At 43.6% G+C, this 57671-nt stretch carries 43 protein-coding genes (1 of these 43 running past the window's edge); 26 read left to right on the top strand and 17 right to left on the bottom strand.

The annotated features are described in order from the left end of the window. The 3 genes from NNC77_RS10630 to NNC77_RS10620 form a co-directional block, all read right to left on the bottom strand. Nucleotides 1–133: the start of a DUF3810 domain-containing protein gene (locus NNC77_RS10630; protein ID WP_254970828.1), read on the bottom strand. Its footprint begins 1034 nt before the window's first position; the window shows 133 of its 1167 coding nt (coding positions 1–133); the start codon lies at nucleotides 131–133; the stop codon falls past the left edge of the window. Between the two features lie 460 nt (nucleotides 134–593). Next, complete coding sequence (locus tag NNC77_RS10625; protein WP_117695578.1) at nucleotides 594–1292, bottom strand: M15 family metallopeptidase; 699 nt, start codon at nucleotides 1290–1292, stop codon at nucleotides 594–596. 11 nt (nucleotides 1293–1303) lie between these two features. Continuing rightward, a complete protein-coding gene (locus tag NNC77_RS10620; protein ID WP_117695577.1) occupies nucleotides 1304–1780 on the bottom strand; it encodes an Lrp/AsnC family transcriptional regulator in 477 nt (158 codons plus the stop codon). A 223-nt stretch (nucleotides 1781–2003) separates the two neighbouring features. Here NNC77_RS10620 and NNC77_RS10615 point away from each other — a divergent pair, with 223 nt between their 5' ends. Further along, the gene (locus NNC77_RS10615; protein ID WP_117695576.1) at nucleotides 2004–3134 is read left to right on the top strand and encodes a 5-methyltetrahydropteroyltriglutamate--homocysteine S-methyltransferase; all 1131 of its coding nucleotides are present in this window, start codon (nucleotides 2004–2006) and stop codon (nucleotides 3132–3134) included. A 154-nt stretch (nucleotides 3135–3288) separates the two neighbouring features. Continuing rightward, nucleotides 3289–3753, top strand: a complete 465-nt coding sequence (gene greA, locus NNC77_RS10610) for a transcription elongation factor GreA (RefSeq protein ID WP_006848453.1) — start codon at nucleotides 3289–3291, stop codon at nucleotides 3751–3753. Nucleotides 3754–3823: 70 nt separating this feature from the next. Here greA and NNC77_RS10605 read toward each other — a convergent pair whose 3' ends face one another. Then, nucleotides 3824–5752, bottom strand: a complete 1929-nt coding sequence (locus NNC77_RS10605; RefSeq protein WP_117695575.1) for a MutS-related protein — start codon at nucleotides 5750–5752, stop codon at nucleotides 3824–3826. Nucleotides 5753–5973: 221 nt separating this feature from the next. Between NNC77_RS10605 and NNC77_RS10600 the strand changes: the two genes are divergently transcribed. The 6 genes from NNC77_RS10600 (at nucleotide 5974) to NNC77_RS10575 (ending at nucleotide 14370) form a co-directional block, all read left to right on the top strand. Continuing rightward, entirely contained in the window at nucleotides 5974–7173 is a 1200-nt protein-coding gene (locus NNC77_RS10600) for a hypothetical protein (RefSeq protein WP_234563898.1), read from the top strand. 46 nt (nucleotides 7174–7219) lie between these two features. Further along, the gene (locus NNC77_RS10595) at nucleotides 7220–7825 is read left to right on the top strand and encodes a condensin complex protein MksE (RefSeq protein WP_228121619.1); all 606 of its coding nucleotides are present in this window, start codon (nucleotides 7220–7222) and stop codon (nucleotides 7823–7825) included. Then, complete coding sequence (locus tag NNC77_RS10590) at nucleotides 7822–11532, top strand: ATP-binding protein (RefSeq protein WP_234563897.1); 3711 nt, start codon at nucleotides 7822–7824, stop codon at nucleotides 11530–11532. The genes NNC77_RS10595 and NNC77_RS10590 overlap by 4 nt, the downstream gene beginning before the upstream one ends. Nucleotides 11533–11596: 64 nt before the next feature. Then, a complete protein-coding gene (locus NNC77_RS10585) occupies nucleotides 11597–12469 on the top strand; it encodes a DUF7281 domain-containing protein (RefSeq protein WP_234563896.1) in 873 nt (290 codons plus the stop codon). A 118-nt stretch (nucleotides 12470–12587) separates the two neighbouring features. Next, on the top strand, nucleotides 12588–13895 hold the full coding sequence (locus tag NNC77_RS10580) for an AAA family ATPase (protein ID WP_234563895.1): 1308 nt from the start codon (nucleotides 12588–12590) through the stop codon (nucleotides 13893–13895). Further along, nucleotides 13882–14370 (top strand): hypothetical protein, encoded by a 489-nt coding sequence (locus NNC77_RS10575; RefSeq protein ID WP_117695573.1) that lies wholly within the window; start codon nucleotides 13882–13884, stop codon nucleotides 14368–14370. Before NNC77_RS10580 ends, NNC77_RS10575 begins: the two co-directional genes overlap by 14 nt. Nucleotides 14371–14449: 79 nt before the next feature. Here the strand turns inward: NNC77_RS10575 and NNC77_RS10570 are convergent, their stop codons facing one another. Together NNC77_RS10570 and NNC77_RS10565 are read right to left on the bottom strand one after the other, a co-directional pair. Then, a complete protein-coding gene (locus NNC77_RS10570) occupies nucleotides 14450–14995 on the bottom strand; it encodes a nitroreductase family protein (RefSeq protein ID WP_234563894.1) in 546 nt (181 codons plus the stop codon). Between the two features lie 96 nt (nucleotides 14996–15091). Next, nucleotides 15092–15757 carry a hypothetical protein gene (locus tag NNC77_RS10565; protein ID WP_234563893.1) on the bottom strand — a complete coding sequence of 222 codons (666 nt, stop codon included), beginning with the start codon at nucleotides 15755–15757 and terminating at the stop codon, nucleotides 15092–15094. Nucleotides 15758–16055: 298 nt separating this feature from the next. Here NNC77_RS10565 and NNC77_RS10560 point away from each other — a divergent pair, with 298 nt between their 5' ends. From NNC77_RS10560 to NNC77_RS10545, 4 genes are all read left to right on the top strand, one after another. Further along, on the top strand, nucleotides 16056–16688 hold the full coding sequence (locus NNC77_RS10560) for a nitroreductase family protein (RefSeq protein WP_234563892.1): 633 nt from the start codon (nucleotides 16056–16058) through the stop codon (nucleotides 16686–16688). A 187-nt stretch (nucleotides 16689–16875) separates the two neighbouring features. Then, a complete protein-coding gene (locus NNC77_RS10555) occupies nucleotides 16876–17355 on the top strand; it encodes a helix-turn-helix domain-containing protein (RefSeq protein ID WP_234563891.1) in 480 nt (159 codons plus the stop codon). Further along, nucleotides 17352–17843 (top strand): DUF3990 domain-containing protein, encoded by a 492-nt coding sequence (locus tag NNC77_RS10550; protein ID WP_234563890.1) that lies wholly within the window; start codon nucleotides 17352–17354, stop codon nucleotides 17841–17843. The genes NNC77_RS10555 and NNC77_RS10550 overlap by 4 nt, the downstream gene beginning before the upstream one ends. 4 nt (nucleotides 17844–17847) lie before the next feature. Then, nucleotides 17848–18054: a hypothetical protein gene (locus NNC77_RS10545; RefSeq protein ID WP_234563889.1), complete on the top strand. Its 207-nt coding sequence runs from the start codon at nucleotides 17848–17850 to the stop codon at nucleotides 18052–18054. A 183-nt stretch (nucleotides 18055–18237) separates the two neighbouring features. Here the strand turns inward: NNC77_RS10545 and NNC77_RS10540 are convergent, their stop codons facing one another. The 5 genes from NNC77_RS10540 to NNC77_RS10525 form a co-directional block, all read right to left on the bottom strand. Further along, nucleotides 18238–19767: a hypothetical protein gene (locus NNC77_RS10540; RefSeq protein ID WP_254970830.1), complete on the bottom strand. Its 1530-nt coding sequence runs from the start codon at nucleotides 19765–19767 to the stop codon at nucleotides 18238–18240. Between the two features lie 43 nt (nucleotides 19768–19810). Beyond that, nucleotides 19811–22627, bottom strand: coding sequence for a TonB-dependent receptor (locus NNC77_RS10535; protein WP_254970832.1), 2817 nt, complete (start codon nucleotides 22625–22627; stop codon nucleotides 19811–19813). A gap of 253 nt (nucleotides 22628–22880) precedes the next feature. Then, on the bottom strand, nucleotides 22881–23477 hold the full coding sequence (locus NNC77_RS10530; protein ID WP_153114053.1) for a DUF1349 domain-containing protein: 597 nt from the start codon (nucleotides 23475–23477) through the stop codon (nucleotides 22881–22883). 83 nt (nucleotides 23478–23560) lie between these two features. Next, nucleotides 23561–23677, bottom strand: coding sequence for a LuxR C-terminal-related transcriptional regulator (locus NNC77_RS16720; protein WP_194252989.1), 117 nt, complete (start codon nucleotides 23675–23677; stop codon nucleotides 23561–23563). After that, entirely contained in the window at nucleotides 23668–24027 is a 360-nt protein-coding gene (locus NNC77_RS10525; protein ID WP_153093275.1) for a hypothetical protein, read from the bottom strand. Before NNC77_RS10525 ends, NNC77_RS16720 begins: the two co-directional genes overlap by 10 nt. 395 nt (nucleotides 24028–24422) lie before the next feature. Between NNC77_RS10525 and NNC77_RS10520 the strand changes: the two genes are divergently transcribed. From NNC77_RS10520 to NNC77_RS10505, 4 genes are read left to right on the top strand one after another with little or no spacing between them, the layout of a single operon-like run. Continuing rightward, nucleotides 24423–27629: a SusC/RagA family TonB-linked outer membrane protein gene (locus tag NNC77_RS10520; RefSeq protein ID WP_254986887.1), complete on the top strand. Its 3207-nt coding sequence runs from the start codon at nucleotides 24423–24425 to the stop codon at nucleotides 27627–27629. Between the two features lie 45 nt (nucleotides 27630–27674). Next, complete coding sequence (locus tag NNC77_RS10515; RefSeq protein ID WP_234563885.1) at nucleotides 27675–29402, top strand: RagB/SusD family nutrient uptake outer membrane protein; 1728 nt, start codon at nucleotides 27675–27677, stop codon at nucleotides 29400–29402. Nucleotides 29403–29439: 37 nt separating this feature from the next. Then, on the top strand, nucleotides 29440–30357 hold the full coding sequence (locus NNC77_RS10510) for a hypothetical protein (RefSeq protein ID WP_218488200.1): 918 nt from the start codon (nucleotides 29440–29442) through the stop codon (nucleotides 30355–30357). Nucleotides 30358–30391: 34 nt separating this feature from the next. Further along, the gene (locus tag NNC77_RS10505; RefSeq protein WP_234563884.1) at nucleotides 30392–31672 is read left to right on the top strand and encodes a C10 family peptidase; all 1281 of its coding nucleotides are present in this window, start codon (nucleotides 30392–30394) and stop codon (nucleotides 31670–31672) included. Nucleotides 31673–31768: 96 nt separating this feature from the next. Here NNC77_RS10505 and NNC77_RS10500 read toward each other — a convergent pair whose 3' ends face one another. Further along, a complete protein-coding gene (locus tag NNC77_RS10500) occupies nucleotides 31769–33406 on the bottom strand; it encodes a DUF6377 domain-containing protein (RefSeq protein ID WP_254986886.1) in 1638 nt (545 codons plus the stop codon). 228 nt (nucleotides 33407–33634) lie between these two features. Between NNC77_RS10500 and NNC77_RS10495 the strand changes: the two genes are divergently transcribed. The 5 genes from NNC77_RS10495 (at nucleotide 33635) to nhaD (ending at nucleotide 44163) form a co-directional block, all read left to right on the top strand. Beyond that, nucleotides 33635–36610, top strand: coding sequence for a SusC/RagA family TonB-linked outer membrane protein (locus NNC77_RS10495; protein ID WP_254970838.1), 2976 nt, complete (start codon nucleotides 33635–33637; stop codon nucleotides 36608–36610). A 71-nt stretch (nucleotides 36611–36681) separates the two neighbouring features. Next, nucleotides 36682–38409: a RagB/SusD family nutrient uptake outer membrane protein gene (locus NNC77_RS10490; RefSeq protein ID WP_254970839.1), complete on the top strand. Its 1728-nt coding sequence runs from the start codon at nucleotides 36682–36684 to the stop codon at nucleotides 38407–38409. Between the two features lie 104 nt (nucleotides 38410–38513). Beyond that, nucleotides 38514–40616: a glycoside hydrolase family 97 protein gene (locus tag NNC77_RS10485; RefSeq protein ID WP_254970840.1), complete on the top strand. Its 2103-nt coding sequence runs from the start codon at nucleotides 38514–38516 to the stop codon at nucleotides 40614–40616. A gap of 66 nt (nucleotides 40617–40682) precedes the next feature. Then, complete coding sequence (locus NNC77_RS10480) at nucleotides 40683–42410, top strand: alpha-amylase family glycosyl hydrolase (protein ID WP_254970841.1); 1728 nt, start codon at nucleotides 40683–40685, stop codon at nucleotides 42408–42410. A 382-nt stretch (nucleotides 42411–42792) separates the two neighbouring features. Then, nucleotides 42793–44163 carry a sodium:proton antiporter NhaD gene (nhaD, locus tag NNC77_RS10475; RefSeq protein ID WP_254970842.1) on the top strand — a complete coding sequence of 457 codons (1371 nt, stop codon included), beginning with the start codon at nucleotides 42793–42795 and terminating at the stop codon, nucleotides 44161–44163. A 175-nt stretch (nucleotides 44164–44338) separates the two neighbouring features. Here nhaD and NNC77_RS10470 read toward each other — a convergent pair whose 3' ends face one another. Further along, the gene (locus NNC77_RS10470; protein ID WP_254970845.1) at nucleotides 44339–46225 is read right to left on the bottom strand and encodes a VapE domain-containing protein; all 1887 of its coding nucleotides are present in this window, start codon (nucleotides 46223–46225) and stop codon (nucleotides 44339–44341) included. 251 nt (nucleotides 46226–46476) lie between these two features. After that, nucleotides 46477–46932 carry a DUF6078 family protein gene (locus NNC77_RS10465; RefSeq protein ID WP_118141200.1) on the bottom strand — a complete coding sequence of 152 codons (456 nt, stop codon included), beginning with the start codon at nucleotides 46930–46932 and terminating at the stop codon, nucleotides 46477–46479. Between the two features lie 627 nt (nucleotides 46933–47559). Between NNC77_RS10465 and NNC77_RS10460 the strand changes: the two genes are divergently transcribed. Continuing rightward, nucleotides 47560–48609 carry a hypothetical protein gene (locus NNC77_RS10460; RefSeq protein ID WP_254970847.1) on the top strand — a complete coding sequence of 350 codons (1050 nt, stop codon included), beginning with the start codon at nucleotides 47560–47562 and terminating at the stop codon, nucleotides 48607–48609. A 181-nt stretch (nucleotides 48610–48790) separates the two neighbouring features. Here NNC77_RS10460 and NNC77_RS10455 read toward each other — a convergent pair whose 3' ends face one another. Next, nucleotides 48791–48940: a hypothetical protein gene (locus NNC77_RS10455; protein ID WP_254970849.1), complete on the bottom strand. Its 150-nt coding sequence runs from the start codon at nucleotides 48938–48940 to the stop codon at nucleotides 48791–48793. 179 nt (nucleotides 48941–49119) lie between these two features. Here NNC77_RS10455 and NNC77_RS10450 point away from each other — a divergent pair, with 179 nt between their 5' ends. Then, a complete protein-coding gene (locus tag NNC77_RS10450) occupies nucleotides 49120–49686 on the top strand; it encodes a hypothetical protein (RefSeq protein WP_254970850.1) in 567 nt (188 codons plus the stop codon). 78 nt (nucleotides 49687–49764) lie between these two features. Beyond that, on the top strand, nucleotides 49765–51873 hold the full coding sequence (locus NNC77_RS10445) for a leucine-rich repeat protein (protein ID WP_254970851.1): 2109 nt from the start codon (nucleotides 49765–49767) through the stop codon (nucleotides 51871–51873). 243 nt (nucleotides 51874–52116) lie between these two features. Here the strand turns inward: NNC77_RS10445 and NNC77_RS10440 are convergent, their stop codons facing one another. Next, nucleotides 52117–53142, bottom strand: a complete 1026-nt coding sequence (locus tag NNC77_RS10440) for an IS110 family transposase (protein WP_178519778.1) — start codon at nucleotides 53140–53142, stop codon at nucleotides 52117–52119. 287 nt (nucleotides 53143–53429) lie between these two features. Further along, nucleotides 53430–54455 (bottom strand): IS110 family transposase, encoded by a 1026-nt coding sequence (locus NNC77_RS10435; RefSeq protein WP_254970852.1) that lies wholly within the window; start codon nucleotides 54453–54455, stop codon nucleotides 53430–53432. A 547-nt stretch (nucleotides 54456–55002) separates the two neighbouring features. Between NNC77_RS10435 and NNC77_RS10430 the strand changes: the two genes are divergently transcribed. Both NNC77_RS10430 and NNC77_RS10425 read left to right on the top strand, forming a co-directional pair. Beyond that, a complete protein-coding gene (locus NNC77_RS10430) occupies nucleotides 55003–56190 on the top strand; it encodes an SIR2 family protein (protein WP_254970853.1) in 1188 nt (395 codons plus the stop codon). A 3-nt stretch (nucleotides 56191–56193) separates the two neighbouring features. Beyond that, nucleotides 56194–57570, top strand: a complete 1377-nt coding sequence (locus tag NNC77_RS10425; protein ID WP_254970854.1) for a leucine-rich repeat protein — start codon at nucleotides 56194–56196, stop codon at nucleotides 57568–57570. The last annotated feature ends 101 nt before the right edge of the window (nucleotides 57571–57671 follow it).

The raw sequence follows: 57671 nt of genomic DNA, 5'->3' as shown, positions 1-57671 counted from the left end.
GATAAACACGGTAGGTGTAGATAACTCCCCAGAGAGGAATCATCTTGGTAAGGGTGACGAGGATGAGCAACAGCAGCAGTACCCAGTGGCGCCACTTCATTCTGTCGAGTCGTAAAGTATGTAATATCTTCATCTTGTTTCTTGTTTTTTATCTTGCATGGCTCTTGAACAGAGCTGTTTTTTTGCACTTTTTGCCCCTGATGTGCAGAGATGGTGCAAAAATACAAAAGTTTTCTGAAATATTGACATCATAAATCTGTTTTTTTAGTAATTTTGCCATATTAAAAGTTGAACTTAATAAATAGAGGAGGAGTTATCATGAAACAGACACTGGAATCATTCGAGGCTATGAACCTTGAATATGAGAACCTCTATAATGAGGACGATGAACGTAGAGAATATAATTCTGTCTGGTACAGCTAGTTACAATGTATTATAAAAAGGCTGTAACAGGTGAATTAAATTAGTGTTACATATAAAAAAGATCGTTAGGATAATAAAAGACTATGCCATAGTTACTAAAGAAATGATGTAACATAGGCATAGTCTTTTTTTTTATGTCCTTTCCTTGCTGGCTGTTCTTTCCTGCATTTCTATTTTTCGAAGTGCTGGTAATCTTTGCTGTGTTTCCAGTCACCTCCCCATCTGAATCCTTTTGCCTTGAAAAGCCGGTAGCAGAGGTCGCCTTTCTTTATCATATAAGCGTGGTTCTTGCTGCGGTCCAGATAGGGGCGGGCGGTGGCAGGTTCCACCACTTCCTTGCCGTTCTTCAGTCTTTTGTGGTAAGGATTGTAGAGGGTGTTGATGTCTACGGCCAGTCCCCTTCCGTGCTTCGATACCGTATGGGTATGCGAGATGAAGCGGAAGTTGAAACTGGAGGAGTTGTTGGCTCTCATCGCCCTTTCGTCGTCGGCATCCCAGTAGTCAATGAGTCTCATCCGTTCTATCGGATATTTCGCCTCGTAGAGCTTTTTCAGAATATCGAGCACATCTGTGGCTATCGCCCTGTTCACCACCATCTCTCCTACGATGTTTCTGCCGTCCTTGTCTACGTGCAGGCATCTTATGTATCTCAGTTCGCTTCTTGCCACGGTACAGTTTTTCTTGTATGTCTTGCCCTGCATCAGGCGGAAGATATCATCAGGAATAGTGGAGATGGAGAAGAAATGCTTCTCGCCCAGTTTTCTGATGGTTTGAGAACTGACGTTTTCTCCAGGCTGCTGTGCCTTAGATGGAAGGCAGAAAAGTCCGGAAATAAACAGGCATATCATCAATATCTTTTTTGCTTTCATCACGTTTCTCCTTATTTTGCTACGGGTATATAATGCGAATCCTTGATTTCTCCAATCACGATAATGCTGTGCAGACTTCCGATGCAGTCGATGTTTCCCAGGGTGTTGAGCATGAAGTCCTGGTAGGCTTTCATATCGCGGGCATATACCTTGATCTGGAAATCGTAATCACCGGTGGTGTTGTAGCATTCCGTTATCTGGTCGATGGTTTGCACGGTATCCATGAATTGCTGAATCAAATCGTGGGTGTGCTGCTTGAGCCGGATATTGCAGAGCACGATTACGTTGTGCCCCAACTTGTGATGGTCTACGATGGCTCCATATCGCTGGATGTATCCCTCGCGTTCCAGCCGCTTCTGCCGCTCGAAGGTGGGGGAAGGGGAGAGGTGTACTCTTGCAGCAAGTTCCTTCACGGTGAGTCGGGAGTTCTGCTGCAGTAACTTCAGTATTCTGATGTCTGTTTCATCAAGTTTTTCTTCTGTTGTCATTGTTCCTTTATTTCTGTTTTTACTGATTCTTACAGAATAATATTCTGCTGATTTGCTTAATTCGCTGCAAAGATAGTATATTTTTCTGAATTACGGAGAATATTTGGCAAATAAAATTCTTCTTCTTACCTTTGCACCCGCAATTCCGGATGCAAAGCGTCATTCATCGGTAATGACAGGATAAAGAGTCATTCACATCAAATAATAATAAGGAGATAAAAATATGAGCAACGTAAGAAATATACATTTTGAGGCAGTGGGCAGCTATTTGCGCCCTGCAGAGTTGAAGGATGCAAGAGCTAAGTTTGCTGATGGCAAGATTTCTGCCACCGACCTTCGCGCCGTAGAAGACCGGCTGATTACTGAGGTCATCAGTCAGCAGAAGACGCATCGCCTGCCTTATATCACCGATGGCGAGTTCCGCCGCAGCTATTGGCATCTCGACTTTATGTGGGGATTCAATGGCGTGGAGCATATCGAACTGGAGCATGGCTACCAGTTTCATGGCGAGGAGACAACCAAGGGCTCTATCCAACTGACCGGCAAGATTACCGGCGAGAATCATCCTTTTATCAAGGATTTCCTGTTTGTAAAGCAGTTTGAGGAGTTGGATGCCAATGGCGAATATATCTTCGAGGCAAAGCAGACGGTTCCTGCTCCGGCTCAGTTTCTTGCCGAACTGTTCCGTGGCAAGAATGCCGAGAATACCCGCAAGTTCTATCCTAACACTACCCAGCTGATTGAGGATATTGCCCAGGCTTACCGCACCTTCTTCCAGGAGATTTATGCAGCCGGTTGCCGTACCATCCAGCTGGATGACTGCACCTGGGGAATGATTGTGGATAGCGATTACTGGAAGGCTAAGGTGGGCACAGGTTTCACCCTTGAGCAGGAAGCCCTGCAATATCTGAAGGTGAACAATCTTGCCATCGAGGGCAAACCGGAGGGGTTGACCATCAACACCCACGTATGCCGTGGCAATTATCATTCCTGCTATGCCACCAAGGGTGCCTACGATGCCGTAGCTCCTTATCTCTTCGCTCATGAGAAGGTAGATACCTTCTATCTGGAGTATGACGATGAGCGTTCGGGTGGTTTCGAGCCGTTGAAGTATGTGGCAGATGGCAAGAAGGTGGTTCTGGGTCTGGTAACCTCCAAATCTCCGGTGTTGGAAGATAAGGCTACGGTTATCGCCCGCATCCGAGAAGCAGCCAGATATATCCCCCTCGATCGGCTCAGTCTCAGTCCTCAATGCGGCTTCGCCTCTTGCGAGATTGGTAATAAACTGACCGATGCTGAGCAGTGGGCAAAGATTGATCTGGTGAGAGAGATTTCCGAGGAAGTTTGGGGATAATGATATATTCAAGGAGAAGATGTGTTGTCTGTCATGGCTGCACATCTTCTCTTTTTTTATTTACTTTTTATCAAAAATGTTTGGTGTTTTCATGAATTACTAGTAACTTTGCACCCCGAAAATTAAAAACATCATTCATTAAGATTATCAGAAAATGGAATATATGTCTCAGGAAGGTTACGATGAACTCGTGGCCGAACTTCAACACATGGTTAACGTAGAGTTGCCAGCCGTTCGCGATGCGATAGCTGAGGCCCGCGATAAGGGCGACCTCAGTGAGAATTTCGAGTATCATGCAGCCAAGCGTGAGCAGGGCAAGCTTTTGAGCCGCATCAGCTTCAAACAGAAGGTCTTGGAGAATGCCCGTGTCATCGACAAGTCTCGATTGAAGAGCGATACCGTTGGCTTGTTGAGCAAGATTAAGATTACCAATCTCGCCAACAAGTGCAGCATGAATTATACCATAGTAAATCCTCACGAGGCAGATCTTCATAGTGGCAAGATTTCCATCAAGTCGCCTATCGCCAAGGCACTTCTGGGTAAGAAGGCAGGTGAAGAGGTAATGGTAAAGGTACCAGCCGGCTTGCTCAAATTCCGCCTGGATAGCGTGGAGTTATAATGTATTCTTTAAAAGGAAAACTCCCGATAATTTGAAACTGATCAAACTATCGGGAGTTTCTCTTTTTATTCTAATATTTTTCCAGAATCTTATTCAGTAAGAAGGTGGCATTCTGGTTTCTTGCCACACCCTTCTGTATCTTATAAGTATAGGTAACATCTGTGCCTAAATCTATCTCGAAACAATAGTTGTGGAATTTTCCTGATGCATCATTCTCCATCTTGGAGAGCTCCAGATCGTGGGTAGCGATGATACCGCTCACCGGCTGCTTGGCAATGGCTTCGAGGAACTTTCTCGAACCATTCAGCTTATCCAATGAATTCGTTCCCTTCAGAATCTCATCCAGAATAATCAGCGTTCGGAGTGGCTCCTTATTGTCTTCTCCACTTTCCTTGCAGAACTTTCCCTCAGCACTTTCCCTGCAGAACTTCAGCAGCTCCTCCAGTCTTATCAGCTCAGCATTAAAGTAAGAGATGCCATGCGTCAAATCATCGGTGGTTCTCATGCTCGAGAACAATCTGAAACGGGAAATCTTCAGCTGATCCGCAAACACCGGCATACCCGCCATTGCCAGGATATAGTTCACGCCCAGCGAACGCAGGAAGGTACTCTTTCCCGCCATGTTGGCTCCGGTGATGATATAATAGTTGTCGTCCTTGATGGTGAAATCGTTCTTCACCGCCTTGGTTCCCAGGAAAGGATGATAGAGATTCTTTCCCTCGAACACGATTTCCGGACTTCCGATTCCTGCATTTTCTGAAACATCGCTTTCAGTATCTGCTTCCGGACTTCCCGAAACAAATTCTGCCTCTTCCGCCTCTGGATGATTATATCTGAAATCCGCCATCGAAACCATCGCATCCATCTCGCTGATGGTATGCATCCATTCCTCCATCTTCATCATATAGGTATTCTTCCATTTCAGAAAACTGCGAACCAGAAAGAAATCGCTCAGCATGAAGGCATCGGTGAAGAAAAGACCCAGGAAGTTGCCTCTTCTGTCATACCCCTTCAATATCTTTTCCAGTTGGGCAAAGGAAGGCAGGGCATCTGCCAGGGAATTCTGCATCTCCTTGCCTGATTCGCTATGGAAATTGCGCCTGTTGATAAGCTGAAGTATCTGAGCATAGGCGATGAGCTGATGGCGAAGCTTGCCGCCATTGCTGTCTATCTTATCAAGTGTCTGCTTGCAGACGAAGAACACCACCATGTATTGAACCAACACCCACCACAGGGCGAAATCCACCGAAATCATATTGCATATCGATAAAATCACGGAACCGATGACTCCGATAATCAGCAGCCATCCGATGACGAGCGAAACCGGAGACCCAAACCATGCCGGCACCTCCATCTTCGAAACCTTCTGCATCGCATCCATCACTGCAGCAGAATCAATCTTTTTCATCTTGCCATTCACAGTCTGGCTTCTGTTCTTTTCGCCAAGTGCCAGAAATTCCATTCGCCAGTTTTCGCCTTCTCCCGCCAATTCCTTCTGCAAATCTCTTCTTCTTTTGATATCTTCCAGGCTCAGAGGCGTTTCCCAGGTAAGATTCCTGGCGAGCGCCTCCGAACCGCCCGATGTGATGGTTCGGCAGATGCGGTTGAACAGTGAACTCTTGCCGAAAACATCGAGGTCGAAGGAATAAGGATGCTGCGGATTCTGATAGGAATCTCCCGTTTCGAAAGGCGAGAAATCGCCCTCCAAAGCCTTGATTTCGTCCTGATAAACCTTGAGCAAAGCCGAAAGATGCTCTATCTTCTCCTTGTTCTTGTCGTCAAGTCGTCTGATTCCCAGATAGGCAATCAGGCACAGCGCCGCCCCCAACAGATAGTTCTGTGTATCCCCATCCAATGCGAAATAGCAGATCAGGAAGGCGAGGATGCCGCCGAAAGCCAGTAGCTCGCCCGTTATAAATCCCGTATTCTTACGCTTCAGGGCAGCCACCTCAGAAGCGTATCGGCTTACATATTGTTGATAATTCTCCTTGATATTCATTCTTTTTCTTTATTATGAATTTTTTGATGTGCAAAATTAGGGATAAAATCTAGATTTCCAAAATAAATTCTCTCATTTTAAGTCTTTTATACTTATATTCGTGATAGGAATCTGGCTTTTATGAACCCTTGGCAGTAAAAAGTGCTATGAAAATTTGGCTGTTCTATAAAAAATAAGTAATTTAGCACCGAAATAAAAATAGCTATTTAAATGACAAGCCAATGGGGACTTTCCATTCTATAGATGAATTGATTAAAACTCTTGACCGGGAAAAGGTTTTGCTGAAGGAGATGTTTGCCAAGCGACATTCCCTTCAGTTTCGTTATGACTATGCCTTGGAAATGACCGAATACAAGGAGGAGCGCATCCGATATTTGATAGAAAATGGAGTGATTCGTGATACGGGCGACTGTCTGGAGATGGAAGACGTGTATCAGAAGTTCTTCGAGGATGTGCTGGAAGTGAACGAGGAAATCAATGTTTCTTCGGTGCGTGATTATATCTCTGTGTTGAATGAGAATATCGACTATTATCTCAAGGAAAATAACGAATCCCGAAAATATAAGTATCTCAAGGAGGTGCGCCGGTGCCTGAAGACCATAGCCCTTGCCACCGTTCGAAATGTGTTGGATTTGAAGCGTAATATGGATAATACTTATAAGAATGAGCCTAATTACGAAATCAAGAAAACGAAACTCCAGCGACTGAGCGAGAAGTTGAAGAACATATCTCAGCTCATCACCGAGAGCGAACGGGTGATAGATACCGATCAGCCCGTCTTCTTCTCCATGGCGATGGATGTGCGGATGAAAAACGTGGTGAATGATGTGCGCCTTCAGTTTAACGAGTCTTATCATAATCTGCTGGAGATAGAACGCCAGATTATCCAGTACCTCAATATGATAGATTATCAGAACCGCATCTTCGAAAAGGTGAAGAAACTGAAATATCTGAAAGACCAGTTCCGATGGGAAGAGGCTACGGATGTAAGACAGGTTATTGCCACCCGGAATGCCGTATGGATGGAACCGCAACCCAAGTATTACATCAAGTTGTCGATAGATAATCTTCGCACATCTGATGAGGCTCTGCAATGCATCAGCCTTCTTTCAGAAAAACTGAAAAAGAGGAAAGGTCGCCGACTCGATACTTTGGCAGAACCTATTCCCGATGATTATCTCAAAGGTAACAGGCAGAAGTTGGAGGCGGTGAATCTGCAGGAAATCTATAATGCCTTCTCGGCATCGAGTACCCATCTCTTTGCTTTCGTCATGAATTATCACTATGATAAGAAACAAAGCCGGGAAGATAAGCTCGTGTATTTTTGCCAGATAGCTTCGCAATATGTGGATAAGTTGAAATTTACAGGCAATTATGCAGAGGCTGACGGAGTGGAATATCCTGTGATATTTCCGAGATAAAAATACGATTCTTTCTACGATAAAAGAAGACAGAACAATGAATAAATTGAATTATACAGAAGAAATCTTTAATATTCTGAGCAGGGGTGGATTCATATCCAACAACAGTGTTCAGGCAAGAATCAAGCGGTATTACGATGCCATCGAAGACCATCAGGCAGAATACGATGAGTACTACCAGGGCATCGGATTCCATCTGGAAGCAGGCGACGGCTACTTCTTTTTTACCCGTAAGGAAACCAAGGTGGATTTGCTGCGTAAATTAGAGGCGGTGAGCAAGTGGATAGATTATCTCACCTTTCTGAAGACTTACAATTCAGCCTTCGGAGCCGGTTTGGTATTCTCTGCGGCGGATATCGTGGTGAGAATCAATTGTGATATGGAACTGAAGGAATTGGCAGGAAAACTCTTCAGCGAGAAAAAATCGTATGATGAAATAGTGGAAAAACTGATTAGCGAATTGGAGAGAATGGGATTCGTTGAGCAGCAGGATGAAGTGGAGAAAACCTGGAAGGTATTGGCTTCGTTCCATTATATTGAGGAGTTGATAGATTGCATATCTATTACCGATGATACTGATAATACTGATGATGCCGAACATACCGGAGAAAAAGATAAAGAAACGGATAAGGAAAAGGAGGAACAGCCATGAGATATCTGAATAAAATCATATTTTTGAATAGTGCCCATATCCCATACGCCGAGGTGAAGCTCGATGGAAACGTTCATTTCATCGGCACCCAGGGTGTGGGCAAGAGTACCTTGCTCCGTGCGCTGCTGTTCTTCTATAATGCTGATAAGTTGCGTCTGGGCATCCCGAAGGAGAAGAAATCGTTTGATGCCTTTTATTTTCCATATCCCAATTCATATATCGTCTATGAGGTGATGCGTGAGAATGGGGCCTACTGTGTGCTTGCCTTGAAGAATCAGGGACGAGTGATGTTCCGTTTCATCGATGCCCCGTTTGATAGCAAATGGTTTATTGATGAGCGTAAGCAGGTGTATGGCGAGTGGAGTCAGATACGTGAGCAGGTGGGTAAGAAACATGATATATCTTCGCTCGTAAGCAGTTATGAGATGTATCGTGACATCATCTTCGGCAACAATCGACGCCAGGAACTCCTGTCTTTCCGCAAGTATGCCATTGTTGAGAGTGCCAAGTATCAGAATATCCCCCGCACCATCCAGAATGTCTTCCTCAATACCAAGTTGGATGCCGATTTCATCAAGAATACCATCATCCGCTCGATGAGTGATGAGGATAACAGCATTGACCTCAACTTTTATCGTGAACAGATCAAGGAGTTTGAACAGGAGTATAAGGATGTGAGCCTCTGGACGAAGAAAGAGAAAAATGGCGAAATGCTGATTCGCCGCATAGCCGATAAGGTGATAGATGCTTATCGTACCTTGCTGAACAATCGCCGCCTGATTGGCGAGGGGCGCAGGGAACTCAATTATGCAGAGCGTGTGGCACAGGAACTCCTGCCGCAATATCGTCTTGATATCCAGGAAAGTGAAGCGGAATGCAACCGGGTAAGTCGCCTGATAGGTGAGGAACAGGAAAAATATGGAAAGGAGCGTGATAAACTCTCCCGTGAATTGGGCGTATTCGATGCGCAGCTAAAGAAAACTGCCGCCAAGCGCAAGCATTATGAGGAAATTCATATAGAAGATATCTTGCAGCGAGTAGAGCAGGAAACCATCATAGAAGATGAGCGCAGGCGACAGGAAGCGATGAAGGCAGAACTGGAGAAATCCTATCAGAACGTGGTGGATAAGTATAAGGCTCTGCTCGAACAGCTGGATATGGATTTGCGTGCTTTCAGAAACAGCAAGACCACCTTGCTCAATGAACATCAGGCAGCCTTGATGACCCAGAAGGAAGTCCTGATGCAGGAATGGAGAAAGGCTGAAACGGAAACCCGAGAGGTGTTTCAGAAGAAGATTTCTGCTGTGGATGAGATGATGGCGCAACTGGTGCATGAGGAAACTGCCTTGAAGATTCAGAAGGCAAAGGTGGCTCACGAGAATCCTTTTGCCCGGGAGATGGAGACAAACGAACAGGAGTTTGCCGAATTTACAGCCAGACAATTTCAGGTAGAAACCGAGATTAAGGAAGTGGAACTGCGCATTGAAACCTTGCGTCAGGAAGCTGAGAAGGAATTGGAGATAGCAGAACTGAAATACCAGGCTTCGCTCGATGAACCCAAGAAGCAGAAAGCGGATATTGAGGCTGAAATCAGAAAAATTCAGAATCTCCTGGAGAAGAGCAAAGGCTCGTTTTCCGAATGGCTCGACCAGAACAGAAAGGGATGGCAGGAGAATATCGGAAAAGTGGTAGATGAGGAGGCGATACTATATAATAATGTATTGAATCCGCAATTGGTTGCCGATTCTTCGTCATCATTATCTTCTTCGTCTTCATCGTCTTCATCTTCATCATCAACCTCTGCTTCTCTCTATGGCGTAAGCATCAATCTGGCAGCTGTAGAGCGAAAATTCAGAACTCCCAAGGAATTGAAGGAGCAACTCGCAGAAAAAGAACAACTTCGTGCAGACATCATCAAGCTGCTGAATGATTTACAGAACCAGCATGAGGAGGACAATAAAAACTTGAAGGGGAAATATCAGCTTCAGATAAGAAAGCTGAATGAATCGCTTTATGCTAAAATGGCTGAAATGCAACTGTTGCCTCAGACGGAAAAGAAGCTCAAGATGCAATTGCTGGAGTTGAAAAACCGTTTGGAGAAATGGCGCAGCCAGCAACTGTCTGAATTGGAAGATAAGCAGAATGCGCTGGTTTCCGATAAGGTGAAAAAGGAAGAACTGAAGCATCAGCTGGAGACGGATTTGCAGCGCAAACTGAAAGCGCATCAGGCGGAATACAACCGGCAGGTTAAGGTGGAGACTCAGAAATATGAAGTCTTTGCCCAGGATATTCGTACCCAGATAGAAGATAAGCAGAACCAGATGGATGCCCGCAGACAAGAAATCATGAAAGCACAGCACGATGAACTGCATGGCAAGGGTATGGATACCCAGGCTTTGGATGCTTACAACAAGCGCATAGCAGAACTGGATGCTGAATTGGCGTTTATCAGGAAGAATCGTGATGTGGTGGCGGTTTACCGAAACGACAAGATAGAACTCTTTGACCAGGAATCTTCCGTAAGACAGGAACGGAAAAACAAGGCTGAGGCTTTGATGACGATTGAAGATAAATTCAGGCAGCGCAGTGAACGACTCAAGCTGCAATTGTCTGTGGCACAGGAAAAACTGGCTAAGCAGCAGGCTGCTTTAAGAAAGCTGGAGGCGGGCTTGAATGCAGTAAAGAACTTCCGGAGCGATGCAACCTTGTGCCCGTTGGGTAGTAGTGAGATTGGGGAGAAAATCACCACCAAGGATTGTCTTGCCATCGTAGAAGAGCTGAAGCGCCAGATATATGAGGATAGCCGTACGCTCGACAATTTCAAGAAGCAATCGCAGGATTTCCTGGGTAAGTTTTCTGCCCACAACACCTTCCATTTCAATGTAAGTCCGGTAACGGAAGAGGAGTTCATCGCCTTCGCATCCAATCTCTGCGAGTTTGTGGATAATGATAAAATCTCGGAATATCAGAAGCGCATCAGTGGAAGATATACCGACATCATCTTCCGAATCTCCAAGGAGGTGGGTGATCTTACCCGAAGGGAAGGCGACATCGGCAAGACCATCAACGATATCAACCACGATTTCGAGGAGCGGAATTTCGCAGGTGTTATCAGGGAAATCGCCTTGCGCCCGTTGAAGAGCAACGATCAGCTGATGATCCTCCTCTTGCGAATCCGAGACTTTGCGGAAGAGAATCAGTTCAATATGGGAGAGATGGATCTCTTTGCCACCGAGTCACGCCAGGATGTGAATGCCAAGGCGGTGAAATATCTGCTTGCTTTCATGAAGGGGCTTCTGGATGAGCCTAACCGCAAGCAGTTGCAGGTGGCTGATACCTTTAAGTTGGAGTTTCGCATCAAGGAAAACGATAATGATACGGGATGGGTAGAGAAGATAGCAAATGTGGGCTCTGATGGCACCGACATTCTGGTGAAGGCGATGGTTAATATCATGCTCATCAACGTGTTTAAGGAGAAGGCATCGAAGAAATCGGGTGATTTCAAGATTCATTGCATGATGGACGAGATAGGCAAGTTGCATCCTAACAACGTGAAGGGAATCCTCGACTTTGCCAATCGCCGCAACATCCTGCTGGTAAACAGTTCTCCAACTACCTATAATGTGGAGGATTACAAATACACCTATCTGCTCAGCAAGGACAATAGGGCTTATACTAAGGTGACTCAATTGATCAAGAGATTATAAAAACTCTTGTGTGTAGAAATATCGGATGATATGATATACAGGATAAAATGAAATACTTGATGATATGGCAAAGTTAGGATTGGGCGATGCCCGACAGATATTGGCAATGTTGAAGGGGGAGGAGATAGCTTCGTCGAAGCTGTCTCCTCGCCTCACGGCTTTGCTGAGGCAGGAAGGGCTCCTGATGTTGAAGAACAATGGCAGTAGATGCAAATATCGCATAGCCGAGGCCATGCGAGAGAGTTGCCGTACCTTATTGGTTCAGGATTTCGGCTTGAAATGTTCTTTAGAAGAATGGATTTCCGCTTCTTCCTCTATGCAGACGAGGGCTGATATGGTTAGGATGGTGGGTGATTCAAAGGCTAAGAAGGTGAATACATTTCGTGGCTTTCTGGTAGATTGCTATGTTCAGATAGATGCAATGCTTGATGGAAAGCCATTCATACTTCATCCGATGGAGGGCAGTTCCGTTTTCATCAATCAGCCGGATCGTTTCGAGATACCGGAAGACGTGATAGTTGTGGGTATGGAGAATGCTGAGAATTTCATGCAGATTCGGTTGCAGCGTTGGCTTTTCGATGTCCTGTTTCCTGGTAAGCAACTCCTGTTTGTCTGCCGTTATCCACAGGAAAACCTGGAGAATCTCAGGTCATGGCTTCTCCGCATTCCCAATCGTTACGTTCATTTTGGCGATTTCGATTTAGCAGGAGTTCATATCTATCTTTCAGAGTTTTATGCCTATTTGGGTAATCGGTCTTCCTTCCTGGTGCCATCTGATATCGAGGAAAGATTGGCCGAAGGCAATGCCGCGCTTTACAATCAGCAATATGCCAGATTCAGGAATATGGCAGTAACGGATGTCCGCCTTCAGCCGCTGGTCAATATGATTCATCATTATCGCAGGGGATATGAGCAGGAGGGGTATATTTTTCCATAATTGCTTGAATTAAAATGCTGCAAAGATACGAAGAATTTAGGGAACTCAATTAAAAATAGCAGAAAAATTTGGAGGTTACACAAAAACATCGTATTTTTGCATTAAAATAGTTTGAATAATGAGCAAGTATAATTTTAATATAGACAATTATCATGCTATAGGGCATGCTGATATCGAAATAGAGGGTATCACAGTTATCGTGGGTAGCAATGGCTGTGGAAAAAGCACTATGTCCCGTTGGTTGTATTATATCGTTAATACATTGTCAGTGTTAGACAGTTTCTTTTTCTCTGATTTCAGAGATGTGATTATCAAATCATTAGAGAAATATTCTAATGCGCTGGATGATATCTCAAATTATCTGGATGATGATAAAAAACGATTTTTTGACCATACCTTATCATTAATGACAATGGTAACATTGAGTAATGGTGGTGTGGAGAAGCTCGATTTTTATTATAAAAGAGCGATTGGTTCACTTGATGACATGCTGGTTAACTTTCTTCAGAAAGAGCAGAATCCTCAGCAGGTGCGTCGAGTGCTTAATCTTTTTGGGATTACTGAACAAAATCATGTTCATGAGGATATAGAACGAAATTCCATTCAGTTGTTTTCTGAATATCTTCAGAAATATGAAAACAACAAAAAAAATCGGCCCATCAGTTACTTGAAAGAGAAAATCGCTTCTGTATATCGGGAAAAGGATGGCTTTCCTGCCAGCATAAGCTTTAAGGAAGATGAAGTGGAATTGCTTGTTGATAGACTTGGAAAGATATATAGTTTAAATAATGCCATATATATAGGAACACCAGCAGCTATTTCTCTTCGTCAATCAGATAGGGTTCTGATGACTTCCTTGGCACATAAAGTGGTTCACGTAAATGAAAAAGGAAGTGAGATTACCGGCAAACAGGAATTACTTCATTCTATTAATAAAATGATAGATGGTTCTATTGTAGAAAAGGAAAATTTCGATGCTGTTGATTTAGTTTATCACAGCAACAATGGTAAGGATATTAGAATTGAAGATATAGCATCGGGCTTCAAACCGCTGGTTTATATGCTTCGTCTGATAGAAAACGGGTGGCTGACAGAAAACACTTTGTTGGAGATTGATGAGCCTGAAACAAATCTTCATCCACAATGGGTGGTTGAGTTGGCGTATCTTCTTGTTCGCATCAACAAAACATTTGGAACCAAGATACTCATCACGAGTCACAATCCCGATATGGTATCGGCTATCAGGTATATCTCTGAAAAAGAGGGCTTGTTGAATACTACTCGTTTTTATCTGGCAGAGCAAAGTGAAGGTACAGACTCGTTCTACTATAAGAATTTGGGCTGTGACATCGAACCTGTATTTGAATCATTCAACAAGTCTTTTGATACTCTTCAGAAATACGTAGAGAATTATGGCGAAATTTAAGATTGGCAATTATCAGGGAATCAAGATTGATTGTTGGACAGCAAAAGATTTAGTCGGCTTGCATCATTTGATGAAGCAGGAGGGATGCCCAAATTCAGAAAATCTTTTCTCTGACACAGATAAGGCAATAGAACTTGATGATGTTCAGAGACGAATTTCTCAAAAGCATCATGCTGATAAGAAATCTTCTGCAGATATGCTATTGCATGTGAATGATAAGAGATTACTTTTGGCCGATGCAAAATTCCGACTAAGCAATACCAGGAATTTGGATTCAAAGGAGATAGCAAAAAAGGTTAGTGAATCAAAGGCAATGGTTACTTCTAACTATTCTTTTGATAACAGTTTCTATGTTTTGCTGACAAAGAAAGCTGCAACTCCTTCCAATTTAAATAGGCTTAGAAGAAATGTAGGAAATAATCCAAATTATCAATTTATGGATGCCGTTGAATTTCATAAACTGTTCGAGGATTAATGTTTGAACTCCGTTCCTGATGTCTTGAAAACTCAGAAACGGAGTTTTTTATAATTTTTTTCTGTCTTTTTTTCTAGTATTATGAATTTTTCTCCATCCATTTATTATAGGATACATTCTCCTCTTTCCACTTATCCTTTGCTTCCGCCAGATTCTTCGGATATCCGATGATGAGGGTGTTGAGCGGAATCATCTTCTTGGGTAGATGCAGCAGTTGCTGCATTCCCTCGTATCGTTCTTTCAGGGGGTAGAGGGCTGTCCATACACCGCCAAGTCCCAGGCCGTGAGCCATCAGTAGAATGTTCTCCGTGGCTGCCGAACAGTCTTGAATCCAGAACTCCTGCTCTGTGCCTTCCAGCGTCTTGTCCAGGCATCCGCAAACCACGATAGCGAGCGGTGCCTGTTTTACCATGCTGGCATAAGGACTGAACTGTGGTATCTGGTCGAGAATCTCCCGGTCGTTGATAACCACAAAATGCCAAGGCTGCTTGTTGCATGCCGATGGAGCCGCCATGCCGGCACGCAGCATCATCTCCACCTTCTCCGGCTCTACAGGCATGTCTGTATAGCTTCTCACCGATGTACGGCTCATAATATTTTCAAAAATCTGATTCTTTTCCATCATTTTGCTGCATTTCTAATTTTATCTTATGCGGCATTATTTATCAAGAAACGCCGTATATTTTGCGGCAAAGATACGAAAAAAAGCCGCATCGCCAAATTATTTCGTTTTTATCGCCCGATACATTCTATAGTATGCGTATATATAAGCCGATGTTGTGGTTATCATACTGATGAGATTCATGCAGGTGAAGGCTGCCTGCTGGGTGTTACCTGCCAGATAAAACACTGCAACTGGGAGTATATTCGAGCATATCAGCCATACCATGAAAACCAGAATAAGGGCTATGCCCAGTTTGCGCATGTTACCTCTGTGCTTGCTGTACAGATGACAGCCGGCTACCAGGGAGGCGATGACGGAAATCAGGCCCATCGTGCTTTCTGTCCAGGTGAGTATGGAAGCCATTTGGGTAATCTGTCCGTTCTGCATCATCTTTACGAGATGAAGATTGAAGCATTGGCCCAGGATGAATGAGAGCACATAGTAAAGTACCATCAACTCGCTGCAGCGTCGTAGCAATTTTACGCCTGCCGGTAGCGTGTAGCGGAATATTCCCCATAAAGCTATAGGGGCGAGCTGCAAGACCAGTTGCTTGATGGTAACCAGGATGGGACTTATTGGAATCAGGATGGGACTTGTTCTGAAGGATAAGCCCGCTTGTCTGCAAACAGAAAATGCCAGCGAAAACAATGCGAAAATGCAATATGCATACATGGCATATTGTGCAATGCGATTTATATCTATAGAATAACTTTTTCTTTCCATAATTCTACGTTTGATGATTTTATAAACAGCTTATCTTGCATAAAGCCATTGCAAAGATACGAAGTTTTTGGGAAATTCTAGCAAAATAGGTGGAAAATGTTTGGCTATTATGATATATACTTGTTAAAAGAATGGCGGAGAGACCGATAAAAACTCTTAAAAATCATAACGTATCTTCTTGAATACCAGTATTTGTTGCTATCTTTGCACGGTATATACTAATAACGCTACGTGGATAAATACTAATAGCGCTACATGGGTATATACTAATAGGAATATAAGTTTAATCATGAGTAATATGAAGAAGATTTTCTTAGGATTGGCAGCAGCACTGATGTTGACTGCCTGCAATGAGAACAGACAGCCGGAGGCAATGACCAGCGTTGACTCTGCAAGTGTGGTAACCGATTTGATGATGAGTCGCAGAAGTATCCGTGCTTACAAGGATTCCGTCATCAGCCGCGATACCCTGAACGAGATTCTGAAATGCGGCATCCATGCGCCAAACGGTCAGAACCTGCAGTCGTACGAAATCAGAGTGATAGATTCTCCAGCACTCATCGATTCGATAACCCAAGCCGTGGTAAAGGATAATCCTAAGATAGCAGAGCGCAAGGGCTTCAAGAACATCTTCGTGAATGCTCCATGCGTGGTTTGCATTGCCTACGATACTACTTATGATATGGCGCAGATTGATTGCGGTTTGCTTGGCGAGAACATCATTCTTGCAGCATGGGCAAAGGGCATCGGCTCCTGCTGCCTGGGCAGTTCTGCCCGTTGGATATTGGATTCTCCGTCAGCCAAGCCTTATCTCGACCGCATGGCATTCTCCAAGAATTACAAGCTACTCTACTGCATCGCCCTGGGTTATCCTGACGAATCGCCGGAGGCAAAGCCAAGACGCCAGGACATGATTAAGTTCATGGATTAGGATAATAAGATAAATGTAGGTTGACGTCCTGTTTTAGGACGTCAACGTCTGAAGATAGATATTCATCTTTTTGAAACATGTAGGCAAAAATGAAATATCTTCTTCAAGTTCTTTTTTATACAACTTTAAGTTAAAAAAGTTGCTCGTTTGGGAAACTTTGGCTATTTTTGCTCCAAAAAGAACAGATATGAAAAAGAAATTCGATAATACGGATAATATCCTGGGTGGCATAGTGAAAAAAGTTCGTCAGGAAAAAGGGCTATCGCAAGAGGCTCTTGGAAAATATGTGGGGTTGGGCAAAAGCAGTATCAGTAAGATTGAGAGTGGCAAGACCAATATCTCTATAGATGATGCTTCTGTCCTCCTGGAAGCTATGGGCGAGAAACTGAGTGTGTATATAGACAGTCAGTATCCGTCAGCAGAGACCATGATGAAGGCAACAATCTTTGTCACAGTTGCAGCTTGCTGGTTTGCAGAAGACAAGAAAATTACCAAGCAGAAAGCTTTCAACTTCCTCCAAAAAAATCAAGGCATCAGATTTTTGGAGGAGAATTGGGAAATAGAGCAGACACTGCCAAGGGAACAGATCATAGAGGATTTGACTTGTATCTGCAATAACCATATTGCAAAAGCTAAGAAAAAGGAAAGGAGGGTAATGGCGTCATGAGATTGCTGCATGGAAGTTATACAGAGATTCTTACTCCTGATCTCTCCAAATGCAAAGGGAAAAACGATTTTGGCAAAGGATTCTATCTCACTCCAAATTGGAAAAGAGCTTGGCAAATGGGTAAACGCAGCGCTTTTCTTCATGGAGGAAAAATTACAGTCAATGCGTTCCTGTTTTATCCTAATATAGGTGAGAAAAAAGGACTTCAAATTAAAATCTTTGAAGGATTCACAACAGAATGGGCAAAGTTCATTCTCCAGAACAGGGAAGAAAGCGGATTCAAACATGACTACGATATTGTTATTGGACCCGTAGCAGATGCCTTCATTGATCAAGAAATAAAAAACTATATACGCCAATGCGGGGAAGCTTATCTTGATGAAAGCAACTTGAGTATTCTGGTTTCCAGAATATCCCAATTTGGACTTAGCTATATACAATATTGCTTTTGTACACAAAAGGCTATTAATGAACTCATTAAAGATTGAGAATATGGGGAATAAGTATAATTATGAAAACGTATTAGGTGAAATTGCTTGTTATATAGCAAAAGAATGTAACCTTACTCCTAGCGAAGCAATTGGTGTGGTAATGAACGATGAATGCACAGATGCTGTTATTGAAGAAATTCAAAAATCAGACAGGATAGATATAGAAGCTTTGGCCTCTCGTTACTTGACGGAGGAGCTTTGCTCGTAATAACCAAAGAGGTTATGTCATAAGTGATACAACCTCTTTCCCTCCATGATACACAACAAAAAAAAGCATGGCGCAAATCGCTGCGCCATGCTCCAATAAAAGAAAACCTTATAGTCAAAATAGAAATTAGCGATTTCTAGTACTTATTCCGGTACTAATACTTATTCTAGTACTTAGCGATTTCTAGTACTTCGCATTCTGAGGATCAAAGTTGGTCCAACCGCTCATCCAGTTGGTGCTGCCATCGAAGGCTCCGATGTAGGTTACGGTGTCGAAACCTGTCCAGCCGGCGAAACTTGCGGCACCAAGCAATGGGCTTCCTGCGATAGGAGTATAGCCATCTGCACCAACCAATGAGGTCCATGAATCAAAATACTTGTTGCTCTGCTCTGCAAAGAAGAAGGTGTTGCTGTATGACTTCTGATTCTTGTCGATATCCTTCTTGTTCGCTGCATCGTAGAGGTAATCCTCATACTGCTTGTTGGCATCAGTGCCAACGGCATCCATACCAGCGAAATATACATTCTGAAGCTTGAACTTGCCATCTTTGGCATCCTTTACGGTTTCACCCTTCTCGCCATCAACAATCAAACCGATAGGCCAGCCTAAGGCCACTGAGTTGATGCAGTTGAGGTTAGAAGAACGGCGAATCTGCATGGCTGACTGGAACTTGCCAAGGGCTGAACCATTGTTTGGATTGTATGCACCAGCATTGATATAATCTGTGGTGTTCTGGAACTTATTATCCAATACCTTAGGACCTACAAAGGTGATGTTAGAGAAGGTTGCCTTGGTACGAGGGCCCACGGTAGCACCATCGGCACAGTTGTCGCTCTCGAAACCGTTGCTCTGAGAGGTATCGGCTATCTTGCTGTCGCGCAGTGAAAGACCGTACTGCACCTTTCCTGAGAAACCGTTGTCGGTATCGAAATCATCATCCCAGCCTTTGTAGGCTACGAGATACTTGCAGTTAACGGTACCGCCAAACCACTCGAAGGAATCATCATTGGAATAAGATACCTGAACGTGGTCAATCTCTGTGCCTGAACCTACAGAACCAAGAGTCAAACCATTGATTTCCTTATCCTTCTGGAATGGATAACCGGCAAACTCGATGCGTACATAGCTTAAAGTACCAGAATTATCGGCATCATCTGCGCCGCCATGCTTGGTACGAGGACCACCCTCTATCTGCTGCTCAGTTTGGTTGTTCTTAGCTTTGCCGCAGAGAATGATGCCACCCCAGTCGCCAGGCTTTCTGCTGCCGGCAGCCTCTTCAGATGTAAAGACGATAGGCTCTGTGGCTGTACCCTTGGCGATGAGCTTGCCGCCACGCTCTGCGATGAGTGTCGCCTTGGTCTGCTTGTCGCCCTTGATGATAGTTCCCGGTTCGATGGTAAGTTCAGCACCATCTGCAATATATACCCATCCCTTGAGGAGATAAGTGCCTTTCTTCAAAGTCTGCTTGCCTGTGAAGACGAACTCCTGGTCGCCGTTACCAATCTGTGTACCATTGGCGTTTTCCTTGTCATCTGTTCCGAAGAGAATGTGGTCGCAAGCCTTCAAGCCGCCATTGGTTGTCCACTTGTAAACTACTTCTGGTCCTGGATTTGGAGAAGGAGTTGGATCGTCATTGTCACTGCTGCAACTGCTCAACATGGCAGATGCTGCGAGGATGCCCATGCATCCATAGAAATACATCTTGTTCATCATTGTTTCTCGTTTTATTAAACAAACATCTAATTATTCTTATTATTTAAAATTTATAGATTGCCTGCAAACCGATGTTTCTGCCCGGCTTGTAGCATCTTGCTATCTCTTCTACTTTCTTCTTGCTTCCGTCGCTATACGTTACATCAGCAAACTGCTTGTAATATATCTTTTCTGCAAGAAGATCTCTTACATTGAGCTTCAGCTCCAGATGGTCTCCGAATTTCTTTGCCAGCGAGAAGTCGATGGTGTTGCGAGGCATCTCGTAGCTGTGAGGCACTCGGGAATTGGAGTCATCGCCTGTGCTTCCTTCGCTTCTGCCCACACCGATGATTCGCTTGCCTATGCGGTTGTAGAGCAGGGCGATATCCATCTTCAATGGCTCATTCTTATAGAAGATGCCGGTGTTGATAAGATATGGCGACTGACCCTGCATCGGTCTGTCTTCCTCTTTCGAACCCTTCTCAAACTGTACCTTGCTCTTGATGAGGGCACCATTAAACGACCAGCTGAAATCCTTCATTCCTATGAATCCGAGATTCTTTCTGATATCCAGTTCCACACCATAGTTGTTGGCACTCTTCGCATTCTTGTAGGAATAAATCAAGTCTGTGCCGCCTGCCACCGTGTAGGTCCACTCGATAGGAGAATCGAAGTGCTTGTAGAAGACTGCCAGCGAAATGAGCTCTCCACGGGATGGATACCACTCATATCGCAGGTCGAGGTTATCGACATAACAGTTCTTCAACTCAGTGTTTCCCTGCACATTGCTGGCAAGGTCGAAGTCGTAATACACTGACGACGATACTTCACGGAATTCCGGACGGTTAATGCTGCGGCCATACGACAGTCGCACTTGGTGCTGGTCGCTGATCTTATATGTTGTATTGAGAGATGGAAAAACATCATCGGTCTTGTAATGACGGCTCGATTCACTCTTCTCGTAGTCACGGGAATTGGAGATGAGTTCCATATCATTATGCTCGAAGCGGACACCGGCGTGGATGCCGAGTTTGCCAAAGGGGAGAGACATCGCCAGGTATCCGGCGCCTAAGGTGTTGTGTCCGCGGTAGTTATTGCGCATCTGCTTTTCCTCCAGAAGATACAGCTTGTCGTAACCCATGTTCGCCTCATTGGAGAGCAGGGTAGGGATGTCGCTGTGGCGGAAGTCGGATGGCATGTTGTTAGCTGAAACATTCCAATTGTAGATGAAGTTGCGAGTCTGGTATTCTCGGCTGCGGTACTCTCCATAGGCACCCACCTGCAAGTATGGCTCAAAGTTGCCAAACTTGAGGTGATGCTTATCATTAATACCAAGAGAGAGAATGTGTTCGTCGAGTTGAGTCCACTCGCGCGATATGTCGTTGCCGGTGCTCAGGGCATAAACGCCCGATTCAAGAGCATCGTCGATGAGGTATCTACGACGGTCAGGCAAATGGCGGTTGGCATACGCATACCCGATGCTCCAGTCAAGGGCATCGCTAGTGAAGGTGTGCTTGCCGGTAAGCTGACCGTTATATGTAGTTCGACTGCGGTAGTAATACTCTGCGCTTCGCTCCAGGTTCGACTGGGCGCTCACGCCTTCACGCCAGGTATATCGGCTCGTAGCCAACTGGTTGAAGATGTTCTTGAGCTGATACTTGTGGTTGCCGTCCTTGGAAAGGAAGGTGAAGTTGAGCATCGCTCCGAGTCTGACATTATTATTATACTGGTCGTCAACAGAATGACGAAGATAGTTCGGCTTATCGTTGGCCGCATCATAGATGCCATAGAGGTTGTTCTCCATGTTCTCGTAGGTGCGGTATTCGTTGGTATAGTTCAAGGCAGCGAGCATGCCGAGTGTTCTTCCGCCCAGCATCCAGCGCTGGTTCAGGCTGGCTGCCAGTTTCAAGTCGCCCAAAGGCTTCTTGTTCTTGATGAGCCAATCGTTGTTAAGCCCGTTGCCCAGGAGCGAAGTGGCATAATCGCCCACCGGTTTTCCGTTGGCATCGAGCTGCGGATTCAAGTCTGCATGGATGCCTCCCTTCAGGTTTCTCAAGTCATTGTCGAAACCGAGAAAATCAGTTCCCGAACCTTTTGAGTAAGAGAAGTCCTTGAAGGCAGAAGATGTATTCCAGTTTCCGCCCACGGCGATATTGAAACTGTTTTCTGCCGGAATCTCCTTGGTGTTGACGATGATGAAACCGCCCGAGTAGTCGGCAGGATATTCAGCCGATGGCGACTTCACGATGGTAAGGTTGTCGATCTGTGAACTTGGGATGATATCGAAGGAGAATGCCCTGGAATCAGCCTCAGAACTAGGCACTGCTCCTCCGTTCACCCACACATTGTTATAACGCTGTGACAAACCACGAACCATCACGAATTTATCGTCGATGAGGCTCACGCCTGGCACTCGGCGTATCACCTCACCCGCATTCGTATCCTGAGTTCTGGATATTTCCTGTGCCGAAACATTGCTCACGATGACGGGACTGTTTTTGGCCACCTGTATCATTGCCGCATCCGTATTACGCCTTTCCACTGCGGTAACGGTCACCTCCTTCAGCTGCTGTTCATCAGGTTGCAGCGCAATCACCTGGTCTGCGTCCTTCGCCTGAACCCCGTCAATTTTTTGAGTCTTATATCCTACATAGTTAATATATAGTGTATATGTCTTATCTTTCTTCATTCCATCGATCTGGAAGTTTCCGTCGATGTTGGTGATAGCCTTCACGTTGGTTCCATCCACAGTGACGACTGCGCCGATGAGTGTCTCTTTCGATTTCTGGTCGATAACCACACCCTTAATCTGTTGCGCCCACGTTGGCATGCTAGCCGCCGAGAGCAATCCTAATACAATAATTCCCCTTTTAGCATTCATAACCTATATCGTTTGATTTCGGTTGCAAAGGTACGGCAGTATTATTACATCGCGATTGCGATGAGGTTGAAAGGCATTGACGAAGCTGCGACAAAGATGTTACGGCATGTTTTTCCTGTAAAATGATATGAGGGTGAGCCATAAATGCATGGCTCACCCTCTTTTGAATTTCTTTGATTCGTAGTTTATTTGTAAGAAGTTTGTGTCATTTTGAAGTTTGATTGAATCCGGTTTTCTCTGCAGACCAAGTTTCTCATTTGCATTTTTCTACTTTCATCTCTGTAAAAGTAGCAGTAAATGAATGGTCTACAGGACTAGCTGCGTATAATCCGAACGAAATTTCTCCATCTCCCTTGACTAAATGAAATGCGCGCATCTGATGAAAATTAACACCGTCTGTACTGGTTTCTATATAGTAGTCACTTTCTCTGCGGCTAAGGCGATACCACATTTCCTTGATAGAAGAAGATATGTCGTGTGTGGCCCAATCGGAGTATCCGTTGTTTGTTACAACACTGCCCAATCTTTGATATTCCTCATTCTCGTATTCTATTGATGCCTTCATCCAATTATCACTATCAAGATAGATAGCAATACCGCATTGATCAAATAGGGCAGAACTATTGAACGATGTCTTGACGGTGAAAGAAAAGAACTTGTCTGAAGTCTTCATTTGCAACACCGGAGCATTGTCATTGCTGAACCCATAATAGGTACGCTGCCAAAGATCTGTGTGAGGTTCAGAAACGATTGTAATCAGAGAGTCTGTAACCGTATATTGTTTTGGCTCTCTAATCCAAAACAGGTTTTCTGCCACAAATGGCTTTAAAATTGAATCTTTCTTTTCCATATTTGATTTATTTTTTGTTGCAGATTGTGATTTCTGCGCATTTTGACATGATAACAGGCTACAGCATGCAAGCAGAAGCCATGTCAGTCTATTAATCCTAACCTTTTTGCTTTATGGCATGCTTCGGTGGTATTATTCACTCGAAGTTTGGCTATGATATTCTGTCTGTGACGATCAACGGTATGCTTGCTTATCTCCAATCTGTCTGCAATCCTTTGGAATGGGATGATGATATCATGCGGAAAAAGGTAAGTTCTTGCAGGCAACGCTTCTTCCAGTCATCAGGATGAATCCTACTGAAAATTTCTTCTTCCCATACGGAATCAAGCGTCTGTATTGAATTTGATTGACCTAGTCCCAATACTTCGCACGACTTTCCGAAGAAAATATAACTTTTATCAGTACGCAGATTGCTGAATACGGCAATGGAGTTTTCACAGATAGAATATCCCTGTGCAGCAAGACAAAGGCGCTGCTCTTCGTCTCGTGCATATACTCCATCTTTTTGTTGATGGAACTTCTTGATCAATTTATCATCTAATTCTATCATAATCATTCTGTTTGTTTGGCTGCAAAATTAATCAATATTCTTTTGTGCAGCAAATAAATGCTTATGTTTTTTATCATGTATGGTTATAAATCAGTATGGATAAGGTCGTTGTCCGATGTAGAAGTAAGGAAGTCGTGCATCAAAGAAGTGTTTGCCTTTTTCGGGAATTTGAATCTTGAAAAATGGCATAAATACGCTGATTTTGGGGTGAAATATATCTTTTTGCTATGCAAAACGGCAATTATTGTGATTTTTGTTTGGCAGTTAATGGATTTTATATTACCTTTGCATCTGAATACATATTTTATATAAAACTTGTAAAGGATAACTGGCTATATATAAAGAGGTGTATTCAAGATAAAGAGAGATAATAATTATAAGAAGAGACAGATATTATGAGAATGAAGGTTTTATTTGCTTCCCTGTTGCTGGCTGCTTCGGGGCAAGTGCTGGCACAGTCTTCCGCACAGGTGGGGGGGCAGGTCTTCGATGAGAACGGAGACCCTGTAGTAGGTGCCCAGATCATGGTGAAAGGTTCCAAGACCGGAACCGTGACCGACATTGACGGTAAGTTCAGCTTGCCAAGTGCTAAAAAAGGAGAGGCGATAGTCATCACCTATCTCGGTATGGATTCCCAGACATTGAAGGCGGCTCCAGGTATGAAGGTAAGCATGCACTCTCAAGACCGCCAGCTCGACGAAGTGATTGTTGTGGCTTATGGTGAGCAGAAGAAATCCTCTTTCACGGGTTCAGCAGGCGTAGTGGATGCAGATAAAATTGCCGTGCGTCAGGTAACCAATGTGGTAGATGCCCTCAATGGTCAGGTAGCGGGTGTGCAGATGATAAATACATCTGGCGATCCGTCTTCTACCCCTACCATCCGTGTACGCGGTATCAGCTCAATCAATGCAGGTCAGGATCCGTTGATCGTGGTAGATGGTGCACCTTATTATGGTTCCTGGAGTGACATCAACCCAGCGGATGTGGCATCTGTTACCGTGTTGAAAGATGCGGCAAGTAATGCACTCTACGGAGCCCGTGGTGCCAATGGTGTCATTATGATTACCACCAAGAATCCGCAGGTGGGCAAGACCGTCATCACTGTTGATGCCAAATGGGGCAGCAATAGCCGTGGCTCTCAGACTTATGATATGATTTCAGATCCCGGTCAATATTATGAGACACACTATAAGTCATTATATAATTACTATACCAATGGCAAGGGTATGTCAGCTTATGCAGCTCATGTGGCTGCCAATAACGCAATTGGTGGTTCTTCAGAAAAGGGCGGATTGGGCTATATCTGCTACAATGTGCCTGAGGGACAGTATCTCATTGGCGATAATGGAAAGCTGAATCCTAATGCCACATTGGGCAACAAAATCTCTTATAACGGAAAGGACTATACGATTAGCCCGGACGACTGGCTCAAGGCGGCTTACCGAAACACCCTCCGACAGGAGTATAATATGAATGTGAATGGTGGAAACGACAGCTCCCAGTTCTATGCTTCATTGGGCTATCTGGATAACCCAGGTATCGCATACGGATCTCAGTTTAAGCGATATACTGCACGCCTGAAGGCTACCTATAAGGCAAATGAATGGCTGAAGGTGGGTGGTAACGTAAACTATGCCCATACCGTTACAGACAATGCCACAGAGGTAGATTCTGATGGAAACAACAGTACTACCAATACCTTCTACATGGTCAATACCATCGCTCCTATCTATCCGCTGTATCTCAGAGATGGCAATGGCAATATCATGACCGATGATAATGGTAAGATATATGATTATGGTAACGGAATGAATGCAGGCTTGAATCGCCCTGTACTCTCTCAGCTCAACCTGTTGAAGGATGACCAGCTTCAGGCATCCCATTCTGTAGGCAATACTTTCGGTATCAATGGTTTCGCAGACATAACCCCGACATTTGTCAAGGGGCTGAAAATTACCTTGAACGGTACGGTAGATGACTATGAATATCGCTATCAGAGTACCAAGCAGCCTTATTATGGATTTGGTGCAACGACTTATCCTAATGGTGAGGTAACCGTAGGACATTACCGTTATTATACAGTCAACTTCCAGCAGTTGGTAAACTATGCCCGTTCTTTTGGTCTGCACAACATGACATTGTTGTTGGGTCATGAGAACTATAAGCAGACTTATGAATACGTATATGGCGGCCGTTCCAACATGTTCTCTTTCAAGGAAAACCATGAGTTGGCAGGTGCTATCACCAATGAGCCTACATATTCCAACCAGACCAATTACAACACCGAAGGTTTCTTCTTCCGTGGCATGTATGATTATGATGGCAAGTATTTCGGTCAGGTATCTTATCGCCGTGACGGTTCATCCCGCTTCTCTCCAGCCCATCGCTGGGGCGATTTCTATTCTTTCGGTGGTGCCTGGATACTGACCAAGGAAGATTGGATGGCAGGCACCAAGTCTTGGCTCGACATGCTGAAGGTGAAATTCTCTTTCGGTCAGCAGGGTAACGATGCCATCGGTAACAACCGTTATCTGGATACTTATGGCATCGGTAGCATGAATGGCGACATGGCGCTGACCTTTGCTTCAAAGGGTAATGATAAGATTACCTGGGAGACCAATACCAATATCAACGCAGGTCTTGAATTCGAACTCTTCAAGGGTCGTCTGACCGGTGATGTGGAGTATTTCTACCGCAAAACCACTGACATGCTCTGTTTCATCAGCGTGCCTATGTCAATGGGTTATGCAGGCTATTACTCTAATGTGGGTAACATGGTGAACCGTGGTGTAGAACTGAATCTTGCAGGAGATGTAATCCGCACCAAGGATTTTGCGTGGAACATTAATCTCAATGCCACACACTATACCAATGAGATAACGAAGCTTTATGAAGAGAACAAGAACGAGATGCTGAGCGGATATGCCGGTTATCATAACGGTTCTTATTATTATGGTGAAGGATTGCCTATCTACACCTGGAGATTGAAGAAATATGCGGGCGTAAATGAGAAAGGAGAATCCACATGGTATGTTGAGAACGAAGATGGTTCGTTGGGTAAGTCTGCAAAATGGTCGGAAGGCTCTTACTTTGCCTGTGGCGACCCGACTCCGGATCTTTATGGTGGCTTTGGCACATCGTTGTCGTTTAAAGGTATTGATGTCGGTGTGAACTTCACTTATTCCATCGGCGGCAAGTCTTACGATTCTGGTTATCAGAGTCTGATGAGTGTTCCTTATGATAGCTGGACAGGTTTTAATTTCCATAAGGATATGCTGGATGCCTGGTCTCCAAGTAACAGAGAATCCAACATCCCTCGCCTCCAGTATAATGATACGGATGCAAGCTCATCTTCTGATCGCTTCCTGATTAATGGAAGTTATCTCAACCTGCAGAGCATCAATATCGGTTATACCTTGCCAAAGAGCCTGACACGTCGTTTGGGCTTGACTAAGGTTCGTGTCTATGGTGCGGCAGACAATGTCTATTTGTGGAGCAAGCGAAAGGGATTCGATCCTCGCACAAGTTTCACCGGCTCACCTAGCAACGAGCAGTATGCGTTTGTTCGTACCATCTCTGGTGGTATTACACTTCAATTTTAAACTGTTAGATAAGGAGATTTTTATATAGATTAAGGAGAATTTTATATGATGAACAATATATTTCGCAAGGTTTCTCTGTTCACAGTAGTGCTCTCTTCATGCTTGATGATGCAGAGCTGTCTGGAGGAGGAACTGCCAAAGGATTATGCAACAGGCAGTCAGGTGCAGGGGTCTGAGACGGCTCAGCAGGGCTTGCTGACCGGCTTGAGTGCCTATATGGTAAAGAGTGGTGTGTATGGCGACGGTTCGGCTTACGACAACGGTTATCCCAGCCAGATGATTATCCGTGATGTGATGACAGAGGATTTTCCGGTTTACAATGCAGATTACGACTATTTCTCATATATAGAGAATGGTAAGGGACTCCGTAGCCCATTCAATTACACCTATTTCTACTATTATGGTTTAGTGAACAATGCCAACAGTATCATCTCGTCGCTCGATGTGGAAGGAGCATCTGAATCAGCAAAGGCGTCTGCCGGTGTAGCTTATGCTTACCGTGCTTTGGCATACCTGGATATGGCAAGAATGTTTGAATTCAAGAAGACCGGATACTCTGACTTTGATGCCAAAGCAGCCAAGATAATGGGACTTACCGTGCCTATCGTGACCGAGAAGACTACAGGCGAGGAGGGTAAGAACAATCCTCGTGTACCTTATTATACCATGTATCGCTTCATCCTGCACGACCTGAATAAGGCTGAGGCATACTTGAAGGGCTATAAGCGTACGGGCAAGGAGCAGCCGGATGAGAGCGTGGTAGATGGTTTGAAGGCACGCTTCTGGTTGGAACTGGGTTCTCGTTTTTATGATTCGGCAGATGATCTGACAGCCCAGTTGGCTCATGAGAATGATGCTGACGGCTATGATGCCTTGGGCATTACGGCGGTTAATGACTGTTTTGCCAAGGCTGCCTCATATGCACAGGCTGCCATCGACAATTCCGGTTGCCAGCCAATGTCTCAGAGCGAATGGTATAATAAGAAGACAGGTTTCAATACTGCTAATTCTTCCTGGATATGGAAGGCTTCGCTGGGAACAAAGGAGCAATTGGGCAGCTGGTTCTATTCCTGGATGGGTACGGTATCTTCTGAATCTACCGCATTCTCCATGGGTGGTTATGGCAAGGCTTACCGTATGATAGGTGCTTCGCTCTATAATCAGATACCTGATGCCGACTGGCGAAAGAAGACTTGGGTTGCCCCTGAGGATGCTGGCAAGGCTGAGGTTCCGGCAGGCTATTCTACCTTGCTGGATGGAGCAGGATGGGCTAAACTGCCTGCTTACACCAACCTGAAATATCATCCGGGTTCAGGTAACTTGTCTGATCTCTATGTGGGCTGTTTGTGTGATATTCCATTGATGCGTGTAGAAGAGATGTATCTCATCTATATTGAGGCCATTGCCCATACAGAAGGGGTGGATGCTGCCAAGACCGTCTTGAATGATTTCATGAATGCTTATCGCTATACAGATGGCTCTTATGAGTGTCAGGCTACAGACATCGAATCACTTGAAGATGCCGTGCTGCTTCAGAAACGTATCGAACTCTGGGGAGAGGGACTGCTGTATTTTGATTATAAGCGTCTTAAGGAAGCTGTTGTCCGTACCTATACGGGTACCAACTTCCTGGAGAGTCACCGCTTGAATTCCAAGTATGGTTTCGTGGCTCCATGGATGGATTGTTATATCCCTGAATATGAGAAGAGTTCTAATCCGGCTGTGGTACTGAATCCAGACCCTACAAGTGTGGTAGAGGCAAAGAGTGAGTAAATGAGGAGATTTTTCAATCTTTAAAATGGAATTGACAATGAAGAATATAAAGTTTTTTAGATATTTGGGACTTGCTGTCTCAGCTGGTCTCCTGTTGGGGTTCTCTTCCTGCAGCGATGACGATGATTATGCGCCAGGCAATCCTGCCCCAGACAATTGCATGGGAGTGTATTTTGATGCCGGCAATGCGGCAGAGTTTATTCTTACTCCAGACCAGGAAACCGTTGATGTGAAGGTTTGCCGTAAGGAAGCCGCTGAGGCTGCGAGTGTTCCTGTCAAGGTAGAGTATACTGATACAACTGCCATTCAGGTGCCTGCTACGGTGGAGTTTGCCCAGGGCGAGAAGGAGGCTACGCTGACCATTTCTGTAAAGGGCTTGACACCTAAAAAGAAATTTGGTTTCAAGATAGATGTCGATGAAGCCTATGCCGATCCTTATACCAAGCAGGATGGAAGCACGGTGCTGCAGTCAACGGTGCTGGTTTCTCAGTGGAAGAAAGTACTGGAGAATGTGCGGTTCTATTACGCAGGTTTCACAGATTTGCCTGTTACCTATTCTGATATCTACCAGCTGGAAGGTGTCAATCAGTTTTATATCACCAATATGTTGGGTTCGGGTGCTGATCTTTATTTCAAGATTAATGGCACTTTCAATGCCGATAATCTGGCTGATTGCTCCGGTGAACTGGTTCCTGTGGAAGGAAAGGGTGCTGCCATATATGACTATCAGACCTATAAGCAAAACTATATCGTAGCTGGTGTTGATTCTTCTACAGGCGACTATTTGTGGAACTGGACGGTAGGAGATGTAAATATCAACTCTTTCATGTGGTATGGTGGATATAGCTATAGTACCTATTCTTATATAGACTTCACACAGAAATACATCTATCTGAATGGATATATAGATTCCAGTGTTGAGCAGCAGTCTGTAAATGTGTATGGCGTTTGGTAGAAATACCGAATGATTTCCTAAAGATTTTGGACTTATGAAGAAGATTCTTATATTTTCTCTGATGTTGGCTTCTTTCCTTTGCTCTGAGGCAAAGGAAAGGAGCCTTCAGCAGAAATTGGAGATAGCCAGTGAGGTGCTGGGGGAGCGTTTGCCTTCTGTTGGCGGGAAAACTTCTCGTGGAGGAGTAGGTGAGAGCCTTCGGGTTATGCGACAGACGGATGCTTATACGGTTGTAGGACGCAACCGGAACGGATTTGTAGTTCTCGCCAATGATGATGCGTTCAAGGCTGTGATAGGTTATTCTGACGAGGGTACTTTTGGTGATAATCCTGCCTTGGGCTGGTTCTTGGCTAGAATTAATGACGCTTCACTTCGTGCTGCTTCTACGGGTTATCAGGTTATCCCTGCAGGTTGTAAGTCGAGTGTTGAGCATCTTATTGCCGTAAAATGGGGCCAGGATGCTCCTTTCAATAGCCAGTGCCCACAAGTAAATGGCAAAAACTGCTGGGTGGGTTGTGTGGCTACGGCTATGGCACAGATTATTTCTGTATACCAGTATCCATCCCGTGGCAAGGGTGTCGCTTCTTATAGCGTTGGCGATGAGAAACGTACTGCTATGCTGAGTATGGGAGAGTATAAGTGGACGGAGATGTTGCCTGCTTATTCGGGTAATAACTACAGTTCGGAACAGGCTGCCGCCGTAGCCAAGTTGATGTTTCATTGCGGTTGTGTGGCTGGTATGAATTATTCTCTTGATGGCAGTGGCGCATCTTTGCAAGATGCTGCGGCTGGCATGAAGAAGCATTTCGGCTATCTTACCCAGTATTATGGCTATAAGGATTATCCCCAGACCAATAACTATGATGATGCAGCCTGGAAAAAGGTTATTTACCGGGAATTGAGCGCCGGGCATCCTATTCTGTATGCCGGTACATCCAATAAGCAGGGAAACGACAAGACTTCTTCCCATGCCTTTGTGCTGGATGGTTATGATGCTGATGGAAACGTAGGAGTAAATTGGGGCTATGGTGGTTTTGGTGATGGCTATTTCGACTTGAGCCTCCTTCCTCTGGAGTATACGGATAATGGTGTCTCCGTTGATGAGGAGTATCAGTGGTATCAGGAAATGGTGGTTATTCATTGCCCTGATGATGGTGAAATCAATTATGATTTGACTTCCGGCTTAACTCCTGTTACCGGTTTTACTAAGCCTTGCCGTTCCGATGTTTATGATATCAATGGCCGAAAGGTATTGCTCCCGGTGAAACATGATGGTATCTATATCCGTGGTGGCAAGAAATATATAGTAAAGTAGATTTCTCATCAATTGCAGATAATTAAAAAATCCCGACAGGTATGTTGTTGCCTGTCGGGATTTGTTATAAATATAGGTATCTTTTTCTTTCTCCGATCAGTCTGCGATAACCATACAGAGTCTGAGTACATTCTTCTCGAAGTGCTCCTTGTCGATGGCATTGTTCTTGAGCAGGGAACGGTAGTTGTATACGGTTTGTGGCGAATAAGACAGGATGCCGGCTATCTTTGAACTTTCGGTGATGCCTAATCTTAACAGGGCGCACACACGGAGGATAGGGGGCATTTCTCCATTCTCTTTCAGCTGGATGTGTGCCGATTCTGTAAGCTGCTTGTTCAGCTCGGTTATAAAAGTTGGGTACAGAGACAGGAATGCCTTGTCAAATTCCGTCAGAAACTCCTTGCTCTCTTTCTCTGTATTGGTTGAGGAAGAAAGGAGGCTCAGCAGCTCCTTACTCTGGTTGGCCTTGATCTTTCTTACTGCCAAGGTGCGCAGTTTGCAGTTTCTCTCTATGTTCTTATAGCACAGGTCAATATATACCTTTATCAGTCTATCGCGCTTCTGGTTGGTGTCCTTCAGTTCGTCGTTGATGAGGTGTGACTGGCTGTTGAGAACTTCCATTTTTGCCGATGTAGCCGTGATTTCGTCTTTCTTCTGTTTCAGAAGTTTGTTCTTCTTACGGATGAACAGACTGCTAAGTCCCACTCCGAGCAAGAGCAGGAAAATGACCGACAGCGCAATGTAGAGCATGCTGTTGGTGGCTCTGATGTCATCTGTATAGGCATTGGTAATCATCTGCAATTTAGATGAAATCTCAATGCGGCGCAACCGGTTGTTGTATGCATAAGCATCTTCCAGGGATAGGTTGATGTATTCCTGGGCTTTGTTCAGACTTCTGGTCTTATGTTTGTAGATGAAGAGTGCGATGTTTTGCAGGGCTACGTTTTCTTTTGTGGCAGAAGTGATGTCTGAGATGGCTGCAACCAGCAGGTAATGTTCCGTCAGTTTCTGGTTGTTGGCTTTCTTGTATACTTCGGATAGGGCAAAGGCGGTCATGGCATGGAGACGGCTGTCCGGCTTTTCCATACTCAGTGCTTTTTTGTAGTATTGGATGGTCTTGTTATTGTTGGAATGATTGCTGTAATAGTAAAACTCTCCCAGCAGGTAGTAATAGAATGCATCTTTCTTTGACGACAGTTCTAATGTTTTCTTCAGGTATTCCACTTTCTGCTGGTCGTAAATCTTGCTGAATTCATTGTTTTCACAATAGGTTGACCAGTTGTTGTATAGTCCGTAAAGTGTATAATAGTATTGAAACTGATAGTCAAGCGGATCTTCTTCCTTGGGTTCTATCTTCTGCATGATGTTTTTTGCTTCAGCATAGAATCCACGTGTGATAAGCAGGCTGGTTTGGCTAAGTTGGAATCTTTTATGATATAAGATGTTGTTGCTCTTTTGGGCAAGAACAAGGCCTTTTTTTACGTAAGTCATCGCCGAATCATACTCGTAGGCTTTGTATCCATTGGCGAGTTGCTCGTAAAGCTTGAGCTTGTCCTCGTTGCTGGTTACATACTTGGCACCCTGTTTGATGTCGTTCAGACTTTTCTCTTTTACTTCTACATAATGCGCACGTTTTTCTATGGCAGCATCCAGCTGTTTGTAGAGCTGGCTGTTGTCTGCTTTTGCGCATAGTGGTAGTAGTATCAGTAGTACGATAGTTATAAAATGTCTCATGTTTCTTATGTTTTAAAGATTCTGCTGCAAAAGTAATAAAAAACTTTCAGAATCTCGCATCTACTAACGTGTTTTTTTTGAAAATATTTAATTTACTGATATTCAGCCTGATAAATCGGATAGTAGATAATGGTAATCTACCAAAAACCTACTAATCGCAACAACCTATTGAATTTTGACGTACTTTTGCGGCATCAAACAATTTTAATCGTTATAAACCTATAGATTATGGATAAAAACAACCTTTCAAAGAAAGTAGGTCTGCTGTTAGCAGGATGCTTTATTACTTTTAATGCTCTTGGTCAGACAACCATTAAGGGTCAGGTGGTAGATGCCACAGGTGAACCTGTCATTGGTGCCAGCATTCTGGTGAAAGATACCAAGAATGGTGCAGTGTCCGACTTGGATGGTAACTACAAGCTTGACAATGTTAAGGATGGTGCCGTCCTGGTATTCTCTTATCTGGGCTACCGTACCCAGGAAATTCCTGTAAAGGGAAATCATGTTATCAATGTTTCGCTGAAAGAAAACGACGAGGTGCTCGATGAGGTGGTTGTCGTTGGTTATGCTGTGGGCAGCAAGCGCACGGTGTCGGGTGCTGTTGATCGCATCAAGAAGGAAGATATGAACAAGGGTGTGGTAACCAGTCCTGCCGAGGCCTTGAAGGGTAAGGTTGCGGGTGTTATCATTTCTCAGGCTGGCGGCGACCCTACCAGTTCGCCAAGCATCCGTGTTCGTGGAACCTCTTCACTTTCAGGTGGTAACGACCCGTTGGTTATCATCGATGGCGTCTTTGCTGATATGACGATGTTCAATTCTCTGGCTCCTGGCGATATTGAGAGTCTCACCATCCTGAAGGATGCTTCTGAGACAGCCCAGTATGGTTCACGTGGTGCTTCCGGTGTCATCGTTGTTACCACAGCCAAGGGCAAGTTGGGCTATTCCAGCCTGAGCTACAATGGCCAGTTTGGTGTCAATACAGTCTATAAGAATCTGGATCTGATGTCGGCTTCAGAATATCGTGAGACAGCCAAGTCTTTGGGTCTGACCTATACCGATATGGGTGGCGATACCAATTTCCTTGAGGAGATTGAGTGCAATGTGGGTCTCACTCAGAATCATAATATTTCTTTCTCTTCTGGTACAGACACTTCCAGTCTTCGTGCTTCTCTGGGATTCGTTCTCCGTCAGGGTGCCTTGAAGAATTCTGATATGAAGAATTTTACAGCAAAGCTGGATGGAACCCAGTATCTCTTCGACAAACATCTGAAGTTGGAACTGGGCATATTCGGTTCTCAGCGCAATAGCAATATCCAGTATGATATGCACAGGATGTTCTATTCTGCTACAGCCTATAACCCTACTTATCCTAATGTAAGAAACGACAAGGGTGAATGGGATGAGGACTTGCTTGCCAGTGAAGTCTGGAATCCGCTGGGATTGCTCGATATTGATGACTTCTACAAGGATGCCTCTGTAAATGTTCATGGCAAGGCAACGGTCAACATCATCGACGGACTCACTGTAAGTGCCTTTGGTTCATATAATTATTGGAACCGTGACAATAAGTTCTATATTCCTAACAATATCCAGATGGGTAAGCTGAACGGTAACGGATGGGCTTATATCGCCAATACCAACCGCAAGGACTATATGGGCAACGTCATGGTGAATTTCTCCAAGGATTTCGGCAAGCATCACATTGATGCCTTGGCTCTGATGGAGGGACAGAAGTATACCTACGACTGGAACTCACAGGAGGCACATGGATTTGATACCAATTACTTCAAGTTTAATAACATGAAGGCTGCTGCCAATGTGAGCTGGGGTAATCTGCAGTCTAACTACACCGAATATACCCTGAGCTCTTATATGGCTCGTGTCAACTATATGCTGGCTGACAAATACATCGCTACCGTCAATGTTCGTACCGATGGTTCTTCTAAGTTGGGTAATGGTCAGAAGTGGGGCTGGTTCCCTTCTGCTTCCTTGGCATGGGTAATCAGCAATGAGCCTTGGATGAAGAAAATCAAGCAGATAGACAATTTCAAGATTCGTGCAGGATATGGTGTGACCGGTAATCAGGATGCTATCGATCCTTATACTTCTCTCGCCCTGATGGAGCCAAATGGTGTAACTACCGTCAACGGCGCAACAAGTACTACTTTTGCGGTTACCTCCAACAGCAACCCTGATCTGAAGTGGGAGGTAAAGAAGACATTTGATGCCGGTTTCGACCTGTCGATGTTCAAGCAGCGTCTCAACGTAACCTTCGACTGGTATACTTCTGAGACTTCAGATATGCTTTATACCTATACGGTGCCGGTACCTCCTTTCACTTACGACCGTCTGCTGGCCAATATGGGTACCATGACTAATATGGGATTTGAACTGGCTGTTCGTGGTGATATTATCAAGACAAAGGACTTTACCTTCAATTCCGGTGTGAATTTCTCTTATCAGAAGAATAAGCTGAAGAAGTTGAGCGGTACCTACAAGGGACAGCCTATGACAACGAGCGAGCATATCTCTGTTGCCACCGTAGGTGCGGCTGGTCTGGTGCATAACAATGGCGTAACCTATCTCATTGAGGGACAGCCTGTAGGTGTATTCTATCTGCCTCACTGCACAGGTATCGATGAGAAGGGACAGTATATCATCGAAGACCTTGATGATAATGGTACCATTGATACGGGTGACAGTGGCGACCGCAAGGTTTGCGGACAGGCAATCCCTAAGTACTTCCTCGGTTGGGATATGGGCTTCAAGTACAAGAACTGGGATCTGACTATGCAGTTTAACGGTGCTTTCGGTCATAAGATTTACAATGCTACCTCCATGACCTTGAACAATATGAGTAATTTCCCAACCTATAATATCCTGAGCGGTGCACAGCATCTCAACAATGGTAAGGGAATCCATGATGTTCAGATTTCTGACTACTGGTTGGAAAAGGGTGACTATATGAACTTCGAATACGCTTCTCTGGGCTACACCTTCACCAAGGATATGCTCAAGTGGAAATTCATCAACAACATTCACCTGTCGTTGTCGGTCAACAATATCTGTACTCTCACGGGTTACAAGGGCTTGACTCCCATGATCAACTCTGCAACCATCAGTGGCGACAATCTGGGTGTTGACGACAAGAACATCTATCCTCTGAGCCGTACTTATACTTTGTCGCTCTCAGTGAATTTCTAAATGTTTTCACATAGAATAGATAACAAGTTCTAATTAAGAATTACATTATTAATATATAAAGGATTACAGTTATGAAACAATATATTATAGGCTCAATGCTTCTTTCATCGATATTACTGGCTAGTTGCTCACTGGATGAGACTCCACGAAGCAAGTTTTCTGAGAAGGAGGCTTTCAGTACCTCTAAGCTGGTATATGTAAACTCAGTGGCTAACGTATATTCTTCCATCGGCAATGGATTGTATGGAAGTGATGGTGGCTCTGTGCATACCTTCCAGGAGTTCTCTTCTGATGCCAGTATGATTCCTGGTCGCCAGGGTGACTGGGTAGATGGTGGAGCCTGGCAGAACATTTTCCTTCACAACTTTGAGTCGTCTGTAAGCAAGTATAACGATGTGTGGAACAACCTGTATCGTGTCATCGGTCTTGCCAATTCTTCTATCGACCGACTCAACAAGTACCTGGGTGAGCATCCGGAGTATGCTGAATATGTATATGAATTGAGAGCCCTTCGTGCTGTCTATTATTACTATGTGATGGATCTCTTCGGACAGGTGCCATTGGTTGTTTCTTCTGAGGTGAGTGCTAACGAGGTGAATCAGTCCAACCGCTCTGATGTCTTCAAGTTTGTTACTTCTGAATTGGCTGAATGCATTCCTCATCTTTCAGACAGTAAGAGTCAGAACGAGGGTGAATATTATGGCCGTATCACCAAGGCTGTGGCATATATGTGTATGGCTAAGTGTGCCATCAATGCACCGGTCTATAACATCGATGATACCAATCCAACCAGCTACAGTGCCTTTGTAGGAACAGACAAGAGCGGCAAGGCTACTGCCAGCGAGGAGCAGGGAAAGACGGTTTCTGAAATGGGCAAAAAGATTAACATCACTTTGGATGGTGAAACTCGCAATGCGTGGGAAACAGCAGTCTATTGTGCCGACCAGATTGCCAGTTTGGGTTACCACCTGCAGCCTAGCTATGCAGACAACTTCATCGTAGCCAACCAGAATTCCGTGGAGAATATCTGGACCCGCCCAAATGATTGCGTCAACTATAAGATAGATGATTACAACATCGTGCGCACCCTGCATTACAACCATGGTGGTGCCATCGGTTACCAGGGCTGGAATGGAGCCTGCTCTTCCAGGCAGCAGATGCTGGTATATGGCTATGGAACGGCTAATCCGGACCCTCGTCTGAAACTCAACTTCTATACCGACAAGGATTATATGGAAGAAACGGGCAAGGCTGTAGAGGATGGTGCCACAGGCAAGGATCTTGAGTATATGCCATTGGCTGTAAAGGTAGATTTCACTGCTACCGATGATCCTCATGCCATGAAGTGTGCCGGTGCCAGAATGAAGAAGTATGAGTTTGACAAGTCCACTACCCAGCAGTATAGCTTCAACAACGACCTGGTAATCTGGCGTTATGCCGATGCCTTGCTCCTGAAGGCTGAGGCTGAGTATCGTATGGGTAACAAGGCTGAGGCTCTCACAATTGTCAATGAGGTTCGTGGCCGTGTTGCTGCTACACCTCGTACAGAACTTACGCTCAATGACATTCTGGATGAACGTATGCTGGAACTGGCTTGGGAGGGAGTACGCCGCCAAGACCAGATCAGATTCTGTACCTTTACAGAGCCTACTGCAGACCGCTTCACGGGTGTGACCCACAATGCTTCTGCAGGTGATTACAATGATGATACGCAGGGCTATACCATGGTTTATCCTATCCCTTATGCCGTGCTCAACTTGAACAAGAAACTCCACCAGAATCCTGGTTATACCAAGTAATGGTTAGCTCCAATGAGGAAACATTTCTCATTGGAGCGTACCAAGGAAAATCTTAATTTTATATGAATTCGGTATTGAATATTATAAACAAAAAACAAAGTAATATGAAAAAACTCTTTTTGCTCGCAAGCCTTCTGATGGCTTTTGGCATCTCAGCAGATGCAGGAGACATCACTTCTCCTAACGGACAAATCAAGGTGAACTTCACCTTGGATGGCACTGTGCCTACCTATAGTGTGACCTATCAGGGCAAGACCATCATCAAGCCTAGCCGTCTGGGGTATCAGCTCGCCAAAGGCGGCAAGGATGGCAAGGATCTGCTTTCTGATTTTAGTGTCATCAATGAGAAAACTTCCACTTTCGATGAGACCTGGACTCCTGTTTGGGGAGAGAACAAGTCAATCCGCAATCATTATAATGATATGCTGGTAGAGTTGAAGCAGAATTCTACAGACAGTTATATGAACGTCCGCTTCCGTGTTTATGACGATGGAGTAGGATTGCGCTATGAGTTCCCTCAGAAAGGCAGTCTCAACTACTTTACCATCAAGGAAGAGCGTACAGAATTTGCCATGACGGGCGATCATACCGCCTGGTGGATTCCTGGTGATTACGATACCCAGGAATATGAATACACCAAGACCCGTTTGTCTGGCATTCGTCCAGCCTTGCATGCTGCTGTCAGTAGCAATCTCTCACAGACCATCTTTTCGGATACCGGTGTACAGACCTCACTCCAGTTGAAGACAGATGACGGTATCTACATCAATCTGCATGAGGCTGCTCTGGTAGATTATCCAGCCATGCACCTGAATCTGGATGACAAGAGCCTGACCTTTACCTCTTGGCTTACTCCAGATGCACAGGGAATGAAGGGATATGTGCAGACTCCGTTCAAGAGCCCTTGGCGTACGATGGTCATTACAAATGATGCTCGCAAGGTATTGTCTTCCAACCTGATTCTCAATCTCAATGAGCCTTGCAAGATCAAGGATACCTCCTGGATTCATCCTGTAAAGTATGTAGGTGTATGGTGGGAGATGATTTCCGGTAAGGGTGAGTGGGCTTATACCCATGATTATCCTACCGTGAAGTTGGATGGAACCGACTATGTACATGCCAAGCCATCGGGCAAGCATTCTGCCAACAATGCCAATGTACGCCGTTACATCGACTTTGCTGCAGCCCATGGTTTCGATGCAGTCCTGGTAGAAGGATGGAACATCGGTTGGGAAGACTGGAGTGGTTATATGAAGGAAAAGGTATTCGATTTCCTGACTCCATATCCTGATTTCGACATCAAGGCGCTCAATGAGTATGCACATTCCAAGGGAGTGAAGCTCATCATGCATCATGAAACCTCTTCTTCTGTGATGAACTACGAGAAGTATATGGACAGAGCTTATCAGTTGATGAAGGATTATGGCTACGATGCAGTGAAGAGCGGTTATGTGGGCAACATCATCCCTCGTGGCGAGCATCACTACAGTCAGTTGGAAATCAATCACTATCTGCATGCCGTAACCCGTGCTGCCGATTATCACATCATGGTAAATGCCCATGAGGCTGTGCGTCCTACCGGTCTCTGCCGCACTTATCCTAACCTGATTGGCAACGAGAGTGCTCGCGGTACAGAATATCAGGCTTTCGGAGGTACCAAACCGGGACATACCGCCATCTTGCCTTTCACCCGTCTGCAGGGTGGTCCGATGGATTATACCCCTGGTATCTTTGAGATGGATTGCGCCAATGGTTCTCATTGCAACTCTACCATCTGCGGTCAGTTGGCACTTTATGTAACGATGTACAGTCCATTGCAGATGGCTGCCGATTTCCCTGAGAATTACGAGAAGCACATGGATGCCTTCCAGTTTATCAAGGACGTGGCTGTAGATTGGGACAAGTCTATCTATCTGGAGGCTGAACCAATGGAGTATATCACCGCTGCCCGCAAGGCAAAGGGTTCTGATAACTGGTTTGTCGGTGGCGTTACGGGCATGAAGGCTCATCAGTCTACCGTAAAGCTCGATTTCCTCGAGAAGGGCAAGAAGTATGTGGCTACCATCTATCTGGATGCAAAGAATGCCAACTACAAGACCAATCCGCAGGCTTATGTCATCACCAAGAAGACTGTAACCAGCAAGTCTGTCTTGAAGTTGAACTCCGTTGCAGGTGGCGGATTCGCAATTAGCCTTCTTGCGCAATAAAATGCAGGATTTTGAGTTATTATGAAAGAAAGTTTTCTTGAATTAATAATGATGCTCATGAAAAGAATGAATAAAATGTTGTTGGTTGCTGCTTTGGCGGCAACCACACTTTCTGCTCAGGCAGAACAGAAGAAGGGACCGGTTTGGTTGAGTGATGCACTTTTCTATCAGATTTATCCATCTTCCTATATGGATACTGATGGCAATGGTATTGGCGATCTGCCGGGTATCACTTCCAAGTTGGATTACATCAAGTCGCTGGGTGTGAACGCCCTCTGGCTCAATCCGATCTTTGAGTCGGGATGGTTTGATGGTGGCTATGATGTCATCGATTTCTACAAGGTGGATCCTCGATTCGGTACCAATACCGATTTGGTTACATTGGTCAATGAGGCCCATAAGCGTGGCATGAAGGTTTGTCTCGACCTGGTGGCAGGACATTCCAGCACCAAGTGTGCCTGGTTTAAGGAGTCTTCCGAGAAAGATCCTAACCAGCGTTACAGCGACTATTATATCTGGATGAACGATATTCCTGAGAGCGAGAAGAAAGAAATAGAAGCCCGTCATCAGGAGGCAAGTCCGGAGTCTAGTACCCGAGGCAGATATGTGGAGGCGAATGCTCCTCGTGCCAAGTATTATGAGAAGAATTTCTTCGAGTGCCAGCCAGCCTTGAACTATGGCTTTGCTCATCCAGACCCAAATCATCCTTGGGAGCAGAGTGTAGATGCGCCTGGACCACAGGCTGTTCGCAGGGAAATACGTAACATCATGGCTTTCTGGTTTGATAAGGGTGTGGATGGATTCCGTGTTGATATGGCGTCATCGCTCATCAAGAACGACCCTGACAAGAAGGAGGTTTCCAAACTTTGGAATGAGATGCGTGCATGGAAGGACAAGTACTATCCTGAGACCGTCCTGATTTCAGAGTGGGCTAATCCGCAGCAAGCCATTCCTGCTGGCTTCAACATCGATTTCTACATCCATTTCGGTCTCAAGGGCTATGCCTCTCTGTTCTTCGACCGCAAGACTCCATGGGGCAAGTGGGAGCAGAGCTATCAGAACTGCTATTTCGACAAGCAGGGCAAGGGTTCGCTTAAGGAATTTAGCGAGAACTATACCAAGGCTTTCAATGCCACCAAGAATCTCGGCTACATCGCTGTTCCATCAGCCAACCACGATTACCAGCGTCCTAACATCGGTACCCGCAACACGCCAGACCAGCTGAAGGTGGCGATGACCTTCTTCCTCACCATGCCAGGTGTTCCATTTATCTATTATGGTGATGAGATTGGTATGAAGTATCAGATGAATCTCCCTAACAAGGAGGGTAGCAATGAGCGCTCTGGTACCCGCACTCCGATGCAGTGGACCAAGGGCAAGAATGCCGGCTTCTCAACGAGTGCGCCTGATAAACTCTACTTCCCTGTAGATACGGAAAACGGAAAGTTGACCGTTGAGGCTCAGCAGGGAGATCAGAATTCTCTGTTGTCATATACCCGTAAGCTGACCGCTTTGCGTCATTCAGCCAAGGCTCTTGACAATGAGGGCGATTGGAAGCTCCTGAACCAGAAGGGTCAGGAATATCCGATGGTATATGAGCGCACTTTGGGTGATGAGAAGTATGTTGTTGTCGTGAATCCTGGTGCCAAGGCAGCCTCTCTCAACATCAGCTCTGTAGGTGGCAAGGCAGTTTCTGTTCTTTCTACAGGCAAGGTTGTATATAAATCAGGCAAGAAGACCGATGCTATCAAAGCTTCAGGCATTAGTGCCGCCGTATTCAAGGTGGAAAAATAACCTGTGAACATGATTATTGCTAGGCTTTATTAAATATCAGAATCCGCATGGATTTTAAGGAAAAATAAGAAAGAATACAAAAAGATAATCCGAAACAGAAGCGTTGGCAGCTATCTGTTTCGGATTTTTTTTTGCATTTCCATAACGTTTTATATCTATTTCATGTTTTATGTTACATGTTTTATGAAATGCCTCAACCATACTGGTCGAAATCTGTTATTATTTAGGTTAAATCCGTAATTAAGTAAACGATTTCATACAATTATAATAAGGAATCGTGTGGTTATTGCTTTTCTTTTTGTATCTTTGCAGCCGTTTGGCAATTGTGGGTACCAAATCATACATAAAGGAAAAAAGAATATCTAATAATAAATAAAAAGTAATGACTACACTTACAATTTCTATTATTGTCGTTTTCGTACTCGGCTATGCACTCATTGCCACCGAAAGCTTGACTAAGGTAAACAAGGCAGCGATAGCCCTGTTGATGTTGGTAGGTTGTTGGACCCTCTACATGGTGGATCCAATGCAGTATCTCCAGTTGATGCATCCTGATTATACAGGCGGTGCTGCTGGAATGGTGGAGAAGGTGACCGGAATCATCCAGGAACATTTGGGCGATACCGCTACAACACTCTTCTTCCTGATGGGTGCGATGACCATCGTGGAAATCGTTGACCAGAACGGCGGATTCAACTGGGTTCGCAAGGTGATGAAGACCAAGTCGAAGCGTGCGCTCCTCTGGCGTATCGCTATCCTTACCTTCTTCCTCTCTGCTATCCTCGACAATCTGACCACCAGTATCGTGATGATCATGATTCTCCGAAAGCTCGTCACCGACCACAAGGACCGCATGGTTTATGCATCCCTCGTCATCATCGCAGCCAATTCGGGTGGTGCCTTCTCACCAATCGGCGATGTTACCACCATCATGCTCTGGAACAAGGGATTGATTACTGCAGCCGGCGTTATCGCCGAAATCTTCATCCCGTCTGTGGTTTCCATGGTGATTCCAGCCCTCATCCTTCAGACCATGTTGAAGGGCGAACTCGTGATGCCTGAGGTTTCTGCCCAGCAGAATGCATCGGTCAGCGATTTCACCGAAGGTCAGCGCAAGGCAGTGTTCTGGTTGGGAGTAGGCGGTTTGATCTTCGTTCCTATCTTCAAGAGTATCACCCACTTGCCTCCATTCGTAGGAATCCTCCTGGTATTGGGCGTTCTCTGGACTGCTACCGAAGTTTTCTATCGCAGTTTGCATCGTGGAGCTGATGCCGAGGGTACTCAGAAGCGAGTAACCAAGTTGCTTTCTCGTGTTGATATGAGTACCATCCTCTTCTTCCTCGGTATCCTGATGGCAGTATCCTGCCTGGCTGAGATTGGCGTATTGACTGCTTTGGGGCAGGGCCTGAACGTCGTATTCGATGGCAACCACTACTTGGTAACAGGTATCATTGGTGTACTTTCAAGTATCGTTGACAACGTACCTCTGGTAGCCGGATGTATGGGAATGTATCCTGTGGCAGCCGCTGGCGATATGGCTGTGGATGGCATCTTCTGGCAGTTGCTCGCCTACTGTGCCGGTGTCGGTGGTTCAATGCTGATTATCGGTAGTGCCGCTGGTGTGGTAGTAATGGGCTTGGAGAAGATTACCTTCGGCTGGTATATGAAGCACATCTCCTGGATAGCTTTCGTAGGTTATCTCGCAGGTATCATCAGCTACTGGTTCATCCGCACCTTCCTTTATGCTATCTAAAGGATAATACTTTTCTCTTACGTGAAAAAGTTTTTTTGAAGAAAAAGTCTCAAAGTCTCATTTTCTATTGAAAATATTGACTTAAAGACTTGATAGATAACAAGATAAAGAGAATGAGACTTCTCGGTTTTGGTGCCGAGAAGTCTCATTAAAGTCTCATAGAAGTATCACTATTTCACTTTTTCTTTACAAGGTACTTCATTCCATCTGCAAATCTCTTGTGTTTTAACTCACTCATATTCGCCAGTTTCCTGCCGAATCCCATCAAACTGTTCACCTTGAGCGATGAACCTATCTGCTTTTTCAGATAGTCGAAAATCTCGGCGGCAGTCAGATATTCGCCTTCTTTCTCATTCTCAACCAAATCAAAATAGAGCTGGAAATACTGGTCTATCGGCTCAGCCACCTCAAACTGGCAGTTGTTCTTCATGATCAACTTCACCTGTTCCGCATCAAAATAACTCTTCTCGCCATTGTGTAAGGCGGTCAGCGCCTGGGCGAAAAGTTGCTGATAGTTCGGACGCACACTCACATCGATCGGTCCCGTCAGTTCCACGCCTATAAACCTTCTGTTGCCGGATGGGTCGGTGAGAATATCCGTGATGTTGCTCGTGGCGATGAACGAGGCGAGACGAGGAAATTCCATGACATGACTGCCATACGGAGGCTTGTATTTCAGCGTAGGCAACTGGATGAGATTCTTCAGAAATCCCTGCTGCACCTGTGGAGAAATCTGGTTGAACTCATCAAGATTGATGACCATAAACTGCGCCATCGCCTGATAAACCTGACGTTTTTCTGACAGAATCAGATTATCGTTATATCCCCACTGCAGTTCCGGTGGCAACAGCCGGCGACAGAAAGTACTCTTGTTGTAACCCTGCTTGGAAATGAGAAGCGGAGCCACCGAGTTGCCATACTGGCGATGGGTAAAGCCGCGCCACTGGTCAACCATGCCCAGAAACCAGGTGTAGAACCAGTCTGCCCAGTAAGGATTGTTGGTAGGAACCGTACGAGCCAAGGCACGTATATGGTCTTTTCCATCCCATTTGTCGTAGCATTGGAAGAGATATTCATCTATCGGATTATAATTCTTGATATAATCAGACTCTAGAAAATTCCTGACATCCTTGATGCTCACTCGGATATCGGCAAGCTGCACCTCCAGCGTCATGCGCTTCTGCACTCTCGGATCTACGGGCTGGAAACCATACCAACCTTTCTCTTTCGGCATGTATTCCACGAATTTCATCACCGTGTTGTATCTGAAGTTATATTTACTTTTCAGCAGCTGCATCATGCTCATGATATTCTCGCGAACGCTGTTCTTGTCAACTTTCTTTTCTTCTTCCGAAGTGTCGGAACCAGGATTCATCTGCTGATTATTTTCCGTGTTGAAAGCCTGGTTCTGAGGGTGTATGTTGCTGTCAATTTTCATCGCTACCGCCTTACTGTTGAAATAAGGTTTCGCATCGAGCGTCATCATAAAACTGTTGTGCATCGAAGGCTCAAAAGACAGGTTAGAGCCCGCTTCGATAGAAGGTTTCGGTCCGTCTGTGAGCACCGAAGCCTTGGCAATCGCCTGATATACAGGCAAAATCTGCTGGTAAGCGATGCGGTACAGTCGTTCGGCATCCGCCTCCTCTGCAGGCAGCAAGTCATCTTCGTTGCTGAATTTCACCAATACGATAACCGACTTGCCATCAGCACCTTCCAACGCAGCAAAGGTAGAAGGCAGCATGGCAACCGAGCGCTTCACGCCCTCCACGCCGTCCACATCCGTGATGTTTCCGAATTTCAGCAGCAGGATACCGTTGCACGCCTTCATCTTCAGGTTGCTGTTTTCGTCTTTGGCGAATTCAGCAGCGGGGTAGATGTGCATCCATGTTGGCATATCCTTGTAATATTCGTAGCTGCTTTTCATATAGGTCACGTATTCGCGGAAATGGGTAACAGTAAGTCTGCTGTCATCTTTTGCGATACGTTGCAGCAACTTCTCCATCGTCTTGGTGCTGACGAGGAGCTGCTTCTTATTGTTTGTATGAACGATTGTTATCTTCATTGAATATATTGATTAGGATGTTTCTTTGTTAACTATTAACTATAAACTGTCAACTATAAACTATAAACTCTTGTTGGCGTTGCCCAAAGTTTGGTTGATAAATTGGGCACTCCTTTCCCGTTATGCGGGCAATGGCTGCCCGTCACTTGTTCTCTAGTAGCCCGTCACGTGTTCACCGGTAGCCCGTCACGTGTTCTCTGTGGGACCGCTTAAATGGCATGGCTGGAACATCTGGAGGGCAGAGAAAAAGATTAGCTTTTAGTGAAATCAATCTCTTCTGAGAAATGGTCGAATTCAACATCTTTATATCCGTATCTGGCGAAGAGCTGTTTGATATATGCCTGTTGTTCCGGCAGAAGTTTCAGTTGTCCCAGTTTGTAACGGTAGTATTGTCCTTTGCTGCCGAGGTAGTCTCTCATTTCGGCGCGCAGTGCAGGAGCGTCTTTCACTTTCATTTCGGCAAAGAGTTTGTCGAATCCCCATGCCATTTTCACGACACGCAGCGGAGCGAAGTACTTGCAATTCCCGTTTTTCAGGGCATTTGGGAAGATGGCATCCCCTCTATCAGTCTTCTCGTTTTTATAGAGACCGGATAGATAGTGAATACATTTGTTTTTCATCGGACATGGTTCGGTGAAACAGTAGGTGATGTTGCTAGGTACGTTTCCGTACTCAAAAGCCTTTTTCAGTAATTCCTTTTCATCCATGTTTCTTAAGTATTAAGAATAAAACATTCTGTTTTACTAAACGCAAAAACATCCTGTTTATTGCCTTAAAAATGCTATTATTATCACTTCATAAAGCATTTTTTTTTCGATGCAAGCAAGAAATCATGATACTTCTCGCTAGTTTATGATACTTCCATGATACTTCTCCATTCATTTTCAGAGAAGTCTCATTCGTGATAAAGTATTGTGTATTAAAGATATAAGCCTCGTTTTATGCCTAAAAATGAGACTTTGATACTTTTTCGAGAAAAAAAGATTTATACGTGCGTGTAATTGTTGGTCCTTTATCGCTTGCGTACTTCTTTCTAAACTTCCTCCCTTTTGTTGAAAGAATCATGTGCTGCTGATACCCCTCCTTTTTATTATAATTCCCCATCACACAACTTTTTTCGAAACTTTTTAGCTAAAAGTTTTGTTGTTTCGAATAACATTTGTACCTTTGTAACAACATACTCACCCCCCCCGCTTCCCTTTAGAACAGCGCGCTCAGGGTGAGTCTTTTTGGTTCTTTTTGCCATGTTCGGCGTTTAGCTATTCGATAAATGCAGAAGAAGATAGCTCTGATATGTACAATACTGTAATCAACCATATAACAAGTGATAAGCAATGACCGGAAAGATTGGAAGAAAAAAGGTATTGAAGTTTCGCGACTTCCCAACACGCCTACATGGTGAGGTGTTCTTTGTAGAGAATGGGTATGATGAAAAGTTGAACCTTTCCATCATCAACCATTTCGTGGATATCAACAACTTGTTTATCAGCAAGTCAATTCATTTTAATTATTTCCCATTTCTGGGTCCTCATATCAAGAAGACAGCTCTCTACAGCTATCCTGCGATGAATAAAGAGGATTTGAACATCTCTGTTCCTTCCGATTTGCTGTTGTCGCAATTGGTAGAAGTAAAGAATAAGGAGAAATTACGTCCTAGCATCTTACAGCTAGACCATGAGGAGGACGGCATATATTATGTCAATTCCTATTCTTTGTCTATAGAGGAAGATGAGGATTTTATGCCATTGATGCAGGCTGCGTATAATAAGTTGCCGGATTGCAAAGTGATGTTCAGCTCTGTCGATGATTTTCCATACAGTATATTTGATCCTAAACCGATTCCGGCAGATGAAACATTCAGCTATGATATCAGGCAGAAGATGAAGGAGGTGTACCGGCAGGTACAGGACTTACGTCTTGGCGGGGTAAGCGATTGGGTGCTGAAGCAGTATCTCTTTCCACCCAAGAATCTGAGTAGAATGGTCATCACGGAGAATTACGATATCATACTGCCCGACTATCATGATATGACTATCAAGATGGAGCCATTGGTAAAGGCGGTGTATATTCTCTTTTTACGTCATGAGGAGGGAATCCTTTTCAAATGTCTGTCGGATTATAGGGAAGAGCTATATGATATCTATGTGGATATTCGCAAGAAATCGAACAACAACGGGGCACATCTTTCAGAAGAGAAGATTCGCCAGAGCATCGAAGCCCTGACGAATCCATTGTCTAATTCTATCAATGAGAAATGCGCCCGTATCCGCCAAGCCTTCACTCTCCAGTTTGATGAAAGTCTAGCCGGGAGTTATTTCATTGATGGCAATCGTGGTGAACCCAAGAAGATACCATTGGATAGAAAGCTTGTGGAGTGGAAGTGAATTTTCTTAGGTATTCTTCCTGTATAACAAATAGACTCCTATGGCAACCCAAACGCTCGGTCCGAGGTTTGGGTTGCCACGCATAATGATACTGATAAAGCCAATTACTCCAATCAGAATACATGCCCATCCCCAAATCTTCAACTTAGTTCTTCTTTTCAAGCTCATTTGGCGTTTTCTTCTAAGAGCATAATACGACAATGAGACCAATCACTACATTGATAAGTGAGATACCAAAAGCCCATCCGAAACCAATCTTTCTGTTTCTTCCCAGGTAACCAACGCCGAATGCTAATGCAACGGCAATCACGAAAAAAAAGAGTCTTTCCATATTCCTATTATTTTTATTGTTATTTTGGCAGCAAAAATAATAAATGGTGGTGGATGCTACAAATGTTTAGGCTCCACAAGGCTTGTGGAGGTAAGTTTTTCCCGAGTTTGTACATCTGTTTGCAAAAAAAGAACTAACTTTGCCATCTCATAAAGTATTAATTTAAAAAGATTATAATTATGATGTTACCAATTATTTCAGTATTGATTGGCATAAGTTTGATGTATTACATCCGCCAGAAAAGAGCAGAAAAAGAGATGGATGAAATCGTTAGTTCTATCTCGCCATCTAATGATAGCAATGAGAGTATTGGTACTAGAGACTTGTGCCTTGAGTTGCTTCGCCAGCTTAATTGTGAAGTTCGTATAGAGCACGATGACATTTACTTCACGTATCAAAATGAGAAGTTTATGATAGAGGCATCAAACGAATCAGCCTTTATTACAATTTGGGACCTTCATTGGGATATGGTGGATTCGGAGAATCTCCAAGATGTAGAGAATATGAAAAAGGCTGTTAATCGTACTAATCATTTAGTGCATAATACTGTCTTGTATATTCTGTATGAGGAAGAAAAGTCTTATTATATTCTGTCTAAGTTGCAATGTTTGCTAATGCACAACATTCCAAATACAAAAGCCTATCTTGCTGCGATTCTTAATGACTTTTTCAGAACCAAGCAATGTTACTCTCAGGTTCTTGATGAAATAGGCAAAGATGTACAGGATGGTACTATATTAAATTAGGTGAAAAAATAGCTAATGGTTTGGTAGTATCGTAAGTCTTTTGTACCTTTGGGGCAAAACAATTAACAGAAAAAGTCAATGCAATATCCTTTGATATCAGAATATGTTAGAGCCATACAAGATGCAAGTAACAATCTTGATGAGTTGGCTCATTTGGTACCAGTGCTAGATGATCATGGTGAACCATATCGTAGCAGTGGTGCCTTTGCCGTCGTGTTCAAAATGAAAGATGAACAGACAGGGAAATGCTATGCTTTGAAGTGCTTTTTGGAAGAGCAAGAGGGGAGAGCTGAGGCTTATCGGCTGATAGCTGATGAGCTGGATTGCGTTGATTCCTCTTATGTTACTTCCGTGAAGTATCTGGAGAAGGAAATCTTCGTGGATAGTAGCTGTGGGGAAGATGAGTTTCCTGTGTTGCTGATGGATTGGGTGGAAGGTGTGACGATGGAGACTTACATCGCCAACAACTACCAGGATGAGTATGCGATGGGAATGCTGTGCTATCGCTTCTGTAAAATGGTAGCGTGGCTTCGTTCTCAGCCATTCGCTCATGGCGATATCAAACCTGATAATATCATTGTTCGTCCTGATGGTATATTGATCTTGGTGGATTATGATGGTATGTTTGTTCCTGCCATGAAAGGACAGAAGTCTCCAACCATCGGTACTAAGGACTTCTCTCATCCATTGCGAACCATTGATGATTTCGATGAAACTATTGATGACTTTGCATTGGCAAGCATTGCCTTGTCTCTAAAGGCTATTTCCTTAAAACCATCATTGCTTGATGAATATGGTGCAGCAGATAGATTGCTCTTTTCTGCTGAGGATTATTGTGATTTGAGTAAGAGCAAAGTTATGGCAGCTTTGCAGGAGCAGATGAATAACGAGGAATTAACTACTCTTCTTTCTATGTTCTTCTTGGCTAAAGCCAAGAAGAATCTTGCTCTCTGTTCCTTTAGATTGTTTGTAGGGAAGAAACCTAAGAATAAAATAGAGCTTTTATCTACAGAAGTGACAAATGAAGAACTCTCAACAGCTGTTAGGGATGATTTTAGATGTCTTTATAGTAGAGATGGTAGAAAACTTATAAATGCAGGACGTTGTTGTGGTAAATATATAATAAAAAGCGGAACCATGATAATTTGTAACAGGGCTTTTGAGCATACACAATTTTGGAGTGTTTTTCTTCCAGAAAGTTTAACGATGATTGGTGAATGTGCCTTTAATGGAGTTCCTTTGAAAAGTATTGTTATTCCTAGTAATGTTGTGTATATTGGTAAAGATGCTTTTAATAGATGTAAATCTTTATCAAGCATTGTTATCTCCAATAGTGTTGTAAGTATAGAAAATGGTGCTTTTCGTTATTGTTGTTCTTTAGAGGAAATAATTCTTCCTAATAAAATAAAGTTCATTACAAAATCTGTTTTTTCTGGGTGTCGTTCTTTAAGACGCATAATGATTCCTGATGGTGTGTTAAGTATTGATGATTTTGCTTTTGCAGAATGCAATTCTTTGGCGAATATTAATATCCCTGCTAGCGTTACAGGTTTGGGAAATGGCGTTTTTAGAGGATGTAGCTCTTTGGAAAGTATAGCTGTTCCTAGTGGCGTTAGATTGATGACTGGGAATCCATTTGCGGGATGGAATGGACAGTTACAGTTTTTATCTTCTAATTTTGTGTATGAAGATGGAGTTCTATATAACAAAAATAAAACAAAAATAATATCATTTCGTAAAAGAGTAAAAAAGTATGTTATTCCCGAGTGTGTAACATGTATTGGTGATGGAGCATTTATGTATTGCAATATCTTGTCCAGTGTTATTATTTCAGAAGGAGTAATATGTATTGGTGCAAATGCTTTTTGTGGTTGCAATTCCTTGTCTAGTATTGTAATTCCTGAAAGTGTAGTGAAAATAGGTGCTGGAGCTTTTCGAAGATGTTGGGCTTTGCAGAGTATAGATATTCTCGGAGAAATTGATAGAATAGATAATGGTACTTTTAGTGGGTGTTCTTCTTTAAAAAATGTTGTTATACCTAATAGTGTTAAATATATTGGTATTAATGCATTTTGGGGATGCAATTCTTTATCAAAAGTTGTAATTCCTGAGAATGTAACAAGTATTGGGGACTTTGCTTTTTCTAATTGTGGCTCCTTGTCTAGTATAAATATTCCCGATTCCTAAGACATAGCCAAATTTTTGAGCAACTTTTTGTGTTAATAAATACAAAAGAGGTATTTTGGAACATACAGGCACTAAAATATCGGTAGCAGAAATGGTCAAAAATGATTTTTCTGTTACAAATCAACACGGAACTCGTTCTTTTAATAGCGTGTGGCTAGATTCCTAATTAGTTATCCGTGTTTGTGTCTTTACAAGACTCTAAATGGCAGTAGCACAGACTGCTATAGTTCCCTTGTTTCGGACTTATGATATTGCAAGTTTTTCATTGCTGCTCTTTGAATCCAACGGTTCCCATTTTCTGTTCTGCTTACCTATAGCGAACATTCTGAGAACAAGTTTGAACTTAACGGCATTCAATGCCTTGCGTTTTGTGTCTGAATCTTGCTTACCTCCTAATTTACGGTTATAAAATGATTGTAACTCTGCATCATATTGTACAACAACTGTGGCCGCCATGGATAGATCTGCTTTCGCCTGACCATCACAGCGTGCTGAAGGTCGGGGACGCCATTTCACACTGGTGCCTGAAGTGCGGAAGTGCGGTGCCACGCCAACATAACTGGCATATTGCCTTGCTGTTTCAAAAGCGGTAAAGTTTCGGGTAATGACAATGACATTTATGGCATTGACGAAGCCTATTCCCGGTATTGTCAGAAGATTCTTGTAAGTAGACAAGAGGCTATCGTCTGTAGCCAGCAACTTCTGTTCTTCCAACTCGATGTTCTCAATGTCACGGCTGAATTTTTTGATGTAGCCATCATATAACTGGGCATCTTCCTTTGTGATGCATAGCTGTCTTCTGTTCATGAAGCATGTACGCTGTTCCACCAGGAACTTACGCTCATTCATCAGTGCCTTGAGTCTCTGCATGGTCTTGTCAGGCATATTATAAGGCTTGACACATTCAGTACCATTATAGCGATAGAGAAAGTCTGCAATCTTGGCAGAGTCAATCTTGTCGCTCTTGTCCTTGGGCCCCATGGGATAATGCTTTACCACATGGGTGGAGAGCATGCAGAACTGATAGTTTCTGGCATTAAGAAACTTCTCCAGCTCCATGGAATAGCTGCCGGTGAACTCCATTCCGAAGAGACAGTTCGAGAGAACCACATGATTCTTCTTGAGCCATGTGCACATTTCGCCAAATCCCTTGCGGGAATTGTTGAATACATCGTGAGAAAAGTCCTTAATTGGGGTTTCTTCACAGAAAATTGATACGTCAATGACATTTTTTGAGATGTCGATGCCGATAAATGATTTATTTTTCATACCTTTGTACCGCATTTTGCAGGAAGGAGCTCTCTATGTCAGGGTAAGCCACATCTTTTAAAAGCTTCCACGGCTAATTCCCTAAACGGCACTTGACCTGGCATTTCAGGCTGGGGAGACTAGATCAGGGAAAGGTCTTTGTCTAAGACAAAATAGTTCACTACCCCCGTCCGGAGTTCCTTCCATTTCAGATGCTCCGGCAAAGGTAGTGAAAAAAACGCAGACAAAAGACTTAGTCGGGAAATAGTTATGCTCTAAGAAGTGCGATAGTTCACTTTTGCTGCATTTTAGTTCTTGTATGCATCTGTCTCCACGTATGGTGTTCCACGCTTTATCACGGCAAACATACGAAGGACTAGCTTGAACTTGATGGCATTGAGTACGATACCACCGCATTTATCCTTTCTCTTGTGTATCCAATAGTCTCTTATTGAAGGATTGTTCTTTATGGCGGAAAGGACAGCTATGGATAAGTCTGCCTTGGCTTCAGAAAAGCCTTTCTTGGAAACACCCGTTTTCTTTCTTACTGAGGTACCAGATTCCTTTTTAAAAGGGGCTATTCCTATGTAACAGGCATATTTGCGAGGATTGCTGATTGCAGTGAAATTTTCCGTCAATACAATGGTTTCCAACGCTATGATGCGACCAATGCCAGGAATGGAGGTCAGCAGATTGTAATTCTTTCTGATGCTTGTATCTTCATTCATGTAGCTGTCAATCTCCTTGTCTATTGCTTTCTGGTTTTCCTGCATGTTCTTCAGCAGGAGTTTCTTGCGTTCAACGGATAAGTCAGTGTCGTATGCGCAGATATCATGAAGCTGTTGCTTGTAAAGAACAGACTGTTTGGTGTTCTGCTTACGCTCAGCCAGCAATCTCTTCAACTTGAAATAGACAGGTGAAGGAAGTTTGGATGGATTGCGAAGAATCTTCTTGTGGTTCTGCTCACAATAGATTGCTATTCTGAAAGCATCCAGTTCATCAGTCTTGATACGGTCTAGAGAGCGCTGGTCATCATCCAAGTCTGGCTCGAAGCGATGCATTTTGCGAGGTTCCACCATACCATAGATATATTCTTTGGATTCCAGCCATAATCTGAAGTTTTGGTTATAGAGTCCAGTATATTCCATACAGAACAAAAAGGTATCGAAGTCTTTTCCTACCTTTGCGACCCAGGAGCCAATCTTTTTGAACCCAGCATCATCATTGCTCACCTTAATATGAGCATTCTTCCAGTCGATGGTTTCACCATCATAATAAGCAAGGTCGAGAGTCTTCTTGGAGACATCTACGCCAAAGTAAAGTTCCTTATCCATATTATTGACATTTTAGCATTAAATGGAAACAAGAAAACATTTGGTTTGGCGAAGGACTGAATCAAAAAATAGTGATATTCTAGCGTGACATACAGTTCACCTTAACACCCGTTAACCAATTCGTTTAAACTTGTTTCCAGGTGCAAAGGTAAAAGATAGTGTTACAAGTGTTGGTGGTTGTGCTTTTATGTCATGTTGGTCCTTGCCATCAAGCAAAGAGGAAGAGATAATATCTCGATTCGGTGAAAGGGCTATGAAAGAGACCTTTGACTAATTTTTGTTGTGTAAATAAATTGCAAAAATGTGAATGAGGTTAAACCGTTTCTGTTAATTTACTGATTAAGACGCAGTTGTTCAATGTGATAAATATGATTGATATGTAAGTGGTCTTAAAGGAACTACCATATAATTGGTTGCTCAAACAACAAGAGTTTTATTTCGAAATATAGTTAAATGATGAGAAAAACTTTGCAAAGTTGTTCATATTTGTTTAAATTTGCAGAATCGAAAGCAGGCATTTTGCTGAACTGATAAAAAATAATATACAATGAAGAAAGGTGATAATATAGATTTGGAATATGGGGCAAATCCTAATCCAATGAATGAAAGAAAACAAGTAGCTTTGCTATTTGGTGCTGGCTTTTCTGCTCCTGCAGGATTGCCAACTGCTAGAATCCTTAATAAAAACTTGAAGTCTTTAAGCGAAAGTTATCTAAATAATAGTAATAATATTCGTAATACAGATGTGTATTCTCAAGATAAGGATAAAAATGCGAGAAAGCTTCTCTTCGAAATAATATCTTTGTATAGCCGAGAATTTGAATGTTTTGACTATGAAGAATTTTATGATTTTCTTCATAGTAGTAGTGTTCGTGTTGGGCGATATGAGGAGGTGATTAATAAGTTTGTTACAGAGAGAATAACTCTGGGAGATTATGTATGTTGTATTACAGAGATTTATAATAAACTAATAAATTGTCAGTTAACGACACCATATAATAATTTAGACGTATACGATGGCTTGGAAGATTTCTTATCTCATGTTGCTAGGCAATATGTTATAAATGTACATACATTAAATCATGACTTGCTTTTTGAGCAGCTTATAGAGACTGCCAATTTGCAGATGAACTTTTCGGACGGATTTACAGAGATTGGATCACCTTATTATGGCATATATGAAAACAAAGAATACAATGTGAGATACCATTGTAGACTAGCAAGATTTACGAATAACTATAAAGATAAGGCAATAAGATTGTATAAGCTCCATGGCAGTTTAAATTATGTGTTACATTCAAGGGGTAAGGAGTCTATTGTATTAGAACCGGATGCTTGTCTCAAAATTCCTTTTGGGATAAACTACAAAAATATACTGGAAGAGATAGAAGGAAAAGATGAATATGGGGCTTATCCTTTTGCTGAACATCCGTATTTTTTATCTGGTACAAATACCAAATGTAAAATGTATGGTGACTCATTAATATGGAGAAGGTTGCAAGAAAATTTCAAGCAAAACCTAAGAAAGGCTAATTGTTTGATTATAATTGGCTACGGATGTAAGGATAAAGTAATAAATGAAAGTATAAAGAAAAATTTGGGTAATGTGTCTAAAAAAGTATATTTAATTGATCCAAAACCTTCAGAAAACGTTTCTGCTTTTGCTAGAGAAATAAAGGCAGAAATAATAAAAATGGGGGTTGGTGAGGTAGATTTTTCACAATTTAATTTGTAGCTTATGCAATACCCATTAATATCTGAATATGTAAGAGCTATCCAAGATGCAAGTGACAATCTTGGAGAGTTGGCTCATTTGGTACCAGTGCTTGACGATCATGGTGAACCCTATCGTAGCAGTGGTGCCTTTGCCGTCGTGTTCAAAATGAAAGATGAACAAACTGGGAAGTGCTATGCATTGAAGTGCTTTACTGAAGAGCAAGAAGGTAGAGCTGAGGCTTATCGCCAGATTGCAGATGAGTTGGAGTTCGTTGATTCCTCTTATATTACTTCTGTAAAGTACTTAGATAAAGAAATCTTCGTAGATAGCAGTTGTGAGGAAGACGAGTTTCCTGTCCTTCTTATGGATTGGATTGATGGTGAAACGATGGAGACTTACATCGCAGAAAACTATCAAGACAATTATGCGATGGCTATGCTTTGCTATCGCTTTTGTAAAATGGCAGCGTGGCTTCGTTCTCAACCATTTGCTCATGGTGACATCAAGCCAGATAACATCATGGTTCGTCCTGATGGAAATCTGACATTGGTAGATTATGATGGTATGTTTGTTCCTGCTATGAAGGGACAGAAGTCTCCAACAATTGGTACAAAGGACTTTTCTCATCCTTTGCGAACCGTCGATGATTTTGATGAAACCATCGATGACTTTGCTTTGGCAAGCATCGCCTTGTCATTGAAGGCTATTTCTTTGAAACCATCCTTGCTTGATGAATATGGTGCGGCTGATAGATTGCTCTTTTCTGCTGAGGATTATCGTGACTTGAGCAAGAGCAAAATGCTGTCGGCTTTGCAAGAGTTAATGGATAAGGAAGAGATAAACACTCTTCTTTCAATCTTTTTGTTAGTTAATGCAAAGAAGAATCTTTCCATGTGCTCTTATCTAGCTTTTTTACAAGCAAAACCTCAATTTGATACGATGATGGTATTTCCTACAAAAATATCAGATGATGATTTTAAAAGTGCAGTTTATGATGAATATGGTGCTTTATATAGTGCAGATGGAAAAAGATTATTCCGTGGTCCTTGTAATATAGTCTCATACAAAATTAAAAATGGTGTTATTGTAATTTGTGACAATGCTTTTAGTATGCAAATCCCTGATAATGAATCTGCTTTAGAAGAAATTGTCATCCCCAAAACAGTACGATATATAGGTAATGGTGCTTTTGAATTCTTGAACAATTTGAAAGAAATAGTATTACCTGAGAAATTGCTGTCTATTGGAGATTGTGCATTTAGAGGATGTTTGCAATTAAAGAAAATGGTTTTGCCTTCTACATTAAAAATAATAGTTGGTAATCCTTTTGTATCATGTCTCTTAGACTTGAAAGTTTTATCTGACTTTTATATTTTGACACACTGCTGTCCCGTTTAGAAATCGTCGGGGCTGAAAAGGCTAGGATATAGCCAATCCTCCGTCTCTTCTGTTGGAACAGCTTTGTTAAACAAATCATTTAAAGGAGTCTTGTCCGTAAG

The sequence above is a fragment of the Segatella copri genome, assembly GCF_024330485.1.
GTDB classification, from domain to species: domain Bacteria; phylum Bacteroidota; class Bacteroidia; order Bacteroidales; family Bacteroidaceae; genus Prevotella; species Prevotella copri_L.
This window is presented reverse-complemented; position numbering and strand designations above follow the sequence as displayed.

What these genes read in the sequence shown, in the direction of transcription:
- NNC77_RS10560 (WP_234563892.1), top strand. Translation starts at nt 16,056, where the DNA reads ATGAAGAAGATTTTCTTAGGATTGGCAGCAGCACTGATGTTGACTGCC.
- NNC77_RS10440 (WP_178519778.1), bottom strand. Translation starts at nt 53,142, where the DNA reads ATGAAAAATAAATCATTTATCGGCATCGACATCTCAAAAAATGTCATT.
- NNC77_RS10605 (WP_117695575.1), bottom strand. Translation starts at nt 5,752, where the DNA reads ATGAATATCAAGGAGAATTATCAACAATATGTAAGCCGATACGCTTCT.
- NNC77_RS10570 (WP_234563894.1), bottom strand. Translation starts at nt 14,995, where the DNA reads ATGATGGAAAAGAATCAGATTTTTGAAAATATTATGAGCCGTACATCG.
- NNC77_RS10550 (WP_234563890.1), top strand. Translation starts at nt 17,352, where the DNA reads ATGAGATTGCTGCATGGAAGTTATACAGAGATTCTTACTCCTGATCTC.
- NNC77_RS10615 (WP_117695576.1), top strand. Translation starts at nt 2,004, where the DNA reads ATGAGCAACGTAAGAAATATACATTTTGAGGCAGTGGGCAGCTATTTG.
- NNC77_RS10555 (WP_234563891.1), top strand. Translation starts at nt 16,876, where the DNA reads ATGAAAAAGAAATTCGATAATACGGATAATATCCTGGGTGGCATAGTG.
- NNC77_RS10600 (WP_234563898.1), top strand. Translation starts at nt 5,974, where the DNA reads ATGGGGACTTTCCATTCTATAGATGAATTGATTAAAACTCTTGACCGG.
- nhaD (WP_254970842.1), top strand. Translation starts at nt 42,793, where the DNA reads ATGACTACACTTACAATTTCTATTATTGTCGTTTTCGTACTCGGCTAT.
- NNC77_RS10585 (WP_234563896.1), top strand. Translation starts at nt 11,597, where the DNA reads ATGGCAAAGTTAGGATTGGGCGATGCCCGACAGATATTGGCAATGTTG.
- NNC77_RS10435 (WP_254970852.1), bottom strand. Translation starts at nt 54,455, where the DNA reads ATGGATAAGGAACTTTACTTTGGCGTAGATGTCTCCAAGAAGACTCTC.
- NNC77_RS10545 (WP_234563889.1), top strand. Translation starts at nt 17,848, where the DNA reads ATGGGGAATAAGTATAATTATGAAAACGTATTAGGTGAAATTGCTTGT.
- NNC77_RS10465 (WP_118141200.1), bottom strand. Translation starts at nt 46,932, where the DNA reads ATGGATGAAAAGGAATTACTGAAAAAGGCTTTTGAGTACGGAAACGTA.
- NNC77_RS10540 (WP_254970830.1), bottom strand. Translation starts at nt 19,767, where the DNA reads ATGATGAACAAGATGTATTTCTATGGATGCATGGGCATCCTCGCAGCA.
- NNC77_RS10425 (WP_254970854.1), top strand. Translation starts at nt 56,194, where the DNA reads ATGCAATACCCATTAATATCTGAATATGTAAGAGCTATCCAAGATGCA.
- NNC77_RS10505 (WP_234563884.1), top strand. Translation starts at nt 30,392, where the DNA reads ATGAAGAAGATTCTTATATTTTCTCTGATGTTGGCTTCTTTCCTTTGC.
- NNC77_RS10520 (WP_254986887.1), top strand. Translation starts at nt 24,423, where the DNA reads ATGAGAATGAAGGTTTTATTTGCTTCCCTGTTGCTGGCTGCTTCGGGG.
- NNC77_RS10480 (WP_254970841.1), top strand. Translation starts at nt 40,683, where the DNA reads ATGAATAAAATGTTGTTGGTTGCTGCTTTGGCGGCAACCACACTTTCT.
- NNC77_RS10620 (WP_117695577.1), bottom strand. Translation starts at nt 1,780, where the DNA reads ATGACAACAGAAGAAAAACTTGATGAAACAGACATCAGAATACTGAAG.
- NNC77_RS10625 (WP_117695578.1), bottom strand. Translation starts at nt 1,292, where the DNA reads ATGAAAGCAAAAAAGATATTGATGATATGCCTGTTTATTTCCGGACTT.
- NNC77_RS10580 (WP_234563895.1), top strand. Translation starts at nt 12,588, where the DNA reads ATGAGCAAGTATAATTTTAATATAGACAATTATCATGCTATAGGGCAT.
- greA (WP_006848453.1), top strand. Translation starts at nt 3,289, where the DNA reads ATGGAATATATGTCTCAGGAAGGTTACGATGAACTCGTGGCCGAACTT.
- NNC77_RS10495 (WP_254970838.1), top strand. Translation starts at nt 33,635, where the DNA reads ATGGATAAAAACAACCTTTCAAAGAAAGTAGGTCTGCTGTTAGCAGGA.
- NNC77_RS10460 (WP_254970847.1), top strand. Translation starts at nt 47,560, where the DNA reads ATGACCGGAAAGATTGGAAGAAAAAAGGTATTGAAGTTTCGCGACTTC.
- NNC77_RS10450 (WP_254970850.1), top strand. Translation starts at nt 49,120, where the DNA reads ATGATGTTACCAATTATTTCAGTATTGATTGGCATAAGTTTGATGTAT.
- NNC77_RS10530 (WP_153114053.1), bottom strand. Translation starts at nt 23,477, where the DNA reads ATGGAAAAGAAAGATTCAATTTTAAAGCCATTTGTGGCAGAAAACCTG.
- NNC77_RS10515 (WP_234563885.1), top strand. Translation starts at nt 27,675, where the DNA reads ATGATGAACAATATATTTCGCAAGGTTTCTCTGTTCACAGTAGTGCTC.
- NNC77_RS10490 (WP_254970839.1), top strand. Translation starts at nt 36,682, where the DNA reads ATGAAACAATATATTATAGGCTCAATGCTTCTTTCATCGATATTACTG.
- NNC77_RS10565 (WP_234563893.1), bottom strand. Translation starts at nt 15,757, where the DNA reads ATGGAAAGAAAAAGTTATTCTATAGATATAAATCGCATTGCACAATAT.
- NNC77_RS10485 (WP_254970840.1), top strand. Translation starts at nt 38,514, where the DNA reads ATGAAAAAACTCTTTTTGCTCGCAAGCCTTCTGATGGCTTTTGGCATC.
- NNC77_RS10575 (WP_117695573.1), top strand. Translation starts at nt 13,882, where the DNA reads ATGGCGAAATTTAAGATTGGCAATTATCAGGGAATCAAGATTGATTGT.
- NNC77_RS10500 (WP_254986886.1), bottom strand. Translation starts at nt 33,406, where the DNA reads ATGAGACATTTTATAACTATCGTACTACTGATACTACTACCACTATGC.
- NNC77_RS10590 (WP_234563897.1), top strand. Translation starts at nt 7,822, where the DNA reads ATGAGATATCTGAATAAAATCATATTTTTGAATAGTGCCCATATCCCA.
- NNC77_RS10535 (WP_254970832.1), bottom strand. Translation starts at nt 22,627, where the DNA reads ATGAATGCTAAAAGGGGAATTATTGTATTAGGATTGCTCTCGGCGGCT.
- NNC77_RS10455 (WP_254970849.1), bottom strand. Translation starts at nt 48,940, where the DNA reads ATGGAAAGACTCTTTTTTTTCGTGATTGCCGTTGCATTAGCATTCGGC.
- NNC77_RS10525 (WP_153093275.1), bottom strand. Translation starts at nt 24,027, where the DNA reads ATGATAGAATTAGATGATAAATTGATCAAGAAGTTCCATCAACAAAAA.
- NNC77_RS10445 (WP_254970851.1), top strand. Translation starts at nt 49,765, where the DNA reads ATGCAATATCCTTTGATATCAGAATATGTTAGAGCCATACAAGATGCA.
- NNC77_RS10430 (WP_254970853.1), top strand. Translation starts at nt 55,003, where the DNA reads ATGAAGAAAGGTGATAATATAGATTTGGAATATGGGGCAAATCCTAAT.
- NNC77_RS10510 (WP_218488200.1), top strand. Translation starts at nt 29,440, where the DNA reads ATGAAGAATATAAAGTTTTTTAGATATTTGGGACTTGCTGTCTCAGCT.
- NNC77_RS10470 (WP_254970845.1), bottom strand. Translation starts at nt 46,225, where the DNA reads ATGAAGATAACAATCGTTCATACAAACAATAAGAAGCAGCTCCTCGTC.